We start from the raw sequence: 55,422 nt of genomic DNA on the forward strand, positions 1-55,422 counted from the left end.
GCCGGGCGGCCCGGCCCCGGGCCCCCCCCGGGGGGGGGCGGGGGGGCGGGGGGGGGGGGGGGGGGGGGGGGGGGGGCCGCCCCCCCCCCCCCCCCACGGCCGTTCAGGTCACGGGTACGACTTCAGGTTCGCCACGTTGTTGGACGAGTTCGACGGCCCGCCCGTGTTGTTGACGACATGGCTGATGGTGCCGGTGCCGCCGAGGGAGACCGTCACCAGGCTGGTGAAGCGGACGCCCGAGGTGTTCGGCGCCTCGACGGCGTGCGCCGCGACCACGCCCGGATTGACGTTGAAGTAGCAGTAGCTGCCCAGGCCGTACACCTGGTGGCTGGTGACCGAGTCGGCGACCTTGTAGGCCGCGTAGCCCTGGGTCGAGCCGTTCATCCAGGCCGCCTGGTTGGGCGGGTCGTAGGGCATCTCGTTCTGGTAGAAGTACGTCCGGCCGCCGTTGCCGTTCCAGAGGGTCTGGTACTTCTGGAAGTGCTCGACGAACAGGCCGTACATCGTCACGTCGTCACCGTTGACGACCAGGCCGGTGTCCGCGGTGTTGCTGGTCCAGCCGACCCCGCTGCCGTGGTCGGCGCGCCAGATCCACATGTGGTCGCCGATGACGTTGTCGCTGTTGACGACGAGGCTGGTGGTGGCCTTGCCGACGCCCGCGCCGCCGACCCGGAAGTACACGTCGTGCAGGGAGGTCGGGTCGGCCGCGTGCGAGGCCGAGGAGCCGCTGGGACCGACCTCCACCAGGGTGGAGGAGTTGGTGGTGCCGGCGTCGAAGAGCAGGCCGGCGATCTGGACGCCGTCGACGTCGGCGACCTTCATCGCGGTGACGCCGTTGTCCGGGACGAAGGTGGCGAGGCCGAGTCCGAGGACGACGGTGTCGGCCCGGTTGACCTGGAGCGTCTGGTCGAGGTGGTAGACGCCCGGGGTGACCAGGAGGTTCTTGCCCGCCGCCAGGGCCGCGTTGATCTGGGAGGCGGTGGCGCCCGGCTTCACGACGTAGAAGCTGTCCAGGGACAGCGACGAACCGGCAGCGGAGCCGGAACTCCAGCTGGTGCCCGAGGAGTTGGACCGGGTCGACGGTACGAAGACCTGGTAGTTGCCGGAGCCGTCGACGTACAGGAACGGCTTCTCGCGGGTCACCGGGCTCTGGGCGACCGTGGTGTCCGGCGGGCTCGGGAAGGTGGTGCCCGGCACCCCGGTGCTGCCGACGAAGACCATGTTCCAGTTGGAGCCGGTCCAGCTGCCGAGCTGCGAGTTGCGGGTCAGCCACTGCTGCTGGCTGCCGGAGTTGACCTGGCCGTCGATCTTGCTGTCGGCGATCAGACCGCCGCTGGACCAGCCGCCGTCGTCCAGCGCGAGGTTGCCGCGCAGGTGCATCCGGCGGTAGGCGGAGGCCTGCGAGACCGCCCAGCGGTCGGCGCCGCCGGTCGGCGTGACGGAGAGGTTCTCCGCGCCGCGCCAGAAGTTCTGGGTGGCGTTGCCCTGGAACCAGTCGGCCTCGGCGTGCACCGCGCCGTTGATGTTCACCGCGTCCGGGGTCAGGCCGAGGCCGAGGACCTGGGTGTAGAAGCCGACGTTGACGTTCGCGCTGTAGGTGCCCGGCTTGAACATCACGGCGTAGCGCTGGGAGCCGAACTGGTTCGTCTCCTGCTGCTGGAAGATCGAGTTGAGGCGGCTCTGGATGGTCGACGCCGACATCGACGGGTCGAAGACGACGACGTTCGGGCCGAGGTCCGGGGTGCCGGACGGCGGCGCCGACACGGCGGCCACCTGGAAGCGCTGGGCCGCGGTGCCGTTGCAGGCGTACTGCACCAGCTGCACGCTGTCCGCGGTCGAGGCGGCCGGGTCGTCCAGGCACTTGCCGCTGTTGCGGTTGACGAAGTGGTAGGCGCCGCCGCCCTCGTCGACCGGCTGCCACTGCTGGTTGGCGCCGCCGCCGTAGGTCCACAGCTGGGTCGTGGCGTTGTCGGCGGTGGAGACGTCGGTGACGTCGACCACCTGGTCGGTGTTGTTGGCGTTGCCGATCCGCACGTAGCCGTCGCTGGTGGCGGTGAGGCTCCACTGCTGGGCGGTGGTGCCGTTGCAGGAGTACTGCTGCACGGCGGTGCCGTTCGCGGTGGCGGCGGCCCTGGCGTCCAGGCACTTGCCGCTCGCGGCGTTGGTGAGGGTGGCGAGGCCGGTGGGCAGGGCCGCGGCGGCCGCGTGCGCGGACGGGGCGGCGGTCAGCAGGGACGCTCCGAGAACGGCCAGCACGGCGGCGGCCGTCGGTCTGCGGCGCCAGGGAAGGCGAGGCAAGGGATCTCCTAGTCCGAGGGGTGGGGGGTCAGCCGGTGTAGCCGGCGAAGACGCGCGTGTAGTCCCAGTTGGACTGGCTCACGCCCGAGCAGCTGTCGGCGGAGCCCCCGGTGCAGGGCCGGTCGCGGTTGGCCGACCAGAAGGTGAGCCGGGCCAGGTGGTGCTGCTGGGCGTAGGCGAGGATGGTCCGGAAGTCGTTGACGGTCACCGTCTCGTTGTTGTCGGTGATGCCGTTCATGGACGAGATGCCCATGTCCCGGTAGGCCTGGTCGTCGCTGTAGTGGTACGCGTTCTTCAGCGCGTTCTTCAGGCCCTCGGCCGCCTGGGTGGTGAGGTTGCCCATGTTCTGGCCGGCGCCGCCGAAGTCGAAGGGCATGATGGCCCAGGCGTCGACGGTCAGCCCCGAGTTCGCGGCCCGGTTGATCAGGCTGGTGTCGGGTCCGCTCTGGCCGGTGCCGATGGTGATGTACACCTTCGTGCCCGGGTTGTTGGCCTTCACCGTCTTCAGCGCGTCCACGACCCGCTGCTGCACGGTCCCGTTGCTGTAGGCGTCGGCCTCCAGGTCGATGTCGATCGCCTTGAGACCGCCGTAGGCGTTGATGACCTTCTGGTAGGCCGCGGCCAGTTCACCGGCGCTGGAGCAGGAGCTCTCCAGCTTGTTGCCGCTGTAGCCGCCGAACGACGGTACGACGTCACCGCCGTTGGCGCGTACGGTGTTGACGGTCTGCTGGTCGACCCCGCCGGTCAGCGCCCGGCCGCCGTCCCACTGCGGGTTGCAGTAGCCGTTGCTGAGGACGAACGCGAGCGTGTAGTACTTCACGCCGGTCGCGTTGGTGATCGTGGTCGGGCTCGGCGGGTCGCCCCAGCCGTTGTACAGGTACGGCGCCACGGCCATCGGCGAGGACGGCGTGCTGCCGCCGCCGTCGGGGGCGGGCGCGGTCCACTTCTGGTTGGCGGTGCCGCCGCACGTCCAGATCTGGGCGCGCGTGCCGTTCGCCGAGGAGTTGCCGGTGGCGTCCAGGCACTTGTCGGCCTGCGGGTTGACGATGTCGTGGGCGGAGCTGACGGTCCACTTCTGGTTCGCGCCGCCGGTACAGGTCCACAGCTGCGCCTTGGCGCCGTCCGCGGTCGAGTTCCCGGTCACGTCGAGACACTTGCCGAGGGCCCGTATGGTGCCGTCGCCACCGACGGTCCACTGCTGGGCGGCGGTGCCGTTGCAGTCGTAGAGCTGGACGGCCGTGCCGTCGGCGGAGGCGGCGCCCGCCACGTCCAGGCACTTGCCGCCGATGCCGGTGATGGTGCCGGTGGCGGCCTGCGCGGGGGACGCGGCGAACAGGCCCGCGCAGAGGGTCAGGGCGGCCAGGGCGGCGGCCGTGGGAAGGGGTCTGGCCATGGGGGGGGTGGCCTTTCACGCGGGGGGATGCGACACGGCGCGTGCCCAACACCTCTGCGGCCAGAGGGCGTTGGGCACAGCCGTGAGGCTTTGTTTAAGGCGTGAAGCTAAAGGTCCGGACCAGTGCCGTCAAGTGCGGGAGCGCTCCCTTCGCGGAATCGTGGAAAAAGATGACGCCGAGGTGAACGCGGCCGTCAGGACGCCGGCGCGGCGGCGAACTGAGTGCGGTGCAGCTCGGCGTACCGCCCCTGCGCCACCAGGAGTTCCGCGTGGGTCCCGCGCTCGGCGATCCGGCCGTCCTCGATCACCAGGATCTGGTCGGCCGCCCGGATCGTCGACAGCCGGTGGGCGATGACCACGGCCGTGCGCCCCTCCAGCGCCTCGGCGAGCGCCTCCTGGACGGCCGCCTCCGAGGTGTTGTCCAGGTGCGCGGTGGCCTCGTCGAGGATGACCACGCGCTGCCGGGCCAGCAGCAGCCGGGCGATGGTCATCCGCTGCCGCTCGCCGCCGGAGAGCCGGTAGCCGCGCTCGCCGACCACCGTGTCCAGGCCGTCGGGCAGGGACCGTACGACCGCGTCGAGGCGGGCCCGGCCGAGGGCGTCCCACAGCTCCTCCTCGGCGGCCGCCGGCCGGGCGAGCAGCAGGTTGGCGCGGACGGTGTCGTGGAACAGGTGGCCGTCCTGGGTGACCATGCCGAGCGCGGCGCGCAGCGAACCGGCGCTCAGGTCGCGGACGTCGACGCCGCCGATGCGCACGGCGCCCGCGTCGACGTCGTACAGGCGCGGCAGCAGCTGCGCGATGGTGGACTTGCCCGCGCCGGAGGAACCGACCAGCGCGACGGTCTGCCCGGGTTCGGCGCGGAAGGAGACGCCGTGCAGGACCTCGGCACCGCCGCGGGCGTCGAGGGCCGCGACCTCTTCGAGCGAGGCGAGGGAGACCTGGTCGGCGGCCGGGTAGGCGAAGCGGACGTCGTCGAACTCGACGGCCACCGGGCCCTCGGGCACCTCGCGGGCGTCCGGCTTCTCCTCGATCAAAGGCTTGAGGTCGAGGACCTCGAAGACCCGCTCGAAGCTGACCAGCGCGCTCATCACCTCGACACGGGCGCCGGCCAGCGAGGTGAGCGGGGCGTAGAGCCGGGTCAGCAGGAGGGCGAGGGAGACCACGGCGCCCGGCTCCAGGGTGCCGCGCAGCGCGAACCAGCCGCCGAGGCCGTAGACCAGGGCGAGCGCGAGCGAGGAGACGAGGGTGAGGGCGGTCATGAAGACCGACTGGGCGGTGGCGGTGCGCACCCCGATGTCCCGGACCCGGGCGGCGCGCGCCGTGAACTCCGCTGACTCCTCCTCGGGGCGGCCGAAGAGCTTGATCAGGGTGGCGCCGGGCGCGGAGAAACGTTCGGTCATCCGGGTGCCCATCGCCGCGTTCAGCGCGGCGGCCTCGCGCTGCATCCGGGCCATCCGGCCGCCCATGCGGCGGGCGGGCACCACGAACACCGGCAGCAGCACCAGGGCGAGCAGGGTGATCTGCCAGGACAGGGTCAGCATGACCGCGAGGGTGAGCAGCAGCGTGACCAGGTTGCTGACCACGCCGGAGAGGGTGTTGGCGAAGGCCCGCTGGGCGCCGATCACGTCGTTGTTGAGACGACTGACCAGCGCTCCGGTACGGGTCCGCGTGAAGAACGCGACGGGCATGCGCTGCACATGGTCGAAGACCGCCGTGCGCAGGTCGAGGATGAGCCCTTCCCCGAGCGTGGCCGAGAGCCGGCGCCCCAGCACGCCGAGCGCCGCCTCCCCGACGGCCACGGCGGCGATCAGCAGCGACAGCCGTTCGACCGTGCCGGTGTCGTGTCCCGTCACGATCGCGTCGACGACATGGCCGGCCAGCACCGGGGTCGCGACGGCGAGCAGGGCGGTGACCACCCCTAGCAGGACGAAACGGATGATCCCGCTGCGGTGGGGGCGGGCGAAGGCGGCGATCCGGCGCAGCGTGGCCCGGTCGAGCGGGCGCCGCTCCCGCTCGGCGGTCATCACGCTGTGCAGCTGCGTCCAGGCGGTGGTTTCCATACTCATGGTGGAGAACGTAGGACCTCAAGCCTCGTTGAGGTCAATGTCCCGCTCACCGTCCCCTCGTACGAAGGACCAGATGAGCCTCCCCCCTCACCCGCTGTCCGTCCGTCATCCGGTGTCTCCTCCTCCGCCACCCGCAGTTGGCGCGGCGCGGAAAACCTCTCCCGGTGTGACAGCGGAAAGAATCCCCGGCTTCCGTGCGGGCCCTCTGCCCCGGCTCGCCCGCCGTGTCCCCTGGCGGCACATCCTCACCCTGATCCCGCTCCTGCTCGTGGCGGTCATCGCGGTGCGGCACTGGCCGGTCCTCGTCGAGGGCTTCGCCCACCTCCGTGACGCCTCCCTGCCGTGGCTGCTGGCGGCGGGCGCCGCCACCTGCCTGACCTGGGTGGCCGCGGCCTTCACCCGGCAGGGCGCGGTGGTCCAGCAACTGCCCCGCTGGCGGCTGCTGGCGACCCAGCTCGCGGCCGGCTCGGCCAACCACCTGCTGCCGACGGGCCTGGGCTCCGGCGCGGTCAACCTGCGGTTCATGACGGTGTGCGGGGTGCCGCTGGCCACCTCCTCGGCCGCGCTCGCCCTGTACCTGCTCGCCGAGTCGGTGGCCCGGGTGGGCCTGATGGCCGTGTTCTTCGTCGCCTTCCCGGACGCGCTGCACCTCGGTGGCCTCCTCCCGCACGGGACGGCCGGCCCGCTGGTGGCCGTCGCCGCCGCGGCCGCCGTCGCGGCGCCGGCCGCGCTGTTCCTCGTACGACGGGTGCGCGAGCCGGTGTTCCGCTTCGTGCGCGCGGCGCTGAGCGAGGCCCGTTCGGTGCACACGCGTCCGTCCCGGGCCCTGGCGCTGTGGGGCGGCTCGCTGGCCTTCCCCGCACTCCAGGCGGCCGGACTGGTGGCGGTGGGGCAGGCCCTGGGCCTGCCGGTGCCGCCCGCCCACATGGCGCTGGCGTACCTGGCGGCCACGGTCGCCGTCGCGCTGATCCCCACGCCGGGCGGACTGGGTTCCGTGGAGGCGGCGCTGATCGTGGCGCTGGTGGCGGCGGGCGGCCCGGTGGCGGTGGCGACGGCCGTCGTCCTCGCGTACCGGATCATCACAGTGTGGGTGCCGTTGCTGCCGGGAGCCCTGACACTGGGAGCGCTGGTACGACTGAAGGTCATCTGAACCGGGTGGCCCCGCGACGGAGGGAAGCGCATGCCGGTCCGCCTGGAACGCCAGGGTCCTGTCACCACGGTCGTCCTCTCCCGCCCCGCGGCACGCAACGCGGTGGACGGGCCGACGGCGGACGAACTGACCTCCGCCTTCCTTGAGTTCGAGGCGGACGACGCGGCCCGGGTGGCGGTGCTGTGGGGTGAGGGCGGCACCTTCTGCGCGGGCGCGGACCTGAAGGCGGTGGGCGGCGAGCACGGCAACCGGGTCGCCGAGGACGGCGACGGCCCGATGGGCCCGACCCGGCTGCGGCTGTCCAAGCCGGTGATCGCGGCCGTCGCCGGGCACGCCGTGGCGGGCGGTCTGGAGCTGGCTCTCTGGTGCGACCTGCGGGTGGCGGAGGAGGACGCGGTGTTCGGCGTCTTCTGCCGCCGCTGGGGCGTGCCGCTGATCGACGGCGGCACGGTACGGCTTCCTCGGCTGATCGGCACCAGCCGGGCCATGGACATGATCCTGACCGGCCGTCCGGTCCCGGCCGCCGAGGCGTACGCGATGGGCCTGGCCAACCGCCTGGTGCCGCCGGGCACGTCACGCACGGCGGCGGAGGAACTGGCCGCGTCCATCGCCGCGTTCCCGCAGGCCTGCCTGCGCAGCGACCGGGCGTCGGTGCTGGACCAGGAGGGCCTGGACGAACAGGCGGCGATGCTCGCCGAGGTCCAGTACGGCATGGACGTGCTGGCGGAAGGCGTCGAGGGGGCGGCGCGCTTCGCGGCCGGGGCGGGCCGGCACGGATCCTTCACGGACCAGGGGGCCTTCGCCGACCAGGGAGCCTTCCCGGACGCCTGAGGGCCGCGCCGCCTTCCCCGCGGCAACCGGGCCGCGCGGCGGGGCGACGGGCGACGGGCGACGCGGGCCGGAACGGGCCCCGGGTCCGGGGTGCGGGGTGCGGGGTGTCGCCGCCCGGCGCACGGGCCGCCGGGTGCACGGGCCGCCGGGCGCGGGCGGCGGTCTGCCGGTGCGCGACGGGCGGGGTCGACCAGGCGGGCTTCCGCAGAAGTTCGCGTCCCTTCGACCGCGCCGTCCGGGCCCGCCGCCGAGGTCCGTCGCACGAACCTCCGTGCGGATCCGGGTCCGTGGGTACGGCAGGATGAGCGGTTGCACAACCGAATGGGAGGTAACCGGTGGACCGAGCGCTCACCGTCGATGACCTGGTCCTTGCGGGCATCGCCCTGGCGGCGGGCCTGTTGCTGGCCTTTCTGTCGCGCGGCGTGCTGCGCTGGCTGGCCAAGCATGCCAAGCGGACGCGCTGGAGCGGTGACGACGTCGTCGTGGACGCGCTGCGCACGGTCGTCCCCTGGGCGGCGCTCACGGGCGGCGCGGCCGTCGCCGCCGCGGCCCTGCCGCTGACCAGGACCGTCCAGCACCACACCGACCAGTGCCTGAAGGTACTGCTGATCTTCGCAGCGACGGTCTCGGCGGCGCGGGTGATCGCCGGTCTGGTGCAGTCGGTGACCCAGTCCCGTTCCGGGGTCGCCGGTTCGGCCACGATCTTCGTGAACATCACCCGGGTGCTGGTCCTCGCGATCGGCTTCCTGGTGGTGCTGCAGACGCTGGGCGTCTCCATAGCGCCGCTGCTCACCGCCCTGGGCGTGGGCGGACTCGCGGTCGCCCTCGCGCTCCAGGACACCCTGGCCAACCTCTTCGCGGGCATCCACATCCTCGCCTCCAAGACCGTCCAGCCGGGCGACTACATCCAGCTGAGCAGCGGCGAGGAGGGCTACGTCGTGGACATCAACTGGCGTCAGACGACCGTGCGCCAGCTCTCCAACAACCTGGTGGTCGTGCCCAACGGCCAGCTGGCCAAGACCAACATGACCAACTACACGCGCCCCGAGCAGCGGTTGACGATCCTGGTGCAGGTGGGTGTGAGCTACGACAGCGACCTGGACCGGGTCGAGCGCATCACGCACGAGGTGATCGCCGAGACCATGACCGAGATCACCGGCGCGCTCCCGGAGCACGAACCGGCCATCCGCTTCCATACCTTCGGCGACTCGCGGATCGGTTTCACGGTGATCCTGGGCGTCGGTGAGTTCAGCGACCAGTTCCGGATCAAGCACGAGTTCATCAAGCGCCTGCACCGGCGCTACCGCGAGGAGGGCATCCGCATCCCGGCCCCGACCCGCACGGTGGCCCTCCAGCAGGGGGCCGTGGTGATACCGCAGCAACGCGTCCCAGACGATCTGCCGTCGGGCCTGCCGCACACCGACTAGCTGTATGGGCCCGAAGCGTTGTTCACACGGCTGATCGGTGGGTGGCCGCCGAGTGCGGTGTGGCAGCGGTGGTGGTTGTAGGTGTGGAGGAAGTATGTGCGAGCCGATCTTCACCTCCTCCTGGAGCAGGAAGGCCGGCTTGCACAGGGTGAGGGTCCGGGTCGGCCGGGGCCCCCGTGGCCAGTACGGTGGCGGTGCCCGGCAGGGCGGCCGCCGGGGCCGTCACTCCGGTGCGATTTCTCATGGTCAGCTTTGGCTCGGGCGGCCCGGCTGGTCGGTCCGGCCGCCGGTCGATGTGGCTCGTTCGTCTCGACCACCCTGTGGACCGATCTGGTTGCCTGGCGCATGACAAGCCGATCTTCCGAGTCGCGGACCCCTGTCGAGCCCGGGTCGTGCACGAGATATCTTGATGTCGAGCAATGTTGCAGACGTGGAGCGGAGCACCCGGTGACTGACTCGACCATCTTCTACACCTACACAGACGAGGCCCCGGCCCTCGCGACGCACTCGTTCCTGCCGGTGATCCAGGCGTACGCCTCGCAGGCCGGAGTCGCCGTGGACATCCGCGACATCTCCCTGGCCGGGCGCATCATCGCCCACTTCCCGGAGTACCTGAACGAGGACCAGCGCGTCCCGGACGCCCTGGCCGAGCTGGGCGACCTGGCCAAGACCCCCGAGGCCAACATCGTCAAGCTGCCGAACATCTCGGCGTCGATCCCGCAGCTCAAGGCCGCCGTCGCCGAGCTGCGGGACAAGGGCTACGCGCTGCCGGCCTACCCGGACGACCCGAAGAGCGACGAGGAGCGCGAGATCCGCGCCCGCTACGACAAGATCAAGGGTTCCGCCGTGAACCCGGTCCTGCGTGAGGGCAACTCGGACCGCCGCGCCCCCGCCTCGGTGAAGAACTACGCCAAGACCCACCCGCACCGCATGGGCGCCTGGACCTCCGAGTCCAGGACCGACGTGGCCACCATGGGCGAGAACGACTTCCGCTCCACCGAGAAGTCCGCGGTGATCTCCGAGGCCGGCGCGCTGCGGATCGAGCTGGTCGCCGAGGACGGCACCACCACCGTGCTCAAGGACTCCGTACCGGTCCTGGCCGGCGAGGTCGTCGACGCCTCCGTGCTGCACGTGGCCCAGCTCAACGACTTCCTGGCCGCGCAGATCGCGCGCGCCAAGCAGGACGGCGTCCTGTTCTCCGTGCACCTCAAGGCCACGATGATGAAGGTCTCCGACCCGATCATCTTCGGTCACGTGGTGCGCGCCTTCTTCCCGAAGACGTTCGCGCGGTACGGCCAGACCCTCAAGGCGGCCGGCCTCAGCGCCAACGACGGGCTCGGCGGCATCCTCAAGGGCCTGGAGAACCTGCCCGAGGGCGCCGAGATCAAGGCCTCCTTCGACGCCGAGCTCGCCGAGGGCCCGGCCCTGGCGATGGTCGACTCCGACAAGGGCATCACCAACCTGCACGTGCCCTCCGACGTCATCATCGACGCCTCGATGCCGGCCATGATCCGCACCTCCGGCCACATGTGGGGCCCGGACGGCCAGGAGGCCGACACCCTCGCGGTCATCCCGGACTCCTCCTACGCCGGTGTCTACAAGACCGTGATCGACGACTGCCGGGTCAACGGCGCCTTCGACCCGTCCACCATGGGTTCGGTCCCGAACGTGGGCCTGATGGCGCAGAAGGCCGAGGAGTACGGCTCCCACGACAAGACCTTCGAGATCGCCACCGCCGGCACGGTCCGCCTGGTCGACGCGGCCGGTGCCGTCGTCATCGAGCAGCCGGTCGCCGCCGGAGACATCTTCCGCGCCTGCCAGACCAAGGACGCGCCGATCAAGGACTGGGTGAAGCTGGCCGTCACCCGTGCCCGCGCCACCGGCGACCCGGCCGTGTTCTGGCTGGACGAGGGCCGCGCCCACGACGCGCAGCTGATCGCCAAGGTCCGGCAGTACCTGACGGAGCACGACACCGAGGGCCTGGACATCCGGATCCTCGCGCCGGTCGAGGCCACCAAGCTGTCCGTGGAGCGCATCCGCCGCGGCGAGAACACCATCTCCGTCACCGGCAACGTGCTCCGTGACTACCTGACCGACCTCTTCCCGATCCTGGAGCTGGGCACCAGCGCCAAGATGCTGTCGGTCGTCCCGCTGATGGCGGGCGGCGGCCTGTTCGAGACGGGCGCCGGCGGCTCCGCGCCGAAGCACGTGCAGCAGCTCGTCAAGGAGAACTACCTGCGCTGGGACTCCCTCGGCGAGTTCTTCGCGCTGGTCCCGTCCTTCGAGCAGTACGCCACGGCCACCGGCAACGCCCGCGCCAAGGTGCTCGCCGACACGCTGGACCGCGCCACGGCGACCTTCCTGAACGAGGACAAGTCCCCGACCCGTCGCGTCGGCGGCATCGACAACCGCGGCAGCCACTTCTTCCTGTCCCTGTACTGGGCGCAGGAGCTGGCCCGGCAGACCGACGACGCCGAGCTCGCCAAGGCGTTCGCGCCGCTCGCCGAGACGCTGACCGCGAACGAGCAGCAGATCGTCGACGAGCTGCTCGCCGTGCAGGGCTCCCCGGCCGACATCGGCGGCTACTACCAGCCCGACAAGGCCAAGGCGGACGCGGTCATGCGCCCGTCGGCCACCTGGAACGCGGCGCTCGCGGCCCTCTGAGCCGACCCCGCCGCTCCACTGCTCCGGGACCCTCCGCGGGTCCCCGGCCGACGGCTCCGCCCCGGCAGGCATCGCGCCCGCCGGGGCGGAGCCGTGTCCGCCCCCCGTGTCGCGCGTGTGTCGTTCGTGAAGTCTGCGTGTCGCGCACGGCGGGCCGCTGGCGGGCCGTGATCCGCCGTGGTTCGCTCGACGCATGACGGTGCTTGTGACCCGAAGTCATGTCGATCATGTGCGTGTCACCACCACAGGGTGTCGCGCCGAGAGCTGACGCTCCGCTCCGGCCCTTTCCCCGCCCCGCCCCGTTCTGCCGACGACGCGTGTCCGCACGCGCACGCCGTCCTGCCGTCCCGCACGAGGAGCAGCACCATGAGCCAGCCCATCGACTCCGTCACCGCCGGTCACACGCCCGACGAGCCGCCCGCCGGACCGGACACCTCGGCCTGGTCGTTCGAGACCCGGCAGATCCACGCCGGAGCCGTCCCGGACCCGACGACCGGCGCCCGGGCGACGCCGATCTACCAGACGACCTCGTTCGTGTTCCGCGACACCCGGCACGCCGCCGACCTGTTCGCCCTCGCCGAACCCGGCAACATCTACACCCGCATCCACAACCCCACCCAGGACGTGTTCGAGCAGCGGATCGCGGCCCTGGAGGGCGGCGTGGCGGCGGTGGCGCTGGCGTCCGGGCAGGCCGCGGAGACGCTGGCGATCCTGACCCTGGCGGGCGCCGGCGACCACATCGTGTCGAGCACGTCCCTGTACGGCGGCACCTACAACCTGTTCCGGCACACCCTGCCGAGGTTCGGCGTCGAGGTGTCCTTCGTGGACGACCCGGACGACCCGGAAGCCTGGCGTGCGGCCGTCCGCCCGAACACCAAGGCGCTGTTCGCCGAGACGCTGGGCAACCCGCGCGGCAACGTGCTCGACGTCCGGGCGGTCGCGGACGTGGCGCACGCGGCCGGCGTGCCGCTGATCGTCGACAACACCGTCCCGACCCCCTATCTGCTGCGGCCCCTGGAACACGGCGCGGACATCGTGGTGCACTCGGCGACCAAGTTCCTCGGCGGCCACGGCACGGCCATCGCCGGTGTGGTGGTCGACGGTGGCAGCTTCGACTTCGGCGCGCACACCGACCGCTTCCCGGACTTCTCCGAGCCCGACCCGAGCTACCACGGACTGCGCTACTGGCCGGCGCTCGGGCCGGGCGCGTTCGCCGTCAAGCTGCGGGTGCAGCTGCTGCGCGACCTCGGTCCCGCGCTCTCCCCGCACTCGGCGTTCCTGCTGCTCCAGGGCGTGGAGACGCTGAGCCTGCGGCTGGAGCGGCACTCCGCCAACGCGCTGGCCCTGGCCCAGTGGCTGGAGCGGCGCGAGGAGGTCGCCGCCGTGCACTATCCGGGGCTGCCCTCCAGCCGCTGGTACGAGGCCGGGCAGCGGTATCTGCCGCACGGCGCGGGCGCGATCGTCTCCTTCGAGCTCCGGGACGGGATCGAGGCGGGGAAGCGGTTCGTCGACGCCGTCGAGCTGTTCAGTCACCTCGCCAACATCGGCGACGTCCGCAGCCTGATCATCCATCCGGCGTCCACCACCCACAGCCAGCTGGACGACGAGCAGCTGGCGGCGACCGGCACCGCACCGGGCCTGGTGCGGCTGTCGGTCGGCATCGAGAACCTGGCCGATCTCCGGGCCGACCTGGAGGCCGGTTTCCGTGCCGCCAAGGGCGCCGCGTCCTGAACGCCGCACCGCCCCCCGGGGTGCCCCGGCCGGCGGCCCGGTGGGAGGAGGATCCGCCGGGCCACCGGCAGTGGCGCGCGCTGGAGAAGCCGCTGGCCCTGGAGACGGGCGGTGAACTGCCAGGGGTCAGGCTGGCGTTCGAGACCTGGGGCCGGCTCGCCCCGGACGCCGGCAACGCCGTGCTCGTGCTGCACGCGCTGACCGGTGACAGTCACGTCGCCGGGCCCGCCGGGCCGGGGCATCCGACCCCGGGCTGGTGGGAGGGCGTGGTCGGGCCGGGCCTCGCGCTGGACACCGACCGCTGGTTCGTCGTCGCCCCGAACGTCCTGGGCGGCTGCCGGGGCAGCACGGGACCGTCCTCCCGGCGCCCCGGAACCCTCGGCGCCTGGGGCGGCGCGTTCCCCTTCCTGACCCAGCGGGACCAGGTCGCCGCCGAGGCCGGGCTGGCCGACGCCCTGGGCATCGGGCGGTGGGCCCTGGTCGCCGGTGGTTCGATGGGCGGCATGCGGGCCCTGGAGTGGGCGGTGACGTATCCGGACCGGGTCGGCGCGCTGCTGCTGCTCGCCACCGCGGCGGCGGCCGGCGCGGAGCAGATCGCCTGGACGAACACCCAGCTCACCGCGATCCGCGCCGACCCCGGGTGGCAGGGCGGCGACTACCACGGCACCGGCCGGGCCCCGCACGCCGGCCTGGGGCTGGCCCGCCGGATCGCCCACATCACCTACCGCAGCGAGCCCGAGCTGGCGGCGCGCTTCGGCCGGCGGGCTCAGGGCACCGAGGATCCCCTGTCCGGGGGCCGCTACCAGGTCGAGTCCTACCTCGACCACCATGCCGCCAAGCTGGTCCGGCGCTTCGACGCGGGCAGCTACGTGGTCCTGTCCGAGGCGATGAACGCCCACGACGCCGGCCGCGGCCGGGGCGGACTGCGCGCCGCCCTGCGCCGGGTCACGGCCCGCACCCTGGTGGCCGGAGTGGACTCCGACCGTCTCTATCCCCCGGCCCAGCAGGCCGAGCTGGCCGCCCTGATCCCGTCCGCCGACGGACCGCGGCTGGTCGAGTCGCCGTACGGGCACGACGGCTTCCTGATCGAGACCGGGCAGGTCGGCGCGCTGCTGCGGGAACTGCTGGCCTGACGGGCCGCCGCCGCGGGGAGCCACGACGGGCACGGGCCGGCCGTCGATGTGACACCGTGCTCCCACACCCCGTCACCGACACCACCCCCGGGAGCCGCCCGTGTCCGAGCCGTCGTACGACCTGCTGCCCGGCGCCGCCGAGTCGCCCGTGATCCTGCACGTGCCGCACTCGGCGCGCAAGATCCCGGCCGCGGTGCGCGAGGGCATCGTGCTGGACGACGCCGCTCTGGAGCGGGAGCTGGACCACATCACGGACGCGCACACGGCCGGCATCGCGAAGGCGGCAGCCGAGCTCGCCGCCGTGACTCCCTGGCGGTTCGTCAACCGGCTGTCCCGGCTGGTGGTGGACCCGGAGCGGTTCCCGGACGAGCGGGAGGAGATGCTCGCCGTGGGGATGGGGGCCGTGTACACGCGGACCACGCACCGGGAGGTGCTGCGCGAGGAACCGCTCGATCACGGGCCGCTGGTCGAGCGGTACTTCCGGCCGTACGCGCGGGCGATGACCCGGGCCGTGGCCGGGCGGCTGGCGGCGACCGGACGGGCCGTCGTGATCGACGTGCACTCCTATCCGACCCGGGCGCTGCCCTACGAGCTGCACGGGACGGGTCCGCGGCCGCCGGTGTGCCTGGGCACGGACGCCTTCCACACCCCTCCCGGGCTGACGGCGGCGGCCCGCGCGGCCTTCGCGGAGTGCGGGCGCGCGGAGCTGGACAGCCCGTTCGGCGGGACCTACGTGCCGCTGGAGTTCCACGCGTCGGACGCGCGGGTCCAGGCGCTGATGATCGAGATCCGCCGCGACCTCTACATGACCGAGCCGGGCGGTCCGGCGGGGCCTGGGGCGGACCGGCTCGCCGCCGCCCTGGCCGCGCTCGTGGACGCCGTCGCCCGCTGACCCTGCGGCCGGCCGGTTTTCGCACGACACGCGGCAAGGGCCCTACGGCTGTGCGGGCATGACCACGGACGTGTCCGCGCCGCCGGACTCACACCCGCAGCCACTCCGTGACGATCACGTCGCCGCCGGTCCGCAGCCGGAGCGCGAACGGGCCGACGGGCGCGGTGTCGCTGGCGAACCGGCCCATGCCGTCGGCCGTGAGGGCACCGCCGGCCGCCGGGGTGCCGAGCAGTTCGATGCGCGCGGGCTGCGGAGGCAGCAGCTGCCCGAGCAGTCCGTCGCCGGTGACCTCGATGTCCACCGTGAGGTCGCCCGCCTGGAAGGTCAGCATCCGGGGCGGTGCCTCGGCCCCCCTGACCGGGATGGCGTCGACGAGGGAGTCGAAGGTCAGCTCGGCGATCCGGGCGTCCAGGTCGTGCAACGCGTACGCGTCCATGGCCACTTGCAGCAGTCCGGCCGGGAGCGGGTCGAGGACGGCGGCCGCCTGGCGCAGCTCCTCCTCCAGCAGGTCCGCGTCGAAGGCGGTGCCGTCGAGGCCCTCCGCCACCGGGAATCCGTCGTCGCTCATACCGCACCCCTCGCGTCGAGCCGGGCCCGCAGCCGGCGCAGGCAGCGCTGGCGCAGCGGGCCGATGCTGCCCACCGCGATGCCCAGCGCCCCGGACACCTCGGCATAGCTGGGCGGCGGCGAGGCCATCAGCACCCGCAGCAACTGCCTGCATCGCGCGCCGAGTTCCTCGAACTCCTGCCACAGCAGACGGATCCTCTCGGCCTCGTCCGCCCGGTCCTCCGCGTCGATCAGGGACTGTTCGGGCGTGCGGTCGTCGCTCACCCGGTCCAGGACCTGCGGATCGTCGGTGGGCAGCAGGCGGGTCAGCCCGCGGATCACCTTCAGGCACTCGTTGCGTGCGGTGCTGGCCAGCCAGGAACCCGCCTTGTCGGGCTCCCGGATCCGGCCCAGATGCTGGGCGAAGCGGAACCACACGGTCTGGTACACCTCGTGCCCGTCGGCGTCGGAGAGCCGATGCGCGCGCACCACGGACCACACCAGTGGGCTCAGCCCCTCCACGAGCGCCTTCCAGGCCGCCGCGTCGCCGTCGACGGCGGACTGGACCAACGCGCCGACCTCTGCTCGGTCCACGGCCCCACCCCTCGTGTACGGCAAGTCATCGTACGCCGTGGAGGGGAGTGTTCCGGAACTCAGTGCGTGGGGGCCAGCGGGACGACCGGGACCGGCTGCCAGCTCGCCGGCCGGAGCGCCGGTACATGGGCCCCGCGCACCTCGGCGAAATCCGTGACGCCTGCCATGAGCCCGGTGCTCGCGGCGCGCGCGTCGGGCTCCTCGGCCGTGCTCATCCGCTCGGCGACGAGGCCGGCGGCGATGGGGGTGGCGAACGACGTTCCGCTCCACTGTGCGAACCCTTCGAACATCACTTGATCGGGTTTGCCGGGGCCGGTGGCCCCGGTGTCGGTCAACACGCCGGTGTGGCGCGGGTACTGGCAGGTGCAGGCGTAGCCGAAGCCGTACCGGCACGCCTCGTAGGTGGTGTGCTGGTAGACGTACGGCACCGGGGTGTCGAACCCGGCCAGGGCGCCGGTGAGGTGCTCGCCGGGGGCGTAGACCTTGACCCAGGTGCCGTGGTTGGTGAAGCAGGCGCCGTACTCGCCGTCGCTGCGCAGCGCGCCGACCGAGAGGACCGCGTTCTCGTAGCCGGGCAGTGCGGCGTAGGCGGCGGGCCAGAACGGGGTGGAGCTGCCGTTGTTGCCGGCGGCGGCCACCAGCAGGGTGCCGGGCCGGTCGCGCAGGGCCTGCATGAAGTTCTCGACGCCGAGCAGTCCGTCGGTGCTGCCGTTCGGCGTGCCGGCGGAGAGGCTGATGATGTCCGGCCAGCCGTGCCGGTCGACGGCCTCGAAGAGCTTGGCGCCGAACTCCGACTCCAGGATGGCGCCCGCGTCGTTGAGGGTGTTGGTGACCGTGATGTCGGTGTTGGGCGCCAGGGCCGCGACGAGTCCGGCGATGAACGTGCCGTGGCCGACGTACTGCTGGAGGATGCCGTCGGCGTCGGTCTCCGTCAGCTGCGGGTCGCCCTGGACGCGGGCCAGGAGCGGGTAGCCGCGGTAGTCGTGCACCAGACCGGTGTCGATCACCAGCACGCCGACGGCGGTGTCCGGGTCGTGGGCGCCGTCCACCGGCCCCGGGTTGGGGGTCTGGCTGAGCAGGGCGGGGACCGGCTCGGCGGGGTTGCAGGCGTTGACCGTGGTGGACACGACGTGGTTGCGGCTGACCAGGCGGCGCCCGGTGCGGACCTCCGCCTCCCGCAGCGCGCGCAGCGCGTGGCCGACCGCGTGGTCGCCGGTCCGGTCGCCGTGGCCCGGGTCGCCGACCCGGATACGGGTGACGCCGGTGCGGTTGGTCTCCGGGCCCGCCCGTCGCACCTGGTCGCCGGCCAGGCCCTCGGTGGCGGTGAAGTGGGCGCGCACGGTGTCCTCGACGGCGCGGGCCTCCTCGCCGTCGCGGGCGAGGACGACGCCCTTCTCGTAGAAGAACTCGGCGGAGTCGTCCGGCCCCATCGCCAGCGGGACGTCCGGCATCGAGCGCTGGATCTGATCGAACTGCTCGTGGAATCGCTGAGGTGCCATGGCCTGTCGTCCTCCCCCGGAAAAACGGCGTTCTTCAGTCAGAGTCTCGCGCCCGCCGTCTGATACAGCGCCAAACCAGTGGGGCATGTATGCCCAGGCCACTACCATCCGAGAGGTGACAGCGGGAAGCGAATCGGTGACGGAACTCCTGCCGATGGTGTTCGCCGCCCCCGGCGAGGCCCTGGCACGCGCGGAGCGGCTCCTCGGGTCCGATCCGTCGCCGCTGGACGCGTCCGTCGCCCACCAGGTCGTCGGCATCTGGCAGCGGGACTTCGGGGACCTCGGCGTCGCTCTCGAACACCTGCGGCGTGCCCGGGACTTCGCGGCGCGCGCGGACTCCGCCGAGCGGGAGGCGGACGTCCTCGCCACGCTCGGGGTCGCGTTGGTGCACGCGGGCCGCACCCGCCAGGGCCTGACCGCGTTCGAGCGCGGGGTGGCCCGGGGCAGCGGGCACACCCGGGCCCGGGTGCTGTACCGCAGGGCCTACGTCTGGTGGGTGCTGGGCCGGCACAAGGAGGCCCTGGAGGACGTGCGGCGGGCCATTCCGGTGCTGCGGCAGGCCGACGACGTCATCTGGACGGCCCGGGCGCTGACGCTGCGGGCCACGGTGCATCTGGCCCTCGGCGCGGTGGACCGGGCGGACGCCGACTTCACGGCGGCCGAGCGGCTCTGGGAGACGACGGGCCAGGAGCACGACAAGGCGGACGCGGTGGAGAGCCGGGGCCTGGCCGCGTTCCGGGCGGGCGACATCCCGGCGGCGCTGCGGCTGCTCGCCGAGGCCGAGGAGCGGTACGCCGAGCTGGGGACGCCGACGTTCATGCTGTGCATCCGGCGCTGCGAGGTGCTGATGGCGGCCGGCCTGGCGCCCGAGGCGCTGGCCGAGGCGGACACGGCCATCGCGGCGCTGGACCGGCTCGGCGGGCAGTCCACGCGCAAGGCCGAGCTGCTGCTGGCCGCCGCCCGGGCCGCGCGTTCGGCGGGCGACGCGCAGACGGCGATCGCCCGAGCCGCCGTCGCCGTACGGCTCTTCTCGGGGCAGCGGCGCGGCTGGTGGGAGACGCACGCCCGGCTGGTGCTGATCGAGGCCCGGGTGGCGGGCGGGGCCGTCTCCGGACGCCTGGTGCAGGACGCGGCGGCCGTCGCCGACCAGCTGGCGTCCTTCGGGGCGCCGGCCGCGCCGGAGGCGTCGCTGCTCGCGGGGCGGATCGCGCTGGCGCTGGGCTGGACGGCGGACGCCGAACGGCATCTGGCGGTGGCCGCGCGCAGCCGGCACGGCGGACCGCCGCTGGCCCGGATGACCGGCTGGGCGGCGCAGGCGCTGCGCGCCCGGGCCGCCGGTTCGCGGCGGGGCGTGCTGGAGGCCTGCCGGCGCGGTCTGGACGTCCTCGACGACCACCGGATGACGCTGGGCGCCTCGGAGTTGCGGGCCCGGGCCACCGCGCAGGGCGCGGAACTGGCCGCGCTGGCGCAGCAGGCGAGCCTGGCGCACGGCGGACCGCGTCGGCTCCTGGAGTGGAGCGAACGCTGGCGGGCCACCGTCCTGTCCACTCCCCCCACCCGGCCGCCCGCCGACCCGGCCCTGCTCACCTCGCTCACCGCGTTCCGTGAGATCGCCTCGCGCGCCGAGGACGCCCGCAGGCAGGGCCGTCCGGTGCCCGCCCTGGAGCGCGAACAGCGGCGTCTGGAACGGGAGATCCGCTCCCGTACCCATCACATCCACGGCGACGCGCCCGGCGGCGGCGACCGCTTCGACCCGGCCCGGCTGCTCGACCGGCTCGGCGACGGCCGGCTGGTCGAACTCGCCGTCCTGGACGGGCGGGTGCACGTCCTGCTGTGCGGTCAGGGCCGGGTGCGGCGCTTCGCGGGCGGCCCGCTGGCCGAGGCGGTCGCCGAGGCCGAGCACGTCCAGGCGGGGCTGCGGCGGCTCGCGCATCCGGGAGCGGAGGCGCGGCTCGCGGTGGTGGAGGCCGCCGGGCGGCGCCTGGAGGAACTGCTGCTGGGCGCGGCGGCGGACCAGCTCGGCTCGGGACCCGTCGTGATCGTCCCGCCGGGGGCGCTGCACCGGGTGCCGTGGGCCCTGCTGCCCTCGCTGCGGGAGCGGGTGCTGAGCGTGTCGCCGTCGGCGGGCAGCTGGCTGCGGGCCCGGGAGACCGAGCCCCCGCCGGGCGGCCGCCAGGTGCTGGTCCGCGGTCCGGGGCTGGCGACCGGGGGCGCGGAGGTGCCCGAGATGGCGGGCCAGTACGCGACGGCACGGATCCTCGACCACGACGAGGCCCGGGTGCCCGCCGTCCTGCGCGAGCTGGACGGGGCGGGGCTGGCGCACATCGCCGCGCACGGCACGTTCCGCGCCGACAGCCCGCTCTTCTCCTCGCTGCGCATGGCGGACGGCCCGCTGATCGTCCACGACTTCGAGCGCCTGGCCCGCAGCCCCTACCGGATCATCCTGTCCAGCTGCGACACCGCGCGTCTCGCCTCGGTCGGCGCCGACGAACTCCTCGGCCTGGTGACGGCGTTGCTGCCGCTGGGCACGGCGGGCGTGGTGGCGAGCAGCGCGCCGGTCAACGACGCGGCCGTGGTCCCGCTGATGCTGGCCCTGCACAAGGGGCTGGGCGCGGGCCTGTCGCTGGCGGAGGCGCTGCGGGACGCCAGGACCGCCCTGCCGGGCGACGCGGTGCACCAGGCGACGGGCTGGGCGTTCGCGGCCTTCGGGGCGGCCTGAGCACAGCGGGCCGACGGGCGTCGCCGGCGTCCTGTCCCGTGGTGGCCGGTCGCGCGGATCCCCGCGCCCCTTCGGGACGCGGGGCTGTTCACGCCGTCTTCCGCTCGGGCTCCTCCACCAGCCACGGCAGGGCCGCCCGGTCGCCGGCGCCGAGGCGGGTGTACGCGCCGTAGAGGTGGTTGCCCACCGTCCGCACGGACAGCGTCAGCCGCTCGGCGATCTGGCGGTTGCTCAGGCCGGCCGCGGCGAGGGCGACGATCTGCCGCTGCCGGGCGGTGAGTTCACCGAGGACCAGGCCGGACAGGGCCGGGGTGCGGGCACCCTGGCAGCGCCGGGCGAGGGCGACCGCGCGGGTGCGGGACAGACGGGCGGCCCGCGGGTCGCGGTGCGCGCGGGCCGCCTGGGCGTGGGCCTCCGCCGCGAACAGCAGCAGACCGCGTTCGGCCAGCGCCTCGGCGGCCCGGTCCAGGGCGGTCCCGTCCTCGTGCGCGAGGGCCTGCGCGTGCCGGGCCAGCACCCCGTCCAGCCGTCCGGCGGCGCCCGCCGCCTCCCCTCGCCGTACCGCGCCGTAGTGCGCGAGACCCCCGTCCCCGCGCACTACGGCAGCTTCTCCCGACTCGGCCGCGGCACGGGCGAGTTCGGCACGGCAGGAGGCGTCGCCCGGCGCCGTCCGCAGTCCCTCCCTCGCCCATGCCGCCGCCTCTCGCAGCTCCCCCCGAAGCCGCGAGTACCGGGCACGCACAGCTGCGTACCCGGCCGGAACGGGCAGGCCTCCCGCGGCCAGCCACTCCCCCACCGGGGCCGGCGCCTCCCGTACGTCCAATTGGTCGATCCGTTGGGCGAGTTCTTCCTGCTCGTCCTTCAGGGCCGGTTCGCACTGGCCGGCGGTGCGGGCCAGCCTGCGGGCCCGGAGCCGGCCCGCAAGGGCCCGCAGCGCGGGGCCGTGCAGCGGGTGGGCGAGGCGGACCGTGCCGCGGTCGTCGACCTGGATGAGGCCGTCCGTCTCCAGCCGTTCCAGGACGGCGAGGTCGAGGCCTTCGTCGAGGTGCGGCGGCAGCGGCTCGGCGAACGCGAGCCGTTCGAGGGTGGCGCGCTCGCCGGGGTCGGGGCGGTCCAGGAGCGGTGCGATCCGGTCCCGTACGGTCGCGGTGAGCGGCAGCGGCCCGCGCCAGGACCACTCGCCGGTGTCCGGGACCCGGTGCAGCGCACCGGACGCGCGCAGCGCGCCGAGCAGGTCCCGCAGCAGCCCCAGGTCGCCCCGGCACACCTGGTGCAGCCGGCGCACGGTGAGCGGCTCCAGGCCGCCGCCCGCCAGGAGCCGGGCCGTCTCGTCGTACGGCAGGGGCTGAAGGGCGAGGCGGGTGAGGAGTTCTCCGGTCCACAGCCGCGCGACCGCGCCGGGCAGGGGCGCCGGGCCGGTGGCGGCGACCACGAGCCGGGTGCGGCCGTGCACGGCGAGCTGGTGGACGAGCGCGGCGGAGGCCTCGTCCAGGAGGTGGGCGTCGTCGACGACGAGGAGCCGCACGCCGGCGAGCTGCCGGATCGCGCCGGGCAGCGAGAGTCCGCCGGGCAGCAGGTGCGCGAAGGCCGCGAAGGGCAGCGCGGAGGTCTCCGGGGTGCCGGTCACGCGCGCGCAGTCGGTGCCGCGCAGAGCCTCCGTGATCAGCCGGGTCTTGCCGCCGCCGGCCGGCCCGGTCACCAGGACGCCCTGCCGGCCGGCGCCCAGTGACCGCCTGACCAGCTCCAGTTCGTCCTCCCGGCCGGTGAAGGGCCAGGGCGGTCCGAGGGGTCCGGTGTCCTGTTCGTAGCTCGTCACACGAGTATGAGTCGCGTGGCTCAGCTCTGATACAGGGGGACTTGAGTAGCTTCCGACTCAGGCGGCCGGCCGGCGGGAGCGGCAGGCTGGGCGCATGACCCGACGCTACTGCTCGCCGCCGCGGCAGTCGGACCCGGCGTTCGCCCCGGGACTGGCCGCCGAGCGGCTCGGCGCGCTGATCGCCGGGCGGCGGATGTGGGTCAACGGCACCGTCCTGCACTACTGCTTCCTCGACGCCGACACCGACGCCTCGGTGATCCCGGTCCCCGGGACCGCGGAGACCCGCCGGGTGCCGTGGGCCGGTCCCGAGGAGCAGCGGGACGTGGTCCGCGAGTGTTTCCGGGAGTGGCAGGACCTCGGTGTCGGGGTGCGGTTCGCCGAGGTCCGCGACCGGTGCGAGGCCGAGCTGCGGATCGGCTTCCAGCGGGGCGACGGCTCCTGGTCGGCGGTCGGCCGGGACGCGCTCTCGGTGGGCGCGGGCGAACGCACCATGAACCTGGGCTGGGACCTGACCGAGCCCGGCGGTCGCTGGACCGCGCTGCACGAGATCGGGCACGCCCTCGGGATGCGGCACGAGCACCAGAGCCCGTTCGCCGGGGTCCACTGGGACGACGAGGCGGTGTACGCGGACCTCGCCGGGCCGCCGAACCACTGGAGCCGGGACCGGACGGACCGCGCCGTGCTGCGGAAGCTGGACCCGGCCGAGGCCAACGGCTCGGTGTGGGACCCGCATTCGGTGATGCAGTTCCCTTTCGGTCCGGGGCTGATCCTGGAGCCGGAGCAGTACCACAACGGTCTGTACCCGCCGGGTTCGCTGTCTTCGGCGGACAAGGAGTTCGTGCTCCGCTGGTATCCGCCCGCCGAGGCCCCGGCCGCGCTGGTGCCGTTCCGGTCGGCGCCGCTCGGCCTCGGGCCGGGCGGTCAGGCGGACTTCGCCGTGGAGCCGCCGGAGACCCGCGAGTACAGCGTGGGCACCTTCGGAGCGTGCGACTGCGTCGTCGTGGTCTTCGAGGAGCGGGACGGGGAACCGCGCTACCTCGCCGGGCACGACGACGGCGGCACGGCGCACAACGCTCTGATCAGGGTCCGGCTCGTCAGGGGCCGGCGGTATGTCGTCCGCGTACGTCTCCATTCCACGTGGGGGTCGGGGGAGACAGCGGTCATGTGCTGGTGACACCGGCACGGGACCGCGGCGCGGAGGTCGGACTCAGGGTCCGGCAGCAGGGGGGAAGCGGCCGCGGCACGTAGCCTTCGGGGGAGGGATACGTGCCGCGGCCTTGCCCGTGGCCGCTCAGGACGCCGCGCGCTGTCCGCGGGGCTCGTCCGGGTGGGCGAGGCCGAGGTGGTCGCGCAGGGTGGTGCCCTCGTACTCGGTGCGGAAGACGCCCCGCTCCTGGAGGAGGGGGACGACCGTGTCGGCGAAGGCGTCCAGGCCGCCCGGGGTGATGTGCGGGACCAGGATGAAGCCGTCGGCGACGTCGGCCTGCACGAAGTCGTCGATGGTGCGGGCGACGGTGGCCGGGGAGCCGACGAAGGTCTGCCGGTTGCCGGTGTTGATCACGAGGTCGCGGATGGACCACTTGTTGGCCTCGGCGAGCTCACGCCATTCGCGGGCGATGGCGACCGGGTCGCGGTACATCCGCACCTGGGCGCGGCCCCGTGAGATGTGCTCCTCGCTCACCAGCGGGTCGATGTCGGGCAGCGGCCCCTCCGGGTCGTACGACGACAGGTCCCGGTTCCAGACGAACTCCAGGTGCTTGAGGGCGGTCGCTCCGCTGACCTGGCGGCGCCGCACCTCGTGGGCGGCCTCCTCGGCCTCCTCGTCGGTGTCGCCGAGGACGAAGCTGGCGGCGGGCAGGATCAGCAGGTCCTCGGGGCGGCGGCCGTACGTGGCGAGGCGGGACTTGACGTCGGTGTAGAAGGCCTGGCCGGCGTCGAGGGTGGCGTAGCGGCTGAAGATGGCGTCGGCGGCGGCCGCGGCGAACTCGCGGCCCTCGTCGGACTCGCCGGCCTGGAAGATCACCGGGCGGCCCTGCGGGGAGCGCGGCACGTTGAACTGGCCGTGGATGTCGAACTGGGGGCCGCGGTGGGCGAAGGAACCGGCTCTGGCGTCGCTCAGGAAGGCGCCCGCGGCCTGGTCGGCGAGGATCTCGTCGCCGTGCCAGGAGTCGAAGAGCTCGTTCGCCGTGGCGAGGAACTCCTTGGCGCGGGAGTAGCGCTCCTCCTGCGGCAGGAAGCCGCCGCGCCGGAAGTTCTCGCCGGTGAAGGCGTCCCAGGAGGTGACCACGTTCCAGGCGGCCCGGCCGCCCGAGAGGTGGTCGAGGCTGGCGAACTGGCGGGCCACCTCGTAGGGCTCGTTGAAGGTGGAGTTGATGGTGCCGGTCAGCCCGAGGCGGTCGGTGACGGCGGCGAGCGCGGCCAGCACGGTGAAGGTGTCGGGTCGGCCGACCACGTCCAGGTCGTATATCTTGCCGCCCTGTTCGCGCAGCCGCAGGCCCTCGGCGAGGAACAGGAAGTCGAACTTGGCGCGTTCGGCGGTCTTCGCGAAGTGCGTGAAGGAGCTGAACTCGATGTGGCTGCCGGCGGCCGGGTCGCTCCACACGGTGGTGTTGTTGACGCCGGGGAAGTGCGCGGCCAGGTGGATCTGCTTCAGCGGCTTGCTCATGTCGGGTGCGGTCCTTCCGGCTCAGGCGGTGGCGGCGTAGCGGTTGGCGGGGCGGGCGAGCCCGAGCAGTCCGCGCAGGGTGTCCGCCTCGTAGGCGGTGCGGAACCGGCCGCGTCGCTGGAGTTCGGGGACCAGGTCCGCGGTGATGCGCGGCAGGTCGTGGCCGAGGACGGCGGGCCTGAGCCGGAAGCCGGTGAGACCTTCGGCGGCGAACTCCTCCAGAAGGTCGGCGAGTTCGGTCGCGGTTCCGGCGAAGACGGGCGCGTCGCTGGTGTGTTCGCCGCCGTCGAGCGCGTCGAGGCGTTCCCTGCGGGCGACGGCCGCGGCCCGGTCGTCGTCGAGGTGGACCTCCAGGTCGCCGAAGACGTGCACGGTGTCGGCCGCCCGTCCGGCGGCCTCCTGCCCGGCGCGGATCTCGGCGACGATCGCGCGGGCGTCCGCGGCGTCGGCGGGGGTGACGTAGCCGACGTCGGCCTGGCGTGCGATCAGCCGGTAGGGGATGCTCTGGTGGCCGAGGGCGGTGACCAGGGGCTGGCCCTGGGGCGGGCGCGGGGTGATGGAGGGCCCCTTGACGCTGAAGTGCCGGCCCTCGAAGTCGATGTAGTGCAGCTTGTCCCGGTCGATGAAGCGGCCGGTGGCGGTGTCCCTGATCTCGGCGTCGTCCTCCCAGCTGTCCCAGAGCCGGCGCACGGCCTCGACGTAGTCGGCCGCCTCCTCGAAGTGCTCGGCGAGCCGGGCCTGCCCGGCCGGTGACCGCAGCTGTGCGAGATCGACCGGCGGGAAGGTGCGGCGGCCGAAGTGGTCGGCCTCGTGCGGGCGGGCGGAGATCTGCACCCGCAGGCCGGCGCGGCCGGTGCTGACGTAGTCGAGGGTGGCGATCGCCTTGGAGATGTGGAACGGCTCGGTGTGGGTGGCGATCACGGTCGGCACCAGGCCGATGTGGCGGGACAGCGGTGCGATCCGGGACGCGATCAGCACGGCGTCCAGGCGGCCGCGGACCTGGTCGGTACGGCCGTCGGGCTCGCCGTACCGCGAGGACTGCAGGCCGAGACCGTCCTCGATGGTGACGAAGTCGAGCAGGCCGCGCTCGGCCTCGGCGACCAGGTCGGCCCAGTAGCCGGCGGTGAACAGCTCACGGGGGCGGGCCGCCGGGTCACGCCAGGACGCGGGGTGCCAGCCGGTGCCGTCCAGGGCGACGGCGAGGTGCAGGGGGGAAGCGGGAGATGAGGACACGGTGGTGCCTTCCTGAAGGTCCGTACGAGGGCGCGCCGGGGCGGACGGGGGCGCGGCGGGGACAACCGGTCAGGAACAACAGAGCGCGCCGGCCACGCGCGCCAGGTCGATGTGCGGCCGGGAGACCAGGACGGTACGGCGGCTGGGGCTGAGCACACGCGTCACGTCCCGCACCTCCCGGCCTGCTCCGCGGACATCTCGTCCCGACGGACAACAGCGTGGCCGCGGTGGTTGTTCCCGGGCCGGTCAGGAGTTGTCGAGCGGCAGACCGGGCGGGTTGACCTCGGACGTGGTGACGGCCTCGTCGGAGAGGTTGTAGGCCTTGAGCCACTGGGCGTACTGGCCGTTGTCGATCAGGTGGTTGATGGCGTCGGCGAGCGGCTTGGCGAGGCCGCTGCCCTTCTTGGCGGTGGCCGCGATCAGTCCCTGGAGGCGGGCGCCCGCGCCGGAGTAGGTACCGGCGGTGCGGGTGGCGTTGGGCGTGTTCGCGGTCTGTCTGTTGTGGTAGGCGATGCCGGGGTTGGGGCCGAGGTAGGCGTCGATCTTGCCACCGGCGAGGGCCAGGTAGACGCTGTTGCTGTCCTGGTAGTACTTGACCGTCAGCTTCTTGCCCTCCTTGGCCAGCTTGTCCTTCCACTCCAGGAGGATCTTCTCCTGGTTGGTGCCGGCGCTGACGGCGACGGTCCGGCCGGCGAGGTTCTGGTAGTTCCTGTCGAAGTTCCAGGTGCTCTTCTTCGGGACGGTGAAGGCGAGGTTGTCCTGCCGGTAGGAGGCGAACTCGTACTTCTTCTTGCGTTCCTCGGTGTCGGTGATGTTGGAGAGGGCCACGTCGACCTTGCCGCTGTCGATGCCGACGAACATGTTCTCCCAGGTGAAGTTCTTCACCTCGGGGGTGAGGCCGAACACCGCGGCGACCAGGCGGCCGAGGTCGGGTTCGGAGCCGGTGAGGGTCTTCTGGTCGGAGCCCACGTAGGCGAGCGGCGGGAATCCGGCGGGCAGGGCGCCCTCGCCGATGACGAGCTTGCCGCTCTTGCGCAGCGCGGCGGGCAGTTCGGCTCTGATGGACTCGACCTCGGACACCTTGACGGTCGTCGGCCGGGCGGCGCCGTTGGCGACCTGGCCGATGACGACCTCGCCGTTCCTGGCGCCGGCGGTCGTGGTGGCGGCGTCGCTGTCGCCCCCGCAGGCGGCGAGCCCGGTGGCGAGGGTCGCGACGGCGGTCGCCGTGGTGAGGCCGCGGATCAGGCCGCGTCGGGAGAGGAGGGTGGGCATGGCTGTCCTTCGGGTGCGAGCGAATTGCGGTGGGATGGTGGTGAAAGGGGGGCTGGTTCAGAGGACCTTGCGCAGGAAGTCACGGGTCCGTTCGTGCCGCGGTCGGTCGAGGACCTCGGCGGGTGGGCCCTGTTCGACGATCCTTCCGCCGTCGATGAAGACGATCCGGTCGGCGACCTCGCGGGCGAAGCCGATCTCGTGGGTGACGATCACGAGGGTGGTGCCGCCGGAGGCCAGGTCCTTGATGACCGCCAGGACCTCGCCGACCAGCTCGGGGTCGAGCGCGGAGGTCGGTTCGTCGAAGAGGATGATCCCGGGGCGCAGCGCGAGGGCGCGGGCGATGGCGACGCGCTGCTGCTGGCCGCCCGAGAGCTGGCGCGGATAGGCGCCGGCGCGTTCGCCGAGGCCGACCCGTTCCAGGAGTTCCCTGGCCAGGTGCCGGGCCTCCTGCCGGGTGAGCTTCCCGGTGGCGGCGGGCGCGGCGGCGACGTTGTCGAGCGCTGTCAGGTGCGGGAACAGGTTGAAGTTCTGGAAGACGAAGCCGATCCGGCTGCGCTGGGCCAGGATGGCGCGTTCGCTGAGTTCCTTGAGGCCGTCGCCGTGGCGCTTCACCCCGATCAGTTCGCCGCCGACGCTGACGTGGCCCGACTCGGGCTTCTCCAGATGGTTGACGACCCGCAGCAGCGTGGACTTGCCGGAGCCCGACGGGCCGAGGACGACGGTGACCTCGCCGGGGCGCACGGTCAGGTCGATGCCGTCGAGGACGCGGTGGGCGCCGTAGGACTTGTGGACGTCGTGGATCTCCAGGGCGGCCGGGGCGGCGTCGGTCGCGATGTCCGGGTGGGTGGTCATACGGCGGCCTCCCGGCGTATCCGTTCGCGCAGGCCGGCCGTGCCGGTGCGCAGTCTCTGCAGGGGGGTGGGCGGCAGCGTGCGGGTGGCGCCGCGGGCGAAGTACCGCTCGACGTAGTACTGGAGGACGGAGACGGCGCTGGTCAGGATCAGGTACCAGACGGTGGCGACGAGCAGCAGCGGCACGATGTCGCCGGGGTAGGTGCTGCCCATGGACTGCACCGAGCCGAAGAGGTCGAGCAGCGAGACGTAGAACACCAGGGACGTGCTCTTGATCAGGCCGATGAGCTGGTTGACGTAGTTGGGGACGATGGAGCGCAGGGCCTGCGGGAGGACGATCCGGGAGAACTGGTAGCCCTTCGGCAGGCCGAGCGCGGCGGCCGCCTCGTGCTGTCCCTGGTCGACGGAGAGGATGCCGCCGCGCACCACCTCGGACGCGTAGGCCGCCTCGTTGAGGCTGAGGCCGATCACGGCGATGGCCAGGTCGGTGGCGAGTCTCGACTCGTCGAAGGTGACGAAGGACGGGCCGAAGGGCACGCCCAGGCTGAGGGTCTGGTAGAGCGCGGAGAAGTTGTAGAGGAAGATCAGCAGCACGATCAGCGGGATCGAGCGGAACAGCCAGGTGTAGGTCCAGCTCACCGCCCGCAGCACCGGACTCCCCGAGAGCCGGGCGAGGGCCAGCACGACGCCGCCGAGCAGGCCCAGGACGGCGCTGAGCGCGGTGACTTCGAGGGTGACGACGAGCCCGTCGAGGATGGTGGGGCGCAGGAACCAGTAGCGGAAGCGGTCCCACTGGTAGAAGGGGTTGGTGGCGAGTCCGTGGGCGAACTGCGCGACGAGCACCAGGACGACGGCGGTGGCGATCCACCGGCCGGGCCTGCGCAGCGGCCGAACACGCTGACTGGCTGCGGATTTTGACGGGCTGTCGACGGGCGGTGACGCCTCGGCTACGGACAGGACGCCTGGGGGTTCACTCATGACGGGCTCCGGCGGAGTCGGACGTCCCGGACCGCGACGGCCGGGACCGCGGCACCGGACCGCGTCAGGAGACACGGCACGGGTACGCGGGGGCGCGCGGGACACGGGACGGGGCGGACGGCTGCGCACCGGGACGGCCGGTGCTTCGTCGGGGAGGCGGGGACGCGGGACCGCGTCGGCCGTGCCGCGGAAGCGGGCGCGGCCGCAGGTGCGGCGGAAAGGCCTGGTCAGGCCTGACAGCGGGCGCGGCCCGGTGCGGTGCACGCGCTACACAGCGCGCTGTTGACGCGGAGCAGGTCGACGGCGCGGTCGGCGACCAGCGGGCTCGGGCACGGCTGTACGCAGCCCGGGGCGCGGTCCTCGGCCGGCCTGGAGGCTGCGTACATGTCCCGTCACCTGTCGCTGTCGTGGCGGCCCCTGGGGGCCTCGCGCTTACCGAACGTCGTCATCCGGTCCGGTCGTCACCTGGGGCACCCCACCGCGGTGCGAGGGTTGCCGGTCAGCAAGCCAGGGCTCGATGCTGACGCTCTTGACCGATCTGTGCCGCAAGTAAGTCAGTTGCCCGAACGGATGTCAACGCCTGTCCGGCTGGTGAAACGGTTCGGGCCGCTCTCACCTGCGCGGAGCGCCCGACACGTCCGCCGCGTGCCCCGCCCAGTCCAGGATCTGGACGGCCGCGCCGGCGGCCTCCAGGCCCTGGCAACGGCCGTGGTGGCGGCGGGCGATGCCGTCGAGGTCGAGGTGGGCGCCGAAGGCGGGGTGCGCGGCCAGCCGGCGGGCGTAGGCCCACAGCGCGGGGTGGCCGGCGACGGCGTGCACGGCGGCGGCGTCCAGGTGGTTGCGGTGCACGGTGTCGAGTTGCACCAGGGCCACCCACAACTCGACGTCGGCGGCCGTGAGTCCCCCGCCGACCAGGAACTCGGCGCCGGTCAGGCGCCGCTCCAGTTCGTCCAGGGTGGCGAGCAGCACCTCCAGCGCCGCCGGGTCGCCGCCCTCCCGGCCCGCGTCCTGCGCCGCCTGCCCGATGCCCTCGGCGCACAGCCGCTCTGCCTCCTCGATCGCGGTCTCGGCACCGCGCGGGTACAGCCGGACCTCGCCGTCGCCGAAGTGGCGGTCCAGGTCCCGCAGGATGTCCCGGCCGTGGGTCGACACGATCCGGCCGGACCAGTCGTCGCTGAGCACGGGCGCGAGGGCCGGTCCGGAGTACCGGTGGGCGCTCGCCTCGTACAGCGGGCGCAGCGCGGTGTGGCCGCCGTCGGGGCCGTCCGGGACGGCGGCCAGGAAGGTGACCGGACACCAGTCGTCCAGGGCCAGGAGGCTGTGGCCGACGGCGATGCGGAGGCCGTCCGGACAGGCGGTGGCCAGGTGCAGCCGGTAGCGGCGGGGCACGGCGTAGTGCCCGCTGCGCGCGTCCCGGCCGATGCGGCCGCGGAAGACGGGGCCGGAGCGGGCCGAGGGCAGGGCGGCGAGCGGAGTGATGGACATGCGTCTCCCCGGGGTAGCGGCGCGCGGGCGTCCGCGCGGCGGAGGCGTGCGTCGGAGGGCGGGCGCCCGGCGGGCGCCAGGCAAGGGTGCGGCCGGTGGCGGGCGCTCGGTCCCGCGGCCGCCGTGGCGCGGTGGGCGGCGGCGGTTGTCAGCCGGTGCGGCTGATGGCGCTGCACACGCGCTGCAGGTCGATGTGCAGCCGCGAGGTGAGCAGCGGGACGGGGCAGGGCGTACGGCTCTCTCGGCGCTGTCTGCCGGTGACCGTGCGCAGCGGACCCATCCGTTCCCTACCTTTTCACTAGGATTCCCCTCTGGAGTGTCGATCGGCCTCCGCGTGCCGTCAAGGGGGCGTCCGCGCCTGGGACACCCGGTTTCGGTTTGCCGTCGCGCGCCGGCTGCGGTCCGCTGGAGACACGGGCCGAGCGACAGGAGCCGGATGCGATGAGCGAGCCCCCGGGTCCCGGGCCGGTGCCCGGAGCCGTGCCCGAGACCTTCGTGTTCGCCTGCGGGCGGTGCGGTGAGGTCTGGGAGGCCGTCTTCCAGGCGGTGTTCTTCACCGACCCGGTCGCCGACCCCGACCTGCAGAGCACCCAGGAGTACGTCGACGAGGCGGGCCGCGCGGTGCGGTCGCCGCTGGCCGACGCGGTGTGCCCGCGCTGCGGCGGCAGGCGGGTGCGGATCACGGCACCCGGATCGTGACGCTCACCCGGATGGCACGCGCGGGTGGTCGGCCGCGGTGCCGGATGGTGGCGTGGAGGGACGTACCGCCGTTGCCCGCGGAGTGACGCAGCACCGCTGCCCCCGCGGAGACGCACCCACCGTCCCGAGGAGGCAGTCGCGATGATCCGTCCGTTCCGACCCGTGCGTGTTCTCGCCCCGGCCGTGGTGGCGGGGGTCCTGCTCGCCACGGCGGCCTGTACGGACGACGGCGACGGCCCCGGGGCCGTCGCCGTCTCGCCGGCCGGCGAACGCTCCGCCGCGTCCCCGTCGGCGACCCCGGCCCTCACCGGTGCGGGCGCGCAGGCCGCCCTCATCACGCCGGCCGACATCGAGGACAACTGGGAGCTGGCCACCGGCGCGGCGAGCTGGCGCAACTCGATGCTGGTCGGCAAGGTCGACGTGGCCGCCTTCCTCACCGCCAAGGCGGACGCGGCCGACTGCCAGCGCCTGCTCGACGGGCTCTACTCCGACAGCCTCCTGGGCCGTGCCTCCGGCGCCTCCGGGCTGCGCGGGTTCACCTCCGAGGACTCCCGGATGCTGTACCAGGTCGGCGACTACGGCTCGGCGAACCTGGACTCCACGCTGGCCTGGCTGAAGTCCCTGCCCGCCAAGTGCGACCAGTTCACGGCCACCGGCAAGGACGGCGACAAGCGGACCGTGCAGGTCGTCTCCGCGAAGGTGCCGGCGTCCGGGGACGCGCGCGAGGCGGTGACGGTGACCGTCCAGGGCGACTCGGGCGGTCAGCCCGCCACCTACACCACCGACGTGGCGGTGCTGCGCATCGGCGCCTCCGGCGCGGCGGTCACCAACGGCGGCCTGTCCGGCGTCGACCACGACAGCACCGCGCTGGCCCTGCGCAGCGGCGCCCAGCGTCTCAAGGACGTCCTGTCCGGCAAGACCCCGGCACCGCTGCCGAGTCAGTTCGACTAGGGCGTGGCGGTCCGGCGCGGCGGGCGGGTCCGTCACCAGCGCACGTGCAGGGCCGGCGGTTTGCGGAACACCAACCCGTGCGGTGCGGCGGGCCGTTCCGGGTCCAGGCACAGCGCGGGCAGCCGGTCGAGCAGGCGGTGGAGGGCGATCCGGGTCTCCAGGCGGGCGAGGTGCGCGGCGACGCAGTGGTGCGGGCCGTGGGCGAAGCCCAGTTGGAGGCGGGCGTTGTCGCGGCGGACGTCGAACCGGTCCGGGTCGGGGAAGACCGCCGGGTCGCGGTTGGCGCCGGTGAGGGAGACGGTGACCAGGTCGCCGCGGCGGACGGCCGCCGTCCCGAGAACCACGTCACGGGTGGCGTAGCGGTCCACCACCGCCGCTCCGGGCTCCAGGCGCAGGGACTCCTCGACCGCGCCGTCCAGGAGGCCCGGATCGGCCCGGACCAGGGCGAGTTGGGCGGGGTCTTCGAGCAGGTGGAGGAGTGCGTTGGTGATCATCGCCTCGGTGGTCTCGATGCCACCGAACATCATGACCGCCGCGTTGGAGGCCACTTCGGGCGGTGTCAGCCGGCCGGCGGCCGAGACGAGGAGCGAGGACGCGTGCCGGTCGGCGATCGTGGCCTCCACGGCGGCCCGCAGCTCCGTGTAGGCGGCGGCACCGGCCGGACCCGCGTCCAGCCCCTCGGTGATGTCCGAGACGGCCCGCACGATCGCGTCGTACCAGGCCAGGACCGTGTCCGTGGTCGCACCGGCCAGGCCGAGCGCCTCGGTCACCACGGCGACGGCGAGCGGTCCGGCGAAGGTGCGGCGCAGCTCGGCGGCTCCGGACGGTTCCAGGGCGGTGATGAGCCGGTCGGTCTCCCGCTCGATGAACGCGGCGAAGCCGTCGTGCACGGCGCGCGGCCGGAAGGGAGCGGCGAACGGCTCACGGTGGCGGGCGTGCGCCTCGCCGTCCAGGGAGAGCATGCTCGGGCCGACGACCTGGGCGGTGGAGAAGCGCGGGTCGTCCACGGTGAAGGTGGCGGAGTCCCGCATCACGTCCACCGCGAGGTCGCGGCGGGTGACCAGCCAGCCGTTCAACTCGGGCAGCCAGGACACCGGTTCGGCCTCCCGCAGCCGGGCCAGAAGCGGGTGCGGATCACGGGCGAGACCGGCGAGCGTGGTGGAGGCGCCGAGCGGAAAGGCGCCGACGGTGCTCATCGAGCGGTCCGGCCGGAGGAAGGGAAACCGTTCACCTCTCCACCCAATCACGGCGGCCCGGCGGCCCGTCGGCCGCCCCGGAGGCGACGGGCCGCCGACGGCTCAGTCGTCCTCGACCGAGACGGCGACGGGTGTCCCGGCCTCGATGGTGCGGCTGACCGTGCACAGCCGGTCGTGCGAGACGGCGACGGCGCGGGGCAGGATGGCGCGGGCCCGGTCGCCCGACGGGCCGTCCGGGAAGGTGACGGAGAAGGAGACCGCGAGGTCCGTCATCCGGTTGCCGCCCTCGTCGCTGACCTTGTGGCCGCTGACGGTCACGGTGAAGGTGTCCGGTTCGACGTGCCGGCCGGTGGCGACATCGACGTCGGCCGCGGTGCAGCCGCCGATCGCGGCGAGCAGGAGCTCCACCGGGGAGAACTCGGTGCCGTCGGCGGTGCCGAAGCCGATCGTGCCGCCGCGCGCGTTCGTCGCGGTGAAGTGTCCGGTGGCGGTGCGCTCGACGGTGACCAGGCGCAGGGAGTCTTCGCTCATACCGCCGAACCTAAGGCAGGGCGGCCGTCAGCGCAGGAGGTTCACGGCCCGTGCCACCACCAGGACCACCGTGACCAGGGACACCGAGGACTGCAGCATCATCAGCATCTTGGCCCAGCGCGACAGCGGCATCACGTCGGTCGGGCTGAAGGCGGTGGAGTTGGTGAAGGACAGGTACAGGTAGTCCAGGAAGGCGGGTTCCCAGTCGGGCGGGGCGGTCTCGGGGCTCTGCATCTGCACGAAGAGGAAGTCGGCGTACTGGCGGTGGCCGCGGACCCGGGCCATCGGTCCGCCGCGGTCCCACTCCCAGTACCAGAGCGCGAACACGATCACATTCGTCAGCCAGATGCCGCCGCCGGTCAGCAGCAGCGGGGCGGCCTCCTCACCCTCCGTACCCTCGATCAGCCCCGCCACCAGCCGGACCGCCGCCCAGCCGTTGGCGAGGCTGATCACGCCCATCAGGGCAAGGCCCAGCAGCCGCAGCCACCGGGTGCGGGGCTCCACCCGCCGCGGGTTGCCGGCGATCAGGCCTGCCAGCAGGGCCAGTTCGAGGGTCGGCAGGACCCAGTAGGGCTGGAGGGCGAGCCGGTGCGGCAGCATCAGCTGGAGCGCCACGGCCACCAGGATCACGGCGGTCACGGCCCAGCGCGGCTCGCCCCGCGTGGCCCTGCGCCACGCGGGCACCACCTGGTGTTCGCCGTGGGCCGGCAGCCGTTCACGTCTGGCAGGCCGGCCCTCGGCCTCGCTCCCCGGGTCGTTCATGGTGACGATTGTCCACGGGGCGGCCGGCCGCCGCCCGACGGTTGTGCCGCGCTCTCCGGATCCGGCGGCGGCAGGGGCCGGGCCCTGGCGATGAGCAGGGCGACGTCGTCCTCGCCGCCGGGCGGCCGCAGTGTCCGGAGGATGCGCTCGCAGGTCTCCTCCGGATCGTGGCCGCGGGTCGCGGCGAGGGCGTCGAGCAGGGTGTCCAGACGGGCGTCGATGGCTGCGTCGCGGGTCTCCACCAGGCCGTCGGTGTAGAGGACCAGCTGGTCGCCGGGCCGGAAGTCGACGGTGGCGGCCTCGAACGGCACTCCGCCGACGCCGAGCGGGACGCCGGGGGGCAGGTCGAGGAGGCGGCCCGGGCGGCCGGCCCGCAGCAGGGCCGGGGGCAGGTGCCCGGCGAGGCACATCCGGCACTCGCCCCGGTGCGGGTCGCAGACGCAGTACAGACAGGTGGTGATGGCCTGGTCGCTTCCCTGGGTGAGGTGGTCGAGGTGGTAAAGGGCCTCGTCGGGGGCGAGGTCGAGTTCGGCGAAGGCCCGTGCGGCGCTGCGGAGTTGCCCCATGGTGGCGGCGGCGTTCAGACCGCTGCCCATGACGTCCCCGACGACCAGCGCGGTCTTGTCGCCCCGCAGCGGGATGGCGTCGTACCAGTCGCCGCCGATCTCGCTCATGGCGCCGGCGGGCTGGTAGCGGCAGGCCACCTCCAGGCCGGGCAGCCGGGTCGGGAGCTGCGGGAGCAGGCTGCGCTGCAGGGTGAGGGCGGCGTGGCGCTGGGCCTGGTAGCCGCGGGCGTTGTCGATGCAGACCGCCGCGCGGGCGGCCAGCTCGGAGGCGAGGAACACGTCGTCCTCGTCGAAGGGCGCGGTGTTGCGGGTCCGGGCGAGGGCCAGGGCGCCCAGGACCTCGCCCCGGGCCAGCAGGGGCACGACCAGGTAGGAGTGGAGGCCGGCGGCGGCGAGGAGGGCGGCGGCCGTCTCGTCGCGGGTGATGAGGTCCAGGTCCCGGCGGGTGGTGCGGGAGAGCAGGACCGGGCGGCGGGTGCGCACGCAGCGGGGGACCAGGCGGTCGCTGTCGTAGGTGACGATGCCGCCGGGCGGGTGCGCGGCGCGGACCGCGTCGCCGTCGTGGACCGCGCTGACGGCGAGCGTGCGGAAGCACAGGCGGCCCTCGTGCGCCACGGTCCGGCCGTCCGGCGCCCGGTCGAGGACGTCGACGGCGGCCACGTCGGCGAGGTCCGGCACGACGACGTCGGCCAGTTCGCGGGCCGTCGTCTCCAGATCGAGGGTGGTGCCGACGGAGGCGGACGCCCGGGCGATCATGGCCAGCCGGTGCCGGGCCTGGGCCGCCTCGGTGGCCGCCCGGTACCGTTCGGTGACGTCGATGACGGAGTACGCGAGGCCCAGCACCCGGCCTCCGGAGTCCTCCAGCCGGTAGTACGAGACGGACCAGGCGTGGTCGTGGTCGGGGTCGCCGGGCGGACGGCAGACGATGTCCCGGTCCACGACGGACTCGCCCGTCTCCAGGACCCGGCGCAGCCGCGCCTCGGGGCCGGTGTCCAGGTAGGTGAGGATCTCGCCGGCGGACCGGCCCAGGCGTTCGGCGGCGGACTGGCCCGTGATGCGTTCCAGGGCCGGGTTGACGGCCCGGTAGCGCAGGTCCGAGTCGAGGATGGCCAGGCCGACCGGGGACTGGGACACCAGCCGTATGGCCAGGGCGGCGTCCAGTTCGACCCGCTCCACCGCGGCCCGGTCGGCGGCCAGGCCCAGCGCGTAGGAGCCGCCGTGGTCGTCCAGCAGCCGCATGTTGCGGAACTCCACCAGGCGGGTGCTGCCGTCCTTGTGCCGGACGGGGAAGACCCCGGCCCAGTTCCGGCCGGTCTCCATGACCCGCGTGAACAGCCGCACCAGCTCGTCCCGGTGCTCCTCGTGGACGATCAGCCGGGCCGCGTACTGCCCCAGTGCCTCGGCCGCGCTGTGGCCGAACAGTTCCTCGGCCTTGGGACTCCAGAGGACCACCTGGCCCTCCGCGTTCAGCACCACCGCGGCGACGCCGAGCAGGTCGAGCAGGCCACTGGGCGGTGCGTGGGAGCCGGTCGCCGACCGGTCGTCGGCTGCTCGGGAGGAATCCGTCGCGTCCATCCCTCACCTTCCCCTCCCGCCCGGTGCTCTCGCTCGTGCCGCACCGGCGGGCGTGCTGTCTTCATCCATGGTCGCCCCAGACCCACGAGGTCCACACCTGGGCCCGCCCGGCCCCCCGTCCCCGAACCCGGCCTTCCGCCTCCCGACGCAGGTCACACGGGCTCTTCGGCCCGTCCCGAACGAAGCGGCCGTACCCGGCCACCGAACCCCGAGGGTGCGGTCGGATCCGGCGTCCACGGACCGGGGACGCTCCGACCGGCGTCCACGTGCAGGGCGCTCCGGCCTGGCGCCGACGGACAGGGCGACCGCGCACGTGGTCACCGGCGGATCAGGTGCGGCCGGCGTCCGCCGCGGCCCGGTCCGGGGCTCCGGGTCCAAGGAGCCCCGGCGGATGTCGGCGGTCAGGGGAGGTCAGCCGGGGCGTACCGGTGACTTTCTTGTCGTGATCACGGTGTCCGGGGTGCCGCGGCGGGCCGGGGGCCGGTCCGTCGCGGGCCGGTGGATCGGTGTTCCCGTGCCGGTGAGCGGTGCGCCCGTCCCGCCCCGCCGGATCGCGACGATCTCCGCCGCGATGGACATCGCGGTCTCCTCGGGCGTGCGGGCGCCGAGGTCGAGGCCGATCGGCGACCTGAGGCGCGCCAGCTCCGCGTCGCCGAGGCCCGCCGCACGCAGCCGGTCCTCACGGTCGGCGTGCGTACGGCGGGACCCCATCGCGCCGACGTACGCCACCGGCATCCGCAGGGCCGCCGCCAGCAGGGGCACGTCGAACTTGGCGTCGTGGGTCAGCACGCACAGGACCGTGCGCGGGTCGGTGCGCGTGCTGCGGAGGTAGCGGTCCGGCCAGTCGACCACCACCTCGTCCGCCTCCGGGAAACGGGCCCGGGTGGCGAAGACGGGACGGGCGTCGCACACGGTCACGCGGTAGCCGAGGAGCTTTCCGGCCCGTACCAGCGCGGAGGCGAAGTCGATCGCGCCGAACACGATCATCCGGGGCGGCGGGAGCCGGGTCTCGACGAACAGGGTGAGGCCGCCGGGGCAGTGGGAGCCGTCCTCGGAGATCTCGACGGTACGGGTGCCGCCGGCGGCCAGCGTCGCCAGGGCCTCCGCGGTGACGCGCTCCGTCGGGAGGGAGGCCGCGGTGGCGTGCGCCGGCGCCGGCCGGTCCTCGTCCGGGGCGTGCACGGCCGTGCCCAGCAGTTCCGCGGGCCCCCGGACCACCCGGGCGAGGGCCACCGGCTCCCCGCGGGCCGCCGCCCGCAGCGCCGCCTCGTACGTCCTGCGGTCCGGTGCGTCGCGGGTGACCGGCGTGACCAGGACCTCGATCTCCCCGCCGCACGTCAGACCCACGGCGAAGGCGTCCTCGTCGCTGTAGCCGAAGCGCTCCACGACCGGCCGGCCGTCCTGGAGGGCCTGCACGCACAGGTCGTACACCGCGCCCTCCACGCAGCCGCCGGAGACCGAGCCGACCGCCGTGCCCGCGCCGTCGACCGCGAGGGCGGCGCCGGGCGGGCGGGGCGCGCTGCCGCCGACGGACACCACCGTGGCGACGGCGAAGGTGCGGCCTTCGGCGGCCCACCCGCTCAGCTCCGCCGCGAGGTCAAGCATCCCGGCCCGCCCGCAGCACGCGGTCGGGGCGGATGGGCAGGCTGCGGTGGCGTACGCCGGTCGCGTGCCAGACCGCGTTGCCGACCGCCGCCGCGACGCCCACGACGCCGATCTCGCCGATACCCTTGATGACGAGGGGGTCGTCCTCGTCCGGGTCCTCGGGCAGCCAGTCCGCCTCGATGGCCGGGACGTCGGCGTTGGCCGCGAAGTGGTACCCCGCGAGGTCGGCGCCGACGTGGGCGCCCGACGCCTGGTCCCGGACCGCCTCCTCGTGCAGGGCCATGGAGATGCCCCAGGTCATGCCGCCGACGAACTGGTTCCGGGCGGTCAGCGGGTTGACGATCCGGCCGGCCGCGAAGATGCCGAGCATCCGGCGGACCCGTACCTCGCCGGTCGTGGTGTCCACGGCGACCTCGGCGAAGTGGGCGCCGTAGGAGTGCCGTTCCTTCTGCGGGAGGCCCGCGAGGGCCGCCGTGGTGTCCGAGCGGACGGTGATGCCCTCCGCGGGGACGCCGCCGCCCAGGGCGAGGCGTTCGCGCAGTTCCTCGGCGGCCGCGGTGACCGCCCAGGACCAGGAACTGGTGCCCATGGAGCCACCCGCGATCATGGCAGGCCCGAAGTCGCTGTCCCCGATGAGGACGCGCACCCGGTCGGGCGGCACCTCCAGCGCGTCGGCGGCGACCAGGGTGAGCGCCGTGCGCGCGCCGGTGCCGATGTCGGCGGCGGAGATCCGGACGGTGAAGCCGCCGTCGGCCTCGGCGGTCACCGTCGCCGTGGACGGCAGGGCTCCGGCGTGGAAGGTGGCCGCCGCCGTTCCGGTGCCGAGCAGCCAGCGGCCGTCGCGGCGCAGGCCGGGACGCGGGTCGCGGTCCGCCCAGCCGAACCGCCGGCTGCCTTCGCGGAAGCAGGCGATCAGTCCGCGGCCGGCGAACGGCAGTCCGGACACCGGCCCGGTCTCCGGTTCGTTGCGGACGCGCAGCTCGATGGGGTCGAGGCCGAGTTCCGCGGCCAGTTCGTCGAGCGCGGACTCCAGGGCGAACGAGCCCGGTGCCTCGCCCGGCGCGCGCATCCAGGTCGGCGTCGGCACGTCGAGCCGTACGATCCGGTGGGCGGTGTGGTGGGCCGGGGCGTCGTAGAGGACCCTGGCCGGCATGGCCGCGGGCTCCAGGAACTCGTGGACGGTCGAGGAGAGGTTCAGCGACCGGTGCTCCAGCGCGCGCAGCCGCCCGTCGGGGTCGGCGCCGAGCCTGACGTGCTGTGCCGTGGGGCTGCGGTAGCCGACCAGGGAGAACATCTGACGGCGGGTCAGCACGACGCGGACGGGGCGGCGCAGGCGGGTCGCCGCCATGACGGCGGCCACCTGGTGGGCGCGGACGCCCTTGGAACCGAAGCCGCCGCCGATGTGTTCGGAGCGCACGCGCACGGAGTCCGGGTCGAGGGAGAACAGGCTGGCGAGTTCGCCCTTGACCCAGATGGCGCCCTGGTTGGAGTCGACGACCTCCAGGCGGCCGCCGTCCCAGCGGGCGGTGGCCGCGTGCGGCTCCATCGGGTTGTGGTGCTCCTCGGGCGTGGTGTACTCGGCGTCCACGACGACGGCGGACCGGGCGAGTTCGGCCTCCAGGTCACCCTTGGCGGTCACGGCGGCGGCGTGCGGCACGTCCGCCGCGGTGTAGGCGTCCGGGTGCCCGTCGGCGAACGTGATGTCGTGCGGCTCCCGGTCGTAGCGCACCACGAGCCTCTCCGCCGCCTCCCTCGCCTGTTCGGGGGTCTCGGCGACGACCAGCGCCACGGGCCAGCCCGCGTGCGGCACCCGGTCGTGCTGGAAGAGCGCGATGGACGGGTCGGGCCTGTTCCCCATGAGGCCGGCGTAGTCGGTCTCCAGGTGCGGGGCGTTGCCGTGGTGCAGCACGGCGAGGACGCCGGGCAGGGCGAGGACGGACGCGTCCTCGACGGCGGTGACCCGGCCGCGGGCGACCGTGGACAGCACGAGCCAGCCGTGGGCGAGTCCGGCGAAGGGGATCTCTCCGGCGTAGCGGGCGGCGCCGGTGACCTTGTCGCGTCCCTCCACGCGGGTGTGCGCGGTGCCCACGGAGCCCTTCAGGGGCGTGACGGTGGTCATCGGGTCGCCTCCTCGGCGAGTTCGGTGAGCACGGCCACCACGAGGTTGCGCATCAGGGTCACCTTGTATCCGTTGTGCGGAAGGGGCCGGGCCGCGGCGAGTTCGGCGTCCGCGGCGGCGGCGAAGGTGCGGGCGTCGGCCGGTGCGCCGGTGAGCACCCGCTCGGCCTCCGACGCCCGCCAGGGCCGGGACGCGACCGCCCCGAGGGCGAGCCGGGCCTCCCGTACGGTGCCCGCCTCGACGTCGAGCGCGGCGGCGACCGATCCGATGGCGAACGCGTACGAGGCCCGCTCGCGGACCTTGCGGTAGCGCGATCCGGCGGCGACCGGCGCGGGCGGCAGGGTGACACCGGTGATCAGCGCGCCCGGCGGCAGGGCGGTCTCCCGGTGCGGTGTGTCCGCGACCGGCAGGTAGAGCGCGGCGAGCGGCACCTCCCCCGGCCCGTCGGCCGTCTCGTAGGAGACGACGGCGTCGAAGGCGGTGAGGGCCACGCCCATGTCCGACGGGTGTACGGCCACGCAGTGGCCGGAGGCGCCGAGGATCGCCCCGTTGTGGTGCTCGCCGGTGACGGCGGGGCAACCGCTGCCCGGGGCGCGCTTGTTGCAGGGCTGGGTGACGTCGGTGAAGTAGCCGCAGCGGGTGCGCTGGAGCAGGTTGCCGCCGACGGTTGCCATGTTGCGCAGCTGCCCGGAGGCCCCGGCCAGTACCGCCTGTGCCAACGCCGGGTAACGGCGGCGCACTTCGGGGTGGGCGGCGAGGTCGCTGTTGGTGACGGTGGCGCCGATCCGCAGGCCGCCGCCGGGGGCCGTCTCGATGCGGTCCAGGGGCAGTTCGCGGATGTCGACGAGGCGGGCGGGCCGCTCGACGCCGGTCTTCATGAGGTCGACGAGGTTGGTGCCGCCGCCGAGGAACCGTGCCTCGGGATCGGCGTCGAGGACCGCGACGGCGCCGGGGACGTCGAACGCGCGCTGGTAGCCAAACTCCCTCATGCCGCCGCCTCCGTGGTGCTCTGCTCGGCCGCCGCCCGGGCGACCGCCCGGACGATCGACACGTACGCGCCGCAGCGGCACAGGTTGCCGCTCATCCGCTCGCGGATCTCCTCCGCGGTCAGCGGCGGCGGGCCCGCCTCGGGCCGCACGTCGCCGGTGGCGGCGCTCGGCCAGCCGGCCGCGTGCTCCTCGATCACGGCGACGGCCGAGCAGATCTGGCCGGGTGTGCAGTAGCCGCACTGGTAGCCGTCGAGGTCGAGGAAGGCCTGCTGCACGGGGTGCAGCCGCTCGCCGTCGGCCAGTCCCTCGACCGTGGTGATCTCCCGGCCCTCGGCGGCGACCGCCAGTTGCAGGCAGGAGACGGTCCTGCGGCCGTCGACCAGGACCGTGCAGGCCCCGCACTGCCCCTGGTCGCAGCCCTTCTTGCTGCCGGTGAGGTCGAGCCGCTCGCGCAGGGCGTCGAGGAGGGTGGTGCGGTGATCGACGGCGAGGGAGTACTTCTCGCCATTGATGTGCAACGTGATGGCGCTGTGCGTGGCGGGATGGGATGGAGCCATGATCAGCCTTCTTTCGCAGATCCGGAGCGCGCCGTGAAGGCGGTCCGGCACGCAGGCGTGGGGGAGGATCGGGGGCACCGGAGGGCAAAGAAGCAGCTCAGTGGATGGCTTGATCGGTTCGGCCGGGGCTATGATGCGACCAATCGGACAGCTGTCCGCTCTTACCGGCAACGTACCGGACACTTGTCCGCTTAGCAAGGCGGCTCTTCCGCGAGCCCGCGAGGAGGCATGCGTGCCGGAGAAGAAGGACGCGGTGCTGCGCTCGGACGCGCAGCGCAACCGCGAGCGCATCCTGGACGTGGCGCTGGCCGAACTGACCCGCTGCGCCGATGTCCCGCTGAGCGCCATCGCCAAGAAGGCGGGGGTCGGCCAGGGCACCTTCTACCGCAACTTCCCCAACCGCGAGGCCCTGGTCCTGGAGATCTACCGCCACGAGATGCAACTGGTCGCCGACTGCGCGACCGAGTTGCTGGCGAGCCGGGAGCCCGACCGGGCACTTCGCGAATGGATGGACCGGCTCGCCCTGTTCGCCATGACCAAGGCAGGCCTGGCCGACGCGATCCGGAAGGCCACGCGGGCGGCCGGAGCGACGGCGAAGCCCGAGCACACCCCGGTGACCGACGCCTCGGACCGCCTGCTCCGCGCCGCCGAGAAGGCCGGCACCATCCGCCCCGGCGTGACCGCGGACGACTTCTTCCTCGCCATCAGCGGCCTGTTCACCATCGACCCGCACGGCGACTGGCAGGCACGTTCCGCCCGCCTCTTCGACCTGGTCATGGACGGCCTGCGCACGGGAGCCCCCGGGCCGCCGGCCTGACACGGCAGGCCCCCGGCCCCGACGGCACTCCCCCGGTCCCCGGGCCCGAACTCTCGCGTCGCCAGGCCGCCGCCGTCACCGTCGGCGCCACCGGCGGCAGTTCACCGGGACGCTCTCCCCGCACCGACAACGCCGAAGGCCGGACTCGGATGATCCCGAGTCCGGCCTTCGGCTGCGACTGTCTCCAGTCGGGACGACAGGATTTGAACCTGCGACCCCTTGACCCCCAGTCAAGTGCGCTACCAAGCTGCGCCACGTCCCGCTACGCGGCCACGCGGTGGACACCGCGTGATCACGCAGGTCAACACTACCGTACGCGTGCCGGTGCTGCCGCCGCCCGCTCCGCGACCGCTACGGTCACGCGCCGGTCGCGGCGGGCCGGGACCAGGAGCGCGGCCCCGGCGGCGGCCAGGCAGAACAGGGCCAGCAGGGTCCAGGCGTGGGTGTAGCCGGAGGCGTAGGGCAGCCCGGAGGGCTGGAGCCGGCCGGTGACCAGGACGCTGGTGAGCGCGGCGCCGATCGAGCCGCCGATGGTACGGATGTTGGCGTTCATGCCGGTCGCGGCACCGGTCTGCTCGGGCGGCACGCTGCCGACGACGAGGTTGGCCATGGAGGCGAAAGCCAGGCCGATGCCGAGGCCGAACAGACCGGAGACGACGGCGATCTGCCACTGCGCGGTGTGCCACAGGGCGAGCAGCCCGAGCGCGAGGGCGCCGAAGGCCGCGCCCGCGGTGAGGAGCGCCTTCGCGCCCGCCCTGGGCTCCAGCCGGCCGCTGAGGATGCCCGAGCCGAACATCGCGAGCAGCATCGGGAGCATCAGCAGTCCGGACGCGGTGACGCTGGCGCCGAAGCCGTATCCGGCGGCGGACGGCGTCTGGACGAAGCCGGGCAGGAAGGACCAGAGCGCGTACATGCCCGCGCCGAACAGCAGGGCCGCGGCGTTGGTGGTCCAGACGACGGGCAGCCGCATGACGCGCAGGTCGATCAGCGGGTTCCGGGAGCGGGCCTCGGTCAGCAGCCAGACGGCGAACAGCGCGACGGCCGTGCCGAACAGGCCGAGCACCTTGGCCGAGCCCCAGCCCCACTGTCCGGCCTGGCTCAGCGGCAGCAGCAGCGCCACCAGCCAGGCGGAGAGCAGTCCGGCGCCGAGCCAACTGACGCTGCCCTCCGCCCTCTTGGGCGACTCGGGGACGTAACGGGCGGCGATCAGGACGGTCACGGCGACCACGCCGACCGGGATCCAGAACAGCCAGCGGTAGTCCAGCGCGGAGACGATGGGACCCGCGGCCACGATGCCGACGCCGCCGCCCGCCGCGATCACCGCGGACAGGTTGCTGATGCTGCCGCTGACCTCCGCCGGGGCGAACTCGTCGCGGATGATGCCGAAAGAGAGCGGGAACAGGGCGCCGCCGACGCCCTGGACGACCCGGGCGAGGATCAGGACGCCGATGTTCGGCGCGAGGGCGGCGACCAGGCAGCCGGCCAGGACGGCCAGCAGGACGGCGACGAGGGTGCGCTTCTTGCCGGTCAGGTCGCCGACCCGGCCGAGTATCGGGGTGAAGACCGAGGCGGACAGCAGGTAGGCCGTCATCACCCAGGTCGCGTTGGACTGTGAGGTGTGCAGGGCGTGCTGGACGGTCGGCAGGGCCGGCGCGACCAACGACTGGAGCATGGAGAACACGCCGGCACCGGTCGCGAGGACCGCGAAGGTGAGGCGGGTGGACTTCCGGGGCATGAAGGAGCCTCTCCGAACATCGGACACGGAGGGAAACAACGGGGAAAGGGGATGTCTGGGCGGGTACGGAAGGGCGCGGGCGCAGGCCGCGTCCGGCCGTGGCGGGCCCTTCTCGCACTGCTAAAGTGGAGGTACCCCTCCACTGTACTGGAGGTGTGCCTCCGCTTCAACCGAAGTCGAGGAATCCCTCCGGTTCACCTTCGTCCCCCGGGAGGCAGCAGTGACCGCCGGCACCTTCCCCGTCAGTGAGATCGTCGCGTCCCGCAGACCGCACCGAAAAGACGCGGCCCGCAACTACGACGCGCTGCTCGCGGCCGCCCGCGAGGCGTTCGCCGAGAACGGCGCGGAGGCCTCCCTGGAGGACGTCGCGCGCCGCGCCGGGGTCGGCATCGGCACGCTGTACCGCAACTTCCCCAGCCGCCGGGACCTCTTCGAGAGCGTCTACGCCGACGAGGTCAACACCCTGTGCCGGGTGGCCGTCGAGCTGGCCGATCAGGAGCCCTGGCAGGCCCTGACCGCCTGGCTGGACCGGTTCACCGCCTACATGGTCACCAAGCGGGCGGTCCGCGACGCCCTCAACGACGAGTCCGAGATCTTCCAGGCCTGCCGCGACTCGATGTACAGCGCCGGCGGCCCGCTGCTGGAGCGGGCCCAGAAGGCGGGCGTGGTACGGACGGACATGGAGATCGGCGACCTGTTGCGGATGGTCTCGGGCATCACGGCCACCGCCTTCGAGGACGAGACCCAGCGCGACCGGGTGATGGGCATCGCGCTGGACGGCGTCCGCACGGTGCGCCAGACGTCCCTGTAGGCGCGCGGAGGACCGTCAGCCCCGCCCCTGGACGGCGCTCTCCTCGTACACCGCCCGGCGCGGCGGTCTCACACGCGCTCCAGCACGAGGTCGAACCGCGCGTGCCGGAACGGGTTCGGCACCCCGAACTCCGCCGCCAGCGCCGGGTCGTCGGTCGGCGCGAAGTCCTTGACCAGGCTCTCCTTGACCGCGAACACGGCGTCGGAGTCCAGGTACTCGCCGCCGGCGACGAAGATGTGGGTGGCGACCGGCGCGTGTCCCGCGGCCGAGGCGAGGAAGTGGACGTGGGCGGGGCGGTAGGGATGCCGGCCGGTGGCCTTGAGCAGGACGCCCACCGGACCGTCGGCCGGGACCGGGTAGGCGCTGGGCACGCAGGTGCGGAACCGGTAGCGGCCCTCGGCGTCCGCGGTGAACAGGCCGCGGCCGTTGCCGGGCGGCTGGACGCCGGGCTGCTGGACGTCGTAGAAGCCGTGCGGGTCGGCCTGCCAGACGTCCACGACGGCGCCGGGCAGCGGGGTGCCGTCGGTGGACCGGACCACGCCGCTGATCACACAGGGTTCTCCCGTGCCCACGAGGTCGATGTCCGCGCCCAGCTCCCGGACCGGCGACTCGGTCAGGTGGAAGGGGCCGAGGACGGTGGACTCGGTGGCGCCCGGCGCGGTGTGCCCGTTGACCGTCTCGACCACCATCGACAGGCCGAGGACGTCGGACAGGAGGATGAACTCCTGGCGGGTGTCGGTGCAGGTCCGGCCGGTCTCGGTGAGGAAGGCGACCGCGTTCTCCCACTCGGGCAGGGTCAGCCGGGTCTCGCGCGCGAAGGCGTGCAGATGCCGGATCAGCGCGGCGAGCAGCTCGCGCAGCCGGGAGTCGTCGGTGTTCCGCAGGCTCTCGACGGCTTCGGCGGTGAGCGCGTCCTCGGTTGTCATGCCGGCTCCTTGCCCCGGAGGAACAGTGACCAGGAGTGATCGTAGACCGTTGCCCGTTCAAGGAACCGGATCTACTTGATCAGCGCGTTGGCGACCACCACGATCACGCCGAGCAGCGCGTCGAGGAGGCCGATGAGGACGGCCGCGGGCCAACTCCGCGCCGACCGGCGGGCCGTGACGAGACCGAGCCCGAACAGGATCACGATGTTCAGGAGGAACGCCGGGTACTCGACGCCCTTGGGCGGCCACCAGTTCCAGCCGGCGCCCGCCAGCAGGAGGACCGTGGGCAGCACCGCCGTGACCAGCGGCCACTCCAGGGCCAGGGCGCGCAGCCCGTCCCAGCGCCGGTGCGGGGCGCGTTCGGCGATGTAGTGGGCGTAGCCGTGTGCCAGGGCGGAGGCGCCGGCGGTCACCAGGAGCCAGAGGGCGTCGTAGCGGCGGCTGGCGGCGGAGGTGTGGCCGTACTGGGTGAGCGCCGCGACCATCGAGGAGGCCAGGACGGCGCCGTAGACCCCGCCGAACAGGACGGCCTCGCGGGTGTCGTGGGTGTGCGGCTGCGCCACCGCCGAGGAGTCGGCCATGCCCTCAACGATCGCCCCGGCGCGCCGCACCCGCCAGTCCGCGCGGCCCGACGAAGTGTCCTCCCACCAGGCCGGATGCCCCACACCCTGTCCACGTCCAGGATGCGGGCGGCCTCGCTAGGGTCGCCGTATGACGACGCACAGCTTCGCCCTGCACATCCCCGACGCCGACCTCGAACCGGAGCCGCTGGACCCGGCCCAGGTCCTCTCCGGCACGCCCGAGGTCACCGGGAAGGTGGTCTGGGAGTCGGCCGACGGCAGGCAGATCCGCGGGATCTGGCAGATCACCCCGGGGGTGGTCACCGACACCGAGGCGGACGAGCTGTTCGTCGTGGTCAGCGGCTCGGCGACGATCGAGGTGGCGGACGGCCCGACGCTGACGGTGGGCCCCGGGGACATGGCGGTGCTCCGCGCGGGCGACCGTACGACGTGGACGGTGCACGAGACGCTGCGCAAGGCGTACGCGATCAGCCTGTGAGCGCGCTCAGCGGACCGTGGACGCGGGCATGTTGTAGGGCGTGACCACCTGGATGGCCGACGGCAGGGTCGGACCCGCCGGGGGCAGCGCGCCCTGCGCGCGCATCACCAGGTGGCAGGCCTCGCGCATGTCGTGGCGCAGGTCGTGGTGGAGGACGGCGGACAGGCGGTGCTCGCGCAGCAGGCGGGTGTTGTCGTGGTCGAGGTCGTGCGCGACGAACACGGCGCACTCCCGGCCCAGGTCGGCGAAGGCGCGCAGGGTCGCGTTGTTGCCGCCGCCGATGGAGTAGACGGCCCGGATCTCCGGGTCGCGTTCGAGTGCCGCGCGCACCAGGTCGTACTGGGTGGCGTCCAGGCCCTGTCCCTCGGCGATCTCCACCACCGTGCGCTCGGGATGGGTGGCCCGCATGACACTGCGGAAGCCCATCTCGCGCTCCTCCTCGTTGCGGAAGAAGCCGCTGCTGAGGCTGGCGAGGACGTTGCCGGGACGGTCGCCGAGCCACTGGCCCGTCAGATAGGCGGCGGTGGCGCCGGCCGCCCGGTTGTCGCTGCCGACGTAGGCGAGCCGGCCGCTGGCGGGCAGGTCGGTGACGAGGGTGACGACCGGGATGCCCGCCGACCGCAGACGGCCCACGGCCTCGGTGACCTCGGGGACGTCCGGCGCCTTGAGGATCACGCCCTGCGAGCCGCGGTCGGCCGTCCGGTCGAGCGTCGCCACCAGCTCGGCCACCGGCCCGGTCTCGCGGAAGTGGAACCGCGAGCGCACCACCGCCGGGTGCAGCGAGGGCAGCTCGGCCTCCAGCGCACCGCGCACGGCGGTGGTGAACCGCTCGGGAGCCTGCATCACGATGTCGACCATGAAGGTGCGGCCCACCAGCCGGACCTGGGTGCGCTGCCGGTCCAGATCGGCGATCGCCTGCCGCACCTCCCGCCGGGTGCTCTCCCGCACCCCTCCCCTGTTGTTCAGGACGCGGTCCACGGTGGCCTCGCTGAGCCCTGCCTGACGTGCGATCTCCCGGATCGGGAAAGGGTGGCCCACAGCCTGGCTCCTTGAGGGGTTTTTGATGGCTCGCTGCTGGTTGTTGGAGGGGTTTGTACTGACAAGAATGACAGGGCCCCGCCGCTCCCACGGCCCCGGCCGAGACCGCGGCCCCGACCGCAGCCGTGACCCTGCCCCACCCCAGCCGTCGCCCTGACCACAGCCGTGACGGTGGCCGTGACCGTGGCCATGACCGAAAGAAGGACGCCGATGTCCCTCGCCGCCGAACAGGACCGGGCCTGGCTCTCCGGGCAGGACTGCGATCTCGACACCTTCCGCGCACTGGTCGAGCGGACCACCGACCCGGCCGGCTATCCGCACGCCGCGGCCGTCGAGCAGGGCGTCCTCGTCTACGACAGCGAGCGGCTGCGCGCCCGCGACGCCTCCCACGGCATCCGGTCCGAACTCGTGCGCGCCCTCACCGACGGCCCCGGCGTCGTCGTCTTCAAGGGCGCCTTCCCCGATCCGACGGTCGTGGACCGGGCCTCGGCGGTGTTCGACGCGCTGATCTCGGAGCAGAAGGAGTCGGGCGCGCGGGCCGGCGACCACTTCGCCAAGCCCGGCGCCAACGAACGGGTGTGGAACGCGCTGGAGAAGGCGGCGCTGTACGACCCCGAGGTGTTCGCCGACTACTACGCCAACGACATCCTGGCCCTGGTCTCCCGGGCCTGGCTGGGCCCCGGCTACCAGGTCACCTCGCAGGTCAACGTGGTCAACCCGGGCGGGGTGGCGCAGACCGCGCACCGCGACTACCACCTCGGTTTCCTCTCCGACGAGCAGGCCGTGGCCTACCCGGCCCACGTGCACCGCCTCTCCCCCGCGCTCACCCTGCAGGGCGCGGTCGCGCACTGCGACATGCCGGTGGAGTCCGGGCCCACGCTGTACCTGCCGTACTCCCAGACCTACGAGCCGGGTTACCTGGCCTGGCGGCGCCCGGAGTTCCAGGAGTACTTCAAGGCCCGTCACGTGCAGTTGCCGCTGGCCAAGGGCGACGCGGCGTTCTTCAACCCGGCGGTGTTCCACGGCGCCGGCACCAACCGGAGCGTCGACGTGCGGCGGACCGCCAACCTGCTCCAGGTCTCCTCGGCCTTCGGCCGGGCCATGGAGACGGTGGACCGGGAGGCGGTGACCAACGCGGTCTACCCGGTGCTGCGCCGGCGCCAGGAGGAGGGGGCGTCCGAGGCCTGGCTGGAGCACGTCATCGCGGCGAGCGCCGAGGGCTACCCCTTCCCGACCAACCTCGACAACGACCCGCCGGTCGACGGCATGGCCCCGCCCTCGCAGGCGGACCTGGTGCGGCGAGCCCTGCGCGAGGGCTGGGCGACGCGCGTGCTGCGGGACGAACTGCGGGCCGCCACGGTCCGGCGCGAGAGCTGAGCGAGCGGAAAGGCCAGGGAATCCATGGGACTTCTCGACGACAAGGTCGTCCTCGTCAACGGCGGCAGCCAGGGCGTCGGTGCCGCCGTCGCGCGGGCCGCGGTGCGTGAGGGCGCCACGGTCGCCGTCACCGGCCGCCGCCCCGGGCCCGGCGAGGCCCTGGTGGCCGAACTCTCCGCCGCCGGCGGCCAGGCGCGGTACGTCCGGGCCGACGTGTCGGACGCCGGGCAGGCCAGGTCCTCGGTGGCCGAGGTGATCGGGGCGTGGGGCCGGATCGACTGCCTGGTCAACGCGGCCGGGCTGACCTCCAGGGGCACCCTGCTGGACACCACGCCCGAACTGTTCGACCAGCACATCGCGGTCAACCTGAAGGGGCCGTTCTTCGCGATGCAGGCGGCGGTGGCCGACATGGTAGCCCGCAAGGCGCCCGGCACCGTCGTCAACATCATCACGTCGTCCGCGCACGGCGGGCAGCCGTTCCTCGCGCCGTACGTCGCGGCCAAGGCCGGGCTGATCGGGCTGACCCGCAACGCGGCGCACGCGCACCGCTGGGACCGGGTGCGGATCAACGGCCTCAACATCGGCTGGACGGCGACGGAGGGAGAGGACGCCACGCAGCGGGAGTTCCACGGGGCGGTGGACGGGTGGCTGGAGGAGGCCGCCGCGCGGCTGCCGATGGGCAGGCTCGGCCGGCCGGACGAGATCGCCGACTTCGTGGTGCTGCTGCTGTCGGACCGGTCGGGCGTGGTGACCGGCTCGGTGATCGACTGGGACCAGAACGTGCTGGGCGGGCTCGACTGAGGGGCCGCCACGCCGGGTCACGGGTCGCCCGCGGCCGCGTCGTGGCCGCTCGTGCCCACGCGGCGCAGCCGCACATCGGTACAGCCCGCGCCCCTCGGGGACGCGTACACATCAAGGAGTAACACCGCCATGCGTATCGGAATCCTCGGCCTCGGCCGCATCGGCGCCTTCCACGCCGAGACCCTGTCCGGGCTCGACGCGGTCGAGTCGCTCGTCCTCACCGACCCGTTCGCGGAGGCCGCCAAGGCCGCCGCCGAGAAGTTCGGCGGCGAGGTCGTGGACTCGCCCGAGGCGCTGCTGGCCGCGGGGGTGGACGGCATCGTGGTGGCGGCCGCCACCGACGCCCACCCCGCGCTCATCCTGGCGGGCGTCGAGGCCGGCATCCCGGTCTTCTGCGAGAAGCCGGTCGCCAGGCGGATGAGCGAGGGCGTGCGGGTCCTGGAGGCGGTCCGGGGCAGCGGCGTGCCCATCCAGATCGGCTACAACCGGCGGTTCGACGCCGGGTTCGCCGCCGCGCGGGCCGCCGTACAGGCCGGTGAGCTGGGCGCGCTGCACACCGTCCGGTCCACCACCCTGGACCCGGCGCCGCCGCCCGCCGCCTACGTCGCGGTGTCCGGCGGGATCTTCCGGGACTGTTCCGTGCACGACTTCGACATCATCCGCTGGGTGACCGGCCGTGAGGTCACCGAGGTGTACGCGGCGGGCGGCAACCGGGGCGCCGACTACATCAAGGAGGCGGGCGACGCCGACACCACTGGCGCGATCCTCACCCTGGACGACGGCACCCTCGCGGTGGTCTCCAACTCCCGTCACAACGCCCGGGGTTACGACGTGCGCATGGAGCTGCACGGCTTCCGGGACTCGATCGCGGTCGGCCTGGAGGACAAGCTGCCGCTGCGTTCGGTCGAACCGGGCGTGACCTTCCCCGCGGGCACCCCGCACGACTTCTTCATGGACCGCTTCACCGCGGCCTACCGCGCCGAACTGGCCGCGTTCACCGAGGTCGTGGCCGGCTCCCGGCCCTCGCCCTGCACGGTCGAGGACGCCCTGGAGGCCGGCTGGATCGCGGAGGCCTGCACCCTGTCTCTGCACGAGCACCGTCCGGTGTCGATCGCAGAGGTGCGCGGAGCCTGACACCGCGCACGGCGGCGGGGGGGGGGGGGCGGGCCCCCCCCCCCGGCGGCCCCGCCCCCCCCCCCCCCGCCGCTCCTTCGTTCACCGGGCCCGCAGCCCGTCCACGACGAGTTCCAGGATCCGCGCCGCCCGCGCCTGCGCGTCGCCGCGCGCCGGGTCGATCCGCCACAGGACGCCGAGCTGCAGGAGCACGTCCTCGGGGTCGACGTCCGGCTTCAGCGTGCCGTCCGCCGCGCCCGCGTCGAGCAGGACCGCGATGGCGCGCACGAACGGCTCGTACATCGGGTCGGTGCCGCCGCCCGTCGCCGCGTGCACGACCTCGGAGACGCCGAACTTGAGCCTGCCGTAGCGGGCCACCTCGTCGAGCCAGCCGCGCAGGGCCGCCAGCGGCGGACGCGTCCGCAGCAGCTCGGGCGCGAGGTCGATCAGGTACCGCAGGTCGTGCCGGTACAGCTCCATGATCAGCGCCTCCCGGGTCGGGAAGTGCCGGTAGAGGGTGCCGATGCCGACTCCGGCCGTGCGGGCGACCGCGGAGAGCGACGCGGAGGTGGCGGCGGAGAGTTCCGTCCGCGCGGCGGCCAGGATCCGGTCCCGGTTGTCGCGGGCGTCCTTCCGGGTCGGCTTCGAGGGCTGCGGGTTCACGGGTGTCAGTCGTCCGTCCGGTGTGGATTGCTAACCGGAGACCCCTCCGGTACGTTGGGAGACGTAGCGGAGGGGTCTCCGTTTCATTGCCGATTCTGGCACATCCCAGCACATCCGTGGAGGTCAGTCATGCCCGAACTCGTCCTGGTGACCGGCGGCACCGGATACATCGCCGGCTGGTGCGTGGCCGAACTGCTGCGCCGCGGCTACGACGTGCGGACGACCGTGCGCTCACCGGGCCGCGAGCAGGCGGTCCTCGACGCCGTCGCGACGGTCGCCGCCCCTGCCGGGCGCCTGGACTTCGCCGTCGCCGACCTCACCGCCGACGCAGGGTGGAAGGCCGCGCTGGAGGGCGTCGACCGGGTGCTCCACGTGGCCTCGCCGCTGGGCGTGAGCGCCACGACACCGGACCTGGTCACCCCGGCCCGTGACGGCACCCTGCGGGTGCTGCGGGCCGCCACCGCGGCGGGCGTACGCCGGGTGGTGGTGACGTCGGCCGCGAACGCCGCGAGCCCGTCGTCGTACGCCTCCGAAGGCGTCACCGACGAGACGCTGTGGACCGATCCGGAGGATCCCACGCTGATCCCCTACCGGCGTTCGAAGACCCTCGCCGAGCTGGCGGCCTGGGAGTTCGTGCGGGAGCACGGCGGAGCGACCGAGCTGGCCACCGTGCTGCCCGGCGCCGTCCTCGGGCCGGTGCTGACGCCGGACACCGCCGGTTCCGTCGGGATCGTCGCCCGGCTGCTCTCCGGGGCGATGCCCGGCGTGCCCCGCATCGGGCTGGAGGTGGTGGACGTGCGTGATCTCGTCGACGTGCACCTCGCCGCGATGACCTCACCGGCCGCCGCGGGCGAACGGTTCCTGGCCACCGGCGAGTTCGTGTGGATGGCGGATCTGGCGCGGTTCCTGCGGGAGGGCCTGGGCGAGCGCGGACGGCAGGTGCCGACGCGCGGCCTGCCGGACTTCGCCGTGCGCCTCGCGGCCCGCTTCCGCGACCCCTCGCTGCGGGAGATCACCCCGGCGCTGGGCCGCCGCAACCGGCACACCACCGAGAAGGCGGCGCGGCTGCTGGACTGGCGGCCGCGGCCGGCCCGCGAGACGGTGCTGGACTGCGCCGAGAGCCTGCTCGCCCACGGCGCGGTCCGGGTCGCGGCCGCTCAGAGGCCGTAGCGGACCGCGAACTCGTCCGGGTCGTAGGCGTCCCGGTCCGGGTCGTGGGCGGTCGCCGGCCGGGTCTCGACCATGTCCTGCGGGCGGATCCGCTCGGGAAGCGCACCGAAACGCCGGTGCCGCACCGCCTCGGCCGCGGTGTCCGCGTCCGCCCGTGTCCGCTCTTCGTCCGTCATCGTCGCCCCCATGGCCCGGTGTCGTCCCGTCGATCCGGAGAACGTCCGGACCCCGGCCCGTGTTCCCGCCTCAGGCCCCGCAGGACCGCAGGAACTGCCGGGTGCGCACCGCGATGGGCAGCGGCTTGTCCGGCTCGCAGGGGTACATGTCCTGCTCGACGATGGCGAACAGGTCGACGCCGAGGCGCTGCGCCGCCTCCATCACCGGGCCCAGCTCCGGCACCCCGGTGGGCGGTTCGCACATCACGCCCTGGGCCACGGCCGGCCCGAACGGGGTGCCCTTGGCCCGCACGTCGGCCAGGATCGCCGGGTCCACCTGCTTGAGGTGCAGGTAGCCGATCCGCTCGCCGTAGGTCTCGATCAGCTTGACGCTGTCGCCGCCGCAGTACGCGTAGTGGCCGGTGTCCAGGCACAGCCCGACGAGGTCCGCGTCGGTCGAGTCGAGGAACCGCTCCACGTGCTCCTCGGTGTCGATGTGGGTGTCGGCGTGCGGATGGACGACGATGTCCAGGCCGTACCGCTCCTTGACCTCGTGGCCGAGGCGCTCCATGCCCTTGGTCAGGTGCGCCCACTGCTCGCCGGTCAGCTCGTGCGGCTCCAGGATCTCGGCGGTCTTGTCGTCCCGCCAGAAGGACGGGATGACCACCAGGTGGCTGGCGTCCATCGCCTGGGTGAGCGTGGCGACCTGGCTGACGTGCTCCCAGGTGGACTCCCAGACGGCCGGGCCGCGGTGCAGGCCGGTGAAGACGGTGCCGGCCGAGACCCTCAGGTTGCGCCGGGCGATCTCGTCGGTGAGCCGGGCCGGGTCGGTGGGGAGGTAGCCGTACGGGCCCAGTTCGATCCACCGGTAGCCGGCCTCGGCGACCTCGTCGAGGAAGCGTTCCCAGGGGACCTGCTGCGGGTCGTCGGGGAACCAGACGCCCCAGGAGTCGGGGGCCGAGCC

Annotated in this window: 48 protein-coding genes, 1 tRNA gene and 1 riboswitch (1 of these 50 only partly in view); of the genes, 18 read left to right on the forward strand and 31 right to left on the reverse strand. The window is 73.5% G+C overall.

Going from position 1 to position 55,422, the window contains the following annotated elements; all coding sequences use genetic code 11:
• Window positions 1–108: 108 nt before the first annotated feature.
• From ACIRQ9_RS00005 to ACIRQ9_RS00015, 3 genes are all read right to left on the reverse strand, one after another.
• Window positions 109–2,298 (reverse strand): RICIN domain-containing protein, encoded by a 2,190-nt coding sequence (locus tag ACIRQ9_RS00005; RefSeq protein WP_404165467.1) that lies wholly within the window; start codon window positions 2,296–2,298, stop codon window positions 109–111.
• Between the two features lie 28 nt (window positions 2,299–2,326).
• Window positions 2,327–3,691 (reverse strand): ricin-type beta-trefoil lectin domain protein, encoded by a 1,365-nt coding sequence (locus tag ACIRQ9_RS00010; RefSeq protein ID WP_404165469.1) that lies wholly within the window; start codon window positions 3,689–3,691, stop codon window positions 2,327–2,329.
• A gap of 194 nt (window positions 3,692–3,885) precedes the next feature.
• Window positions 3,886–5,751, reverse strand: coding sequence for an ABC transporter ATP-binding protein (locus ACIRQ9_RS00015; protein ID WP_404166371.1), 1,866 nt, complete (start codon window positions 5,749–5,751; stop codon window positions 3,886–3,888).
• A gap of 79 nt (window positions 5,752–5,830) precedes the next feature.
• Here ACIRQ9_RS00015 and ACIRQ9_RS00020 point away from each other — a divergent pair, with 79 nt between their 5' ends.
• The 7 genes from ACIRQ9_RS00020 to ACIRQ9_RS00050 all read left to right on the forward strand — a co-directional run bounded on the left by ACIRQ9_RS00020 (window position 5,831) and on the right by ACIRQ9_RS00050 (window position 15,585).
• Window positions 5,831–6,907, forward strand: a complete 1,077-nt coding sequence (locus tag ACIRQ9_RS00020; protein WP_404165471.1) for a YbhN family protein — start codon at window positions 5,831–5,833, stop codon at window positions 6,905–6,907.
• A 30-nt stretch (window positions 6,908–6,937) separates the two neighbouring features.
• Window positions 6,938–7,738, forward strand: coding sequence for a crotonase/enoyl-CoA hydratase family protein (locus tag ACIRQ9_RS00025; RefSeq protein WP_404165472.1), 801 nt, complete (start codon window positions 6,938–6,940; stop codon window positions 7,736–7,738).
• Window positions 7,739–8,073: 335 nt separating this feature from the next.
• Window positions 8,074–9,165, forward strand: coding sequence for a mechanosensitive ion channel family protein (locus ACIRQ9_RS00030; RefSeq protein WP_404165474.1), 1,092 nt, complete (start codon window positions 8,074–8,076; stop codon window positions 9,163–9,165).
• A 447-nt stretch (window positions 9,166–9,612) separates the two neighbouring features.
• Window positions 9,613–11,829: an NADP-dependent isocitrate dehydrogenase gene (locus tag ACIRQ9_RS00035; RefSeq protein ID WP_404165476.1), complete on the forward strand. Its 2,217-nt coding sequence runs from the start codon at window positions 9,613–9,615 to the stop codon at window positions 11,827–11,829.
• A 366-nt stretch (window positions 11,830–12,195) separates the two neighbouring features.
• On the forward strand, window positions 12,196–13,560 hold the full coding sequence (locus ACIRQ9_RS00040; RefSeq protein WP_404165478.1) for a bifunctional o-acetylhomoserine/o-acetylserine sulfhydrylase: 1,365 nt from the start codon (window positions 12,196–12,198) through the stop codon (window positions 13,558–13,560).
• A gap of 20 nt (window positions 13,561–13,580) precedes the next feature.
• Window positions 13,581–14,693, forward strand: a complete 1,113-nt coding sequence (locus ACIRQ9_RS00045; RefSeq protein ID WP_404165480.1) for a homoserine O-acetyltransferase — start codon at window positions 13,581–13,583, stop codon at window positions 14,691–14,693.
• 100 nt (window positions 14,694–14,793) lie between these two features.
• Window positions 14,794–15,585, forward strand: a complete 792-nt coding sequence (locus ACIRQ9_RS00050; protein WP_404165482.1) for an N-formylglutamate amidohydrolase — start codon at window positions 14,794–14,796, stop codon at window positions 15,583–15,585.
• Window positions 15,586–15,673: 88 nt separating this feature from the next.
• Here ACIRQ9_RS00050 and ACIRQ9_RS00055 read toward each other — a convergent pair whose 3' ends face one another.
• The 3 genes from ACIRQ9_RS00055 to ACIRQ9_RS00065 are packed head-to-tail and all read right to left on the reverse strand — an operon-like array spanning window position 15,674 to window position 18,224.
• Window positions 15,674–16,153, reverse strand: a complete 480-nt coding sequence (locus ACIRQ9_RS00055) for a hypothetical protein (protein WP_404165484.1) — start codon at window positions 16,151–16,153, stop codon at window positions 15,674–15,676.
• Window positions 16,150–16,749, reverse strand: coding sequence for an RNA polymerase sigma factor (locus ACIRQ9_RS00060; protein ID WP_404165485.1), 600 nt, complete (start codon window positions 16,747–16,749; stop codon window positions 16,150–16,152). Before ACIRQ9_RS00060 ends, ACIRQ9_RS00055 begins: the two co-directional genes overlap by 4 nt.
• A 35-nt stretch (window positions 16,750–16,784) precedes the next feature.
• Window positions 16,785–18,224: a S8/S53 family peptidase gene (locus ACIRQ9_RS00065; protein ID WP_404165487.1), complete on the reverse strand. Its 1,440-nt coding sequence runs from the start codon at window positions 18,222–18,224 to the stop codon at window positions 16,785–16,787.
• Between the two features lie 154 nt (window positions 18,225–18,378).
• On the opposite strand from ACIRQ9_RS00065, the gene ACIRQ9_RS00070 reads away from it, so the two are divergent.
• Window positions 18,379–20,943, forward strand: a complete 2,565-nt coding sequence (locus tag ACIRQ9_RS00070) for a CHAT domain-containing protein (RefSeq protein WP_404166373.1) — start codon at window positions 18,379–18,381, stop codon at window positions 20,941–20,943.
• 88 nt (window positions 20,944–21,031) lie between these two features.
• On the opposite strand, the gene ACIRQ9_RS00075 is transcribed toward ACIRQ9_RS00070, so the two are convergent.
• Entirely contained in the window at window positions 21,032–22,759 is a 1,728-nt protein-coding gene (locus tag ACIRQ9_RS00075; RefSeq protein ID WP_404165489.1) for a LuxR C-terminal-related transcriptional regulator, read from the reverse strand.
• Between the two features lie 94 nt (window positions 22,760–22,853).
• Here ACIRQ9_RS00075 and ACIRQ9_RS00080 point away from each other — a divergent pair, with 94 nt between their 5' ends.
• Window positions 22,854–23,933, forward strand: a complete 1,080-nt coding sequence (locus ACIRQ9_RS00080; protein WP_404165490.1) for a M12 family metallopeptidase — start codon at window positions 22,854–22,856, stop codon at window positions 23,931–23,933.
• Between the two features lie 117 nt (window positions 23,934–24,050).
• On the opposite strand, the gene ACIRQ9_RS00085 is transcribed toward ACIRQ9_RS00080, so the two are convergent.
• The 8 genes from ACIRQ9_RS00085 to ACIRQ9_RS00120 form a co-directional block, all read right to left on the reverse strand.
• On the reverse strand, window positions 24,051–25,424 hold the full coding sequence (locus ACIRQ9_RS00085) for an NtaA/DmoA family FMN-dependent monooxygenase (RefSeq protein ID WP_404165492.1): 1,374 nt from the start codon (window positions 25,422–25,424) through the stop codon (window positions 24,051–24,053).
• Between the two features lie 21 nt (window positions 25,425–25,445).
• Window positions 25,446–26,657: an LLM class flavin-dependent oxidoreductase gene (locus tag ACIRQ9_RS00090; protein WP_404165494.1), complete on the reverse strand. Its 1,212-nt coding sequence runs from the start codon at window positions 26,655–26,657 to the stop codon at window positions 25,446–25,448.
• 69 nt (window positions 26,658–26,726) lie between these two features.
• The gene (locus tag ACIRQ9_RS00095) at window positions 26,727–26,822 is read right to left on the reverse strand and encodes a putative leader peptide (protein WP_351314250.1); all 96 of its coding nucleotides are present in this window, start codon (window positions 26,820–26,822) and stop codon (window positions 26,727–26,729) included.
• 81 nt (window positions 26,823–26,903) lie between these two features.
• The gene (locus tag ACIRQ9_RS00100) at window positions 26,904–27,929 is read right to left on the reverse strand and encodes an ABC transporter substrate-binding protein (RefSeq protein WP_404165495.1); all 1,026 of its coding nucleotides are present in this window, start codon (window positions 27,927–27,929) and stop codon (window positions 26,904–26,906) included.
• Between the two features lie 57 nt (window positions 27,930–27,986).
• Window positions 27,987–28,781, reverse strand: a complete 795-nt coding sequence (locus ACIRQ9_RS00105; RefSeq protein ID WP_404165497.1) for an amino acid ABC transporter ATP-binding protein — start codon at window positions 28,779–28,781, stop codon at window positions 27,987–27,989.
• Window positions 28,778–29,758, reverse strand: a complete 981-nt coding sequence (locus ACIRQ9_RS00110) for an amino acid ABC transporter permease (protein WP_404165499.1) — start codon at window positions 29,756–29,758, stop codon at window positions 28,778–28,780. The genes ACIRQ9_RS00105 and ACIRQ9_RS00110 overlap by 4 nt, the downstream gene beginning before the upstream one ends.
• Window positions 29,759–30,181: 423 nt before the next feature.
• Window positions 30,182–30,293: riboswitch (SAM riboswitch) on the reverse strand.
• Window positions 30,294–30,370: 77 nt separating this feature from the next.
• Window positions 30,371–31,243 carry a glutathione S-transferase C-terminal domain-containing protein gene (locus ACIRQ9_RS00115; protein ID WP_404165501.1) on the reverse strand — a complete coding sequence of 291 codons (873 nt, stop codon included), beginning with the start codon at window positions 31,241–31,243 and terminating at the stop codon, window positions 30,371–30,373.
• Window positions 31,244–31,391: 148 nt separating this feature from the next.
• On the reverse strand, window positions 31,392–31,523 hold the full coding sequence (locus ACIRQ9_RS00120; protein WP_363017976.1) for a putative leader peptide: 132 nt from the start codon (window positions 31,521–31,523) through the stop codon (window positions 31,392–31,394).
• Window positions 31,524–31,684: 161 nt separating this feature from the next.
• Between ACIRQ9_RS00120 and ACIRQ9_RS00125 the strand changes: the two genes are divergently transcribed.
• A complete protein-coding gene (locus tag ACIRQ9_RS00125; protein ID WP_404165503.1) occupies window positions 31,685–31,942 on the forward strand; it encodes a hypothetical protein in 258 nt (85 codons plus the stop codon).
• Window positions 31,943–32,083: 141 nt separating this feature from the next.
• Window positions 32,084–32,893: a hypothetical protein gene (locus tag ACIRQ9_RS00130; RefSeq protein WP_404165505.1), complete on the forward strand. Its 810-nt coding sequence runs from the start codon at window positions 32,084–32,086 to the stop codon at window positions 32,891–32,893.
• A 32-nt stretch (window positions 32,894–32,925) separates the two neighbouring features.
• On the opposite strand, the gene ACIRQ9_RS00135 is transcribed toward ACIRQ9_RS00130, so the two are convergent.
• The 8 genes from ACIRQ9_RS00135 to ACIRQ9_RS00170 form a co-directional block, all read right to left on the reverse strand.
• Complete coding sequence (locus ACIRQ9_RS00135; protein ID WP_404165507.1) at window positions 32,926–34,089, reverse strand: cytochrome P450; 1,164 nt, start codon at window positions 34,087–34,089, stop codon at window positions 32,926–32,928.
• A 102-nt stretch (window positions 34,090–34,191) separates the two neighbouring features.
• Entirely contained in the window at window positions 34,192–34,620 is a 429-nt protein-coding gene (locus tag ACIRQ9_RS00140) for an OsmC family protein (protein ID WP_404165508.1), read from the reverse strand.
• A 27-nt stretch (window positions 34,621–34,647) separates the two neighbouring features.
• On the reverse strand, window positions 34,648–35,382 hold the full coding sequence (locus ACIRQ9_RS00145) for a hypothetical protein (RefSeq protein ID WP_404165510.1): 735 nt from the start codon (window positions 35,380–35,382) through the stop codon (window positions 34,648–34,650).
• Window positions 35,379–37,523, reverse strand: a complete 2,145-nt coding sequence (locus ACIRQ9_RS00150) for a SpoIIE family protein phosphatase (RefSeq protein ID WP_404165512.1) — start codon at window positions 37,521–37,523, stop codon at window positions 35,379–35,381. Before ACIRQ9_RS00150 ends, ACIRQ9_RS00145 begins: the two co-directional genes overlap by 4 nt.
• A gap of 411 nt (window positions 37,524–37,934) precedes the next feature.
• Window positions 37,935–39,128, reverse strand: coding sequence for an XdhC family protein (locus ACIRQ9_RS00155; protein WP_404165514.1), 1,194 nt, complete (start codon window positions 39,126–39,128; stop codon window positions 37,935–37,937).
• Window positions 39,121–41,247, reverse strand: coding sequence for a xanthine dehydrogenase family protein molybdopterin-binding subunit (locus ACIRQ9_RS00160; protein WP_404165516.1), 2,127 nt, complete (start codon window positions 41,245–41,247; stop codon window positions 39,121–39,123). The genes ACIRQ9_RS00155 and ACIRQ9_RS00160 overlap by 8 nt, the downstream gene beginning before the upstream one ends.
• Window positions 41,244–42,236: an FAD binding domain-containing protein gene (locus ACIRQ9_RS00165; RefSeq protein ID WP_404165518.1), complete on the reverse strand. Its 993-nt coding sequence runs from the start codon at window positions 42,234–42,236 to the stop codon at window positions 41,244–41,246. Before ACIRQ9_RS00165 ends, ACIRQ9_RS00160 begins: the two co-directional genes overlap by 4 nt.
• On the reverse strand, window positions 42,233–42,793 hold the full coding sequence (locus ACIRQ9_RS00170; protein ID WP_404165520.1) for a (2Fe-2S)-binding protein: 561 nt from the start codon (window positions 42,791–42,793) through the stop codon (window positions 42,233–42,235). The genes ACIRQ9_RS00165 and ACIRQ9_RS00170 overlap by 4 nt, the downstream gene beginning before the upstream one ends.
• 232 nt (window positions 42,794–43,025) lie before the next feature.
• Here ACIRQ9_RS00170 and ACIRQ9_RS00175 point away from each other — a divergent pair, with 232 nt between their 5' ends.
• Window positions 43,026–43,610 carry a TetR/AcrR family transcriptional regulator gene (locus ACIRQ9_RS00175; protein ID WP_404165522.1) on the forward strand — a complete coding sequence of 195 codons (585 nt, stop codon included), beginning with the start codon at window positions 43,026–43,028 and terminating at the stop codon, window positions 43,608–43,610.
• 188 nt (window positions 43,611–43,798) lie between these two features.
• Here the strand turns inward: ACIRQ9_RS00175 and ACIRQ9_RS00180 are convergent.
• Both ACIRQ9_RS00180 and ACIRQ9_RS00185 read right to left on the reverse strand, forming a co-directional pair.
• Window positions 43,799–43,872: transfer RNA gene (locus ACIRQ9_RS00180), tRNA-Pro, on the reverse strand.
• A 45-nt stretch (window positions 43,873–43,917) separates the two neighbouring features.
• Window positions 43,918–45,345: an MFS transporter gene (locus ACIRQ9_RS00185; protein WP_404165524.1), complete on the reverse strand. Its 1,428-nt coding sequence runs from the start codon at window positions 45,343–45,345 to the stop codon at window positions 43,918–43,920.
• Between the two features lie 220 nt (window positions 45,346–45,565).
• On the opposite strand from ACIRQ9_RS00185, the gene ACIRQ9_RS00190 reads away from it, so the two are divergent.
• Window positions 45,566–46,156 (forward strand): TetR/AcrR family transcriptional regulator, encoded by a 591-nt coding sequence (locus ACIRQ9_RS00190; RefSeq protein ID WP_404165526.1) that lies wholly within the window; start codon window positions 45,566–45,568, stop codon window positions 46,154–46,156.
• 68 nt (window positions 46,157–46,224) lie between these two features.
• Here ACIRQ9_RS00190 and ACIRQ9_RS00195 read toward each other — a convergent pair whose 3' ends face one another.
• Window positions 46,225–47,082, reverse strand: a complete 858-nt coding sequence (locus ACIRQ9_RS00195) for a dioxygenase (RefSeq protein WP_404165528.1) — start codon at window positions 47,080–47,082, stop codon at window positions 46,225–46,227.
• Between the two features lie 71 nt (window positions 47,083–47,153).
• Window positions 47,154–47,663 carry a hypothetical protein gene (locus ACIRQ9_RS00200; RefSeq protein WP_404165530.1) on the reverse strand — a complete coding sequence of 170 codons (510 nt, stop codon included), beginning with the start codon at window positions 47,661–47,663 and terminating at the stop codon, window positions 47,154–47,156.
• Between the two features lie 130 nt (window positions 47,664–47,793).
• On the opposite strand from ACIRQ9_RS00200, the gene ACIRQ9_RS00205 reads away from it, so the two are divergent.
• Complete coding sequence (locus ACIRQ9_RS00205; protein WP_404165532.1) at window positions 47,794–48,141, forward strand: cupin domain-containing protein; 348 nt, start codon at window positions 47,794–47,796, stop codon at window positions 48,139–48,141.
• A 6-nt stretch (window positions 48,142–48,147) separates the two neighbouring features.
• Here ACIRQ9_RS00205 and ACIRQ9_RS00210 read toward each other — a convergent pair whose 3' ends face one another.
• A complete protein-coding gene (locus ACIRQ9_RS00210; protein ID WP_404165533.1) occupies window positions 48,148–49,179 on the reverse strand; it encodes a LacI family DNA-binding transcriptional regulator in 1,032 nt (343 codons plus the stop codon).
• Window positions 49,180–49,389: 210 nt separating this feature from the next.
• Between ACIRQ9_RS00210 and ACIRQ9_RS00215 the strand changes: the two genes are divergently transcribed.
• The 3 genes from ACIRQ9_RS00215 (at window position 49,390) to ACIRQ9_RS00225 (ending at window position 52,491) form a co-directional block, all read left to right on the forward strand.
• A complete protein-coding gene (locus tag ACIRQ9_RS00215) occupies window positions 49,390–50,556 on the forward strand; it encodes a phytanoyl-CoA dioxygenase family protein (RefSeq protein WP_404166375.1) in 1,167 nt (388 codons plus the stop codon).
• 24 nt (window positions 50,557–50,580) lie between these two features.
• Window positions 50,581–51,357 (forward strand): SDR family oxidoreductase, encoded by a 777-nt coding sequence (locus ACIRQ9_RS00220; RefSeq protein WP_404165534.1) that lies wholly within the window; start codon window positions 50,581–50,583, stop codon window positions 51,355–51,357.
• 129 nt (window positions 51,358–51,486) lie between these two features.
• Window positions 51,487–52,491: a Gfo/Idh/MocA family oxidoreductase gene (locus ACIRQ9_RS00225; RefSeq protein WP_404165536.1), complete on the forward strand. Its 1,005-nt coding sequence runs from the start codon at window positions 51,487–51,489 to the stop codon at window positions 52,489–52,491.
• 81 nt (window positions 52,492–52,572) lie between these two features.
• Here ACIRQ9_RS00225 and ACIRQ9_RS00230 read toward each other — a convergent pair whose 3' ends face one another.
• Window positions 52,573–53,133, reverse strand: a complete 561-nt coding sequence (locus ACIRQ9_RS00230; protein WP_404165538.1) for a TetR/AcrR family transcriptional regulator — start codon at window positions 53,131–53,133, stop codon at window positions 52,573–52,575.
• Between the two features lie 129 nt (window positions 53,134–53,262).
• Between ACIRQ9_RS00230 and ACIRQ9_RS00235 the strand changes: the two genes are divergently transcribed.
• Window positions 53,263–54,303, forward strand: coding sequence for an NAD-dependent epimerase/dehydratase family protein (locus tag ACIRQ9_RS00235; RefSeq protein WP_404165540.1), 1,041 nt, complete (start codon window positions 53,263–53,265; stop codon window positions 54,301–54,303).
• Here ACIRQ9_RS00235 and ACIRQ9_RS00240 read toward each other — a convergent pair.
• Both ACIRQ9_RS00240 and ACIRQ9_RS00245 read right to left on the reverse strand, forming a co-directional pair.
• The gene (locus tag ACIRQ9_RS00240; protein ID WP_404165542.1) at window positions 54,291–54,479 is read right to left on the reverse strand and encodes a hypothetical protein; all 189 of its coding nucleotides are present in this window, start codon (window positions 54,477–54,479) and stop codon (window positions 54,291–54,293) included. The genes ACIRQ9_RS00235 and ACIRQ9_RS00240 overlap by 13 nt on opposite strands.
• A gap of 70 nt (window positions 54,480–54,549) precedes the next feature.
• Window positions 54,550–55,422: the 3' portion of a sugar phosphate isomerase/epimerase family protein gene (locus tag ACIRQ9_RS00245; RefSeq protein ID WP_404165544.1), read on the reverse strand. It continues 30 nt past the right edge of the window; only the last 873 of its 903 coding nucleotides appear in the window; its start codon lies off the right edge, out of view; the stop codon is at window positions 54,550–54,552.

Source organism: Streptomyces sp. NPDC101237, assembly GCF_044767465.1.
GTDB classification, from domain to species: Bacteria; Actinomycetota; Actinomycetes; order Streptomycetales; family Streptomycetaceae; genus Streptomyces; species Streptomyces gramineus.

Coding starts and splice junctions, on each gene's coding strand:
- ACIRQ9_RS00020 (WP_404165471.1), top strand. CDS start 5,831: ATGAGCCTCCCCCCTCACCCGCTGTCCGTCCGTCATCCGGTGTCTCCT.
- ACIRQ9_RS00065 (WP_404165487.1), bottom strand. CDS start 18,224: ATGGCACCTCAGCGATTCCACGAGCAGTTCGATCAGATCCAGCGCTCG.
- ACIRQ9_RS00220 (WP_404165534.1), top strand. CDS start 50,581: ATGGGACTTCTCGACGACAAGGTCGTCCTCGTCAACGGCGGCAGCCAG.
- ACIRQ9_RS00110 (WP_404165499.1), bottom strand. CDS start 29,758: ATGAGTGAACCCCCAGGCGTCCTGTCCGTAGCCGAGGCGTCACCGCCC.
- ACIRQ9_RS00160 (WP_404165516.1), bottom strand. CDS start 41,247: ATGACCACCGTCACGCCCCTGAAGGGCTCCGTGGGCACCGCGCACACC.
- ACIRQ9_RS00100 (WP_404165495.1), bottom strand. CDS start 27,929: ATGCCCACCCTCCTCTCCCGACGCGGCCTGATCCGCGGCCTCACCACG.
- ACIRQ9_RS00115 (WP_404165501.1), bottom strand. CDS start 31,243: ATGTCCATCACTCCGCTCGCCGCCCTGCCCTCGGCCCGCTCCGGCCCC.
- ACIRQ9_RS00080 (WP_404165490.1), top strand. CDS start 22,854: ATGACCCGACGCTACTGCTCGCCGCCGCGGCAGTCGGACCCGGCGTTC.
- ACIRQ9_RS00225 (WP_404165536.1), top strand. CDS start 51,487: ATGCGTATCGGAATCCTCGGCCTCGGCCGCATCGGCGCCTTCCACGCC.
- ACIRQ9_RS00085 (WP_404165492.1), bottom strand. CDS start 25,424: ATGAGCAAGCCGCTGAAGCAGATCCACCTGGCCGCGCACTTCCCCGGC.
- ACIRQ9_RS00195 (WP_404165528.1), bottom strand. CDS start 47,082: ATGACAACCGAGGACGCGCTCACCGCCGAAGCCGTCGAGAGCCTGCGG.
- ACIRQ9_RS00125 (WP_404165503.1), top strand. CDS start 31,685: ATGAGCGAGCCCCCGGGTCCCGGGCCGGTGCCCGGAGCCGTGCCCGAG.
- ACIRQ9_RS00170 (WP_404165520.1), bottom strand. CDS start 42,793: ATGGCTCCATCCCATCCCGCCACGCACAGCGCCATCACGTTGCACATC.
- ACIRQ9_RS00135 (WP_404165507.1), bottom strand. CDS start 34,089: ATGAGCACCGTCGGCGCCTTTCCGCTCGGCGCCTCCACCACGCTCGCC.
- ACIRQ9_RS00015 (WP_404166371.1), bottom strand. CDS start 5,751: ATGGAAACCACCGCCTGGACGCAGCTGCACAGCGTGATGACCGCCGAG.
- ACIRQ9_RS00240 (WP_404165542.1), bottom strand. CDS start 54,479: ATGACGGACGAAGAGCGGACACGGGCGGACGCGGACACCGCGGCCGAG.
- ACIRQ9_RS00130 (WP_404165505.1), top strand. CDS start 32,084: ATGATCCGTCCGTTCCGACCCGTGCGTGTTCTCGCCCCGGCCGTGGTG.
- ACIRQ9_RS00140 (WP_404165508.1), bottom strand. CDS start 34,620: ATGAGCGAAGACTCCCTGCGCCTGGTCACCGTCGAGCGCACCGCCACC.
- ACIRQ9_RS00070 (WP_404166373.1), top strand. CDS start 18,379: ATGGTGTTCGCCGCCCCCGGCGAGGCCCTGGCACGCGCGGAGCGGCTC.
- ACIRQ9_RS00235 (WP_404165540.1), top strand. CDS start 53,263: ATGCCCGAACTCGTCCTGGTGACCGGCGGCACCGGATACATCGCCGGC.
- ACIRQ9_RS00105 (WP_404165497.1), bottom strand. CDS start 28,781: ATGACCACCCACCCGGACATCGCGACCGACGCCGCCCCGGCCGCCCTG.
- ACIRQ9_RS00010 (WP_404165469.1), bottom strand. CDS start 3,691: ATGGCCAGACCCCTTCCCACGGCCGCCGCCCTGGCCGCCCTGACCCTC.
- ACIRQ9_RS00055 (WP_404165484.1), bottom strand. CDS start 16,153: ATGAGCGACGACGGATTCCCGGTGGCGGAGGGCCTCGACGGCACCGCC.
- ACIRQ9_RS00150 (WP_404165512.1), bottom strand. CDS start 37,523: ATGGACGCGACGGATTCCTCCCGAGCAGCCGACGACCGGTCGGCGACC.
- ACIRQ9_RS00200 (WP_404165530.1), bottom strand. CDS start 47,663: ATGGCCGACTCCTCGGCGGTGGCGCAGCCGCACACCCACGACACCCGC.
- ACIRQ9_RS00215 (WP_404166375.1), top strand. CDS start 49,390: ATGTCCCTCGCCGCCGAACAGGACCGGGCCTGGCTCTCCGGGCAGGAC.
- ACIRQ9_RS00155 (WP_404165514.1), bottom strand. CDS start 39,128: ATGCTTGACCTCGCGGCGGAGCTGAGCGGGTGGGCCGCCGAAGGCCGC.
- ACIRQ9_RS00025 (WP_404165472.1), top strand. CDS start 6,938: ATGCCGGTCCGCCTGGAACGCCAGGGTCCTGTCACCACGGTCGTCCTC.
- ACIRQ9_RS00120 (WP_363017976.1), bottom strand. CDS start 31,523: ATGGGTCCGCTGCGCACGGTCACCGGCAGACAGCGCCGAGAGAGCCGT.
- ACIRQ9_RS00145 (WP_404165510.1), bottom strand. CDS start 35,382: ATGAACGACCCGGGGAGCGAGGCCGAGGGCCGGCCTGCCAGACGTGAA.
- ACIRQ9_RS00165 (WP_404165518.1), bottom strand. CDS start 42,236: ATGAGGGAGTTTGGCTACCAGCGCGCGTTCGACGTCCCCGGCGCCGTC.
- ACIRQ9_RS00040 (WP_404165478.1), top strand. CDS start 12,196: ATGAGCCAGCCCATCGACTCCGTCACCGCCGGTCACACGCCCGACGAG.
- ACIRQ9_RS00185 (WP_404165524.1), bottom strand. CDS start 45,345: ATGCCCCGGAAGTCCACCCGCCTCACCTTCGCGGTCCTCGCGACCGGT.
- ACIRQ9_RS00205 (WP_404165532.1), top strand. CDS start 47,794: ATGACGACGCACAGCTTCGCCCTGCACATCCCCGACGCCGACCTCGAA.